The organism is Bacillus cereus group sp. MYBK108-1, assembly GCF_051917185.1.
In the GTDB taxonomy this organism is placed as follows: domain Bacteria; phylum Bacillota; class Bacilli; order Bacillales; family Bacillaceae_G; genus Bacillus_A; species Bacillus_A cereus.
In genome coordinates this window covers 1-48,553 of sequence record NZ_JBQAHZ010000034.1, presented here as the reverse complement: position 1 = coordinate 48,553, position 48,553 = coordinate 1, and the positions used below count along the sequence as shown (strand labels likewise).

Below are 48,553 nucleotides of genomic sequence, written 5' to 3'. Positions count from 1 at the left end.
ATGATCAGGTTGATAGGTTCGAGGTGGAAGCATGGTGACATGTGGAGCTGACGAATACTAATAGATCGAGGACTTAACCATATAATATGTAGCAATGTTATCTAGTTTTGAAGGAATATGCCTTCATAGTTTGGTGATGATGGCAGAGAGGTCACACCCGTTCCCATACCGAACACGGAAGTTAAGCTCTCTAGCGCCGATGGTAGTTGGGACCTTGTCCCTGTGAGAGTAGGACGTCGCCAAGCAACTAAAAACACAAGTCATTTGATTTGTGTTTTTTTGTATTGTTAAAAAGAATGGGAAAGAAGTAATGGAAATACAAACACGTTGCCCAAGAGTTAATCATATTATATAAAAGATGGGTGTATATTTTTCTGTAAATTGTTAAGGATTAGAAGTATAAAATAGGTTCACTTAAATAGGGAGGGAAGATTATGAAATTACAAAGTGAAGTTTGTATTGTTTGTGAGACAAAAAGAAAAGAAGGTATATATGTTTATAATAATTTAATATGCCATGAATGTGAAAAGGATATGGTGAATACAGAGACAGATGATCCGAAATATATATATTATTTAAAGCAGCTTCGAAAATTAGAAGTATCATATTTTTAAATAGGCATATGCCTATTATTTTTTTTGTTCTGTATAATAGATAGAGAATGAATAATAAGGAAGAGATGTAGATGAATCAAAATCGTATGCCTTTATATGAGGCGTTAATAGAGTTTAAAGAAAGAGGGCCGTTATCCTTTCATGTTCCTGGTCATAAGAATGGTTTAAACTTCCCTCAGGAGGCAATAAGAGAGTTTAAAGGTATTCTATCTATTGATGTAACTGAATTAGCAGGACTAGATGATTTGCATAGTCCGTTTGAATGTATAGATGAGGCACAACAATTATTGGCTGAAGTTTATAATACAAAGAGAAGTTATTTTTTAATTAATGGTTCAACAGTCGGGAACTTAGCAATGATTTTGTCTTGTTGCGGGGAACATGATATTGTTCTTGTACAAAGAAATTGTCATAAATCAATTATTAATGGTTTAAAACTTGCGGGAGCAAATCCCATTTTTTTAGATCCATGGATTGATGAAGCTTATAACGTACCAGTGGGAGTTCGTAATGAAATTATTAAGAACGCAATTGGAAAGTATCCAAATGCGAAAGCACTTATTTTAACGCATCCTAATTATTATGGTATGGGGATGGATTTAGAGGCAAGCATCGCTTTTGCACATGCACATAAAATCCCTGTTTTGGTAGATGAGGCACATGGGGCACATCTATGTTTGGGAGAACCATTTCCGAAGTCAGCATTAACATATGGTGCAGATATTGTAGTTCATTCTGCACATAAAACATTACCCGCAATGACAATGGGTTCCTATTTACATATTAATAGTCATTTAGTAGACGAAGATAAGGTTACTACTTATTTAAGTATGCTACAATCTAGTAGTCCATCGTATCCAATTATGGCTTCCTTGGATATAGCACGCTTTACAATGGCGCGTATAAAAGAAGAAGGTCACAGTGAAATTGTTGAGTTTTTACGAAGATTTAAGGAACAATTACGTTCTATTCCCCAAATCGCCATTTTAGAATATCCGTTGCAAGATGAGTTAAAGGTCACCGTACAAACTCGTTGTCAGTTATCAGGGTACGAATTACAGTCTGTATTTGAAAAGGTCGGTATATATACAGAGATGGCTGATCCGTACAATGTCCTATTTATTTTACCCTTACAAGTAAATGAGGGATATATGAAGGTTATAGAGATGATCCGAGTAGCATTGCAACATTATGAGGTGAAAGACAAGAGGGAATCTATTCGTTATACTTATAATGGTGAATTCTCTCTTTTACCGTATACGTATAAACAACTAGACGGATATGAAACAAAGATAGTATCTATAGAAGAGGCTGTTGGAATGATAGCGGCGGAAATGGTGATTCCGTATCCACCTGGAATTCCATTAATTATGTATGGAGAGAGAATTACTTCAGAGCATAAAGAGCAAATTATGTATTTAGAAAGAGCAGGAGCTCGTTTTCAAGGTAATACGAAATATATGAAAGTGTATGATATAGAAAGTAGGTTTTAGGATGAAGGGATTATTTGTAACAATTGAGGGCCCAGAAGGTTCAGGTAAAACAACGTTAATTAAAAGCTTATTGCCATATTTTGAACAAAAAGCACAGAAGGTAATGGCGACAAGGGAACCAGGCGGTATTGCAATTTCTGAGGACATTAGGACGATTTTACATAAACAAGAATATACGATGATGGAAGCACGTACAGAAGCGCTTCTTTATGCTGCTGCGCGCAGACAACATTTAGTAGAAAAAGTTATGCCAGCACTTAATGAGAACTACCTCGTGTTATGTGATCGTTTTATAGATAGCTCTTTAGCATACCAAGGCTATGCAAGAGGATTGGGTATGGATAAGGTATTTGAAATAAATCGTTTCGCAACAGAGGACTGTATGCCTAGTTTAACAATTTATCTAGACATTGAGCCTGAGGTTGGTTTGGCTCGGATTGAAAAAGATGCAGGACGTGAAGTAAATCGACTAGATATGGAAGATATCTCTTTCCATAAAAGTGTGCGCGAAGGGTATTTACAAGTTGTAGAACGTTTCTCGGATCGTATTGTATTGGTAAATGCTGATCAACCGATGGAAAAACTTATAGAAGAAGTTGTTCAGATTATAGAAGATAAATTGTTATAATAGAAGGAAAGAATGAAATAAGTGAGGTATGCATTATGACGAAGACGTGGGAGCAGCTTTCTGCTATACAACCCATCGGTGTAAAAATGTTGATGAATAGCATTGCAAAAGAGCGTATATCCCACGCTTACTTGTTAGAGGGAGGGAAAGGGACAGGAAAGTTTGCGACAGCAATTCAAATGGCCAAGAGTTTCCTCTGTTCTGAGCGGAATGGAGTAGAGCCCTGCCATGTATGTACAAACTGTAAGCGAATTGATTCAGGTAACCACCCTAACTTACATATTGTAAAACCAGACGGATTATCTATTAAGAAGCAGCAAATTCATGATTTACAAGAAGAGTTTTCCAAAACAGGATTAGAGGCAAATAAAAAAATATATATTATTGAGCACGCAGATCGTATGACAGCAAATGCGGCAAATACACTTTTGAAATTTTTAGAAGAACCAAGTAGTGATACAACTGCTATTTTACTTACTGAACAAAGTCATCAAATTTTAAATACGATTTTATCTCGCTGCCAAGTTGTTACGTTTAGACCGTTACCTACGGAATCTTTAATTAGAAGATTACAGGATGAAGGGATTACAGCATCTTTATCGACACTTGCTGCTCAACTTACAAATAGTTTTGATGAAGCTTTAGCTTTATGTAGTGATGAATGGTTTGCACAAGCACGAGCTTTAGTGATAAAATTATGTGAAGCGCTCGAAAAAGATAAAACCTCTATTTTTTTTGTACAAGAAAAATGGGGAAAACACTTTGGAGAGAAAGAACAATTACAGCAAGGTTTAGATATGTTACTCCTTATTTATAAGGATTTATTATATGTTCAACTTGGAGAAGAAGATCGTCTTGTTTTTCATGAGCAGAAAGAGATGTTTGAATCGTTTTCCTATGCTCAGAAGCGCATTGTATCAGCTCTCTTTAATATATTAGAGGCAAAAAATAGAATCAACGCTAATGTAAATGCGCAGCTTGTGTTCGAACAGTTAGTGTTGCGGTTGCAGGAGGGATGACCGTTTTGTATGATGTAGTAGGTGTTCGCTTTAAGAAGGCCGGAAAGGTATATTACTTTGATCCAAACCAGTTCGATATCTCTGAAAATGAGTTTGTCATTGTAGAAACGGTAAGAGGTATTGAATACGGAAAAGTAGTTATTACCAAAAAACAAGTTGATGAAAACGACGTTGTATTACCGCTAAAAAAGGTTATTCGTATTGCAAATGAAAATGATCGTACCATTGTTGAAGAGAACAAACATGCTGCCAAAGAAGCATATCAAGTCTGTCAACAAAAGGTAGTAGAGCATAATCTTGATATGAAACTTGTAGATGTAGAGTATACATTCGATCGTAATAAGATTATTTTCTATTTTACTGCGGATGGTCGGATCGATTTCCGCGAACTAGTGAAGGACTTAGCCGCAATTTTTAGAACAAGAATTGAACTAAGACAAATTGGTGTTCGTGATGAAGCGAAGATGCTAGGTGGTATTGGTCCATGTGGTCGTATGCTTTGTTGTTCTACTTTTTTAGGGGATTTTGAACCTGTATCCATTAAAATGGCAAAGGATCAAAATTTATCATTAAATCCTGCAAAAATCTCTGGTTTATGTGGTCGCTTAATGTGTTGCTTAAAATATGAGAATGATGAATATGAGGCAGCAAAGGAACAACTTCCTGATTTAGATCAACGTATACAAACCCCGCATGGTACTGGCCGTGTTATCGGATTAAATATTTTAGAAAGATTAATTCAAGTGGAACTAGTAGACAAGGAACGGATAGTAGAATATACGTTAGATGAGTTAGTGAATAAAGGGGTCGTTTCGAGTCAAACCACAGATTAATGAGGTGGGTGCTTGTGGAGAAAAAAGATATTTTTGAATCGGTTTCTAGTATGGAAGAGCAAATTGGACATTTATATAAACAGTTGGGAGAGTTAAAACAGCATCTTGCAGAGTTGTTGGAAGAAAACCAGCATATAAAAATGGAAAATAACAATTTGCGACACCGTTTTGAAGAAGTGCAGAATAAAGAAAAACAAAAAACTCAAAAACGTAAAGAAGTGAAGCCGAAAACAGATATTGGTGAAGGCTATGACAATTTAGCGAGACTATATCAAGAAGGTTTTCATATTTGCAATCTACATTATGGAAGTGTACGTAAAGAGGGAGATTGTTTGTTCTGTCTTTCATTCTTAAATAAAAAGTGAAATTACCTTTCCAATTATAATTGGAAAGGTAATTTTTTATACATGAAATAGGGTAGGTTAAGGGTAAGAAAAGGAGCAGTATATGAATTTATATGAAGATGAACGTTTAGATTACTTATTAGCACAAGACATGAAGATTATACAAAGCCCATCAGTATTTAATTTTTCTTTAGATGCCGTTTTACTCGCAGATTTTGCATGGGTACCAATTCAAAAGGGGAATTTACTTGATTTGTGTACAGGTAACGCGGTTGTTCCCCTTCTATTAAGTACAAGAACAAAAGGAAATATTACTGGTGTGGAAATTCAAGAACGCTTATATGATATGGGAGTAAGAAGTGTTCAATACAATGGGTTGGAAGAAAGAATTCACCTCATACATGGAGATTTGAAAGATATGCCAGAGAAACTTGGGCGTCATCAATATGATGTTGTTACATGTAATCCACCATATTTTCAAACACCTCAAACTTCAGAGAAAAATATGAATGAACATTTAGCGATAGCTCGTCATGAAATTATGTGTACATTAGAAGATGTTGTATCTGCAAGTAGTCAGTTAGTAAAACAAGGTGGGAAAGTAGCGTTTGTACATCGTCCAGGGCGATTACTAGACATTGTCACATTAATGCGTAAATATAAAATTGAACCAAAGCGTGTGCAATTTGTTTATCCTAAGGTTGGAAAAGAAGCAAATACATTGTTAATTGAAGGAATTAAGGATGGAAATGCAGATTTGAAAATTTTACCGCCTCTCGTTGTATATGAGAACAATAACGAATATACAAAGGAGCTACGTTCAATTTTATATGGAGAAGAATAAGCACTTTTTTTATGTGGTAGAGTGCTCTGATGGAAGTTATTATGCTGGATATACAAACCATATAGAAAAGAGAATTCAGACTCATAATAGCGGCAAAGGGGCTAAGTATACACGCGTCAGGCTTCCTGTCGTTTTAAAATATGTAGAGACCCACGATGATAAGCGTACAGCTATGCAAGCGGAGTATTACTTTAAGCAATTAACGAGAAAACAAAAAGAGGCATATATGCAAAAAGGAGAACGCTATGTGGCAACAAAAAAGCTTTCAACAAAATGAAAAGGGAGTTTTATATTTAGTACCAACTCCTATTGGAAATCTAGAAGATATGACATTTCGTGCAATCCGAATTTTAAAAGAAGTTGATTTAATTGCTGCTGAAGATACGAGACAAACGAAAAAACTTTGTAATTATTTTGAAATTGAAACACCTGTCACGAGTTATCATGAGCACAATAAAGAAGTAAGTGGGAAGAAACTATTAGAGAAATTAGAGGATGGAAAGAATGTAGCACTTGTTAGTGACGCTGGTATGCCGTGTATTTCTGATCCAGGTTACGATATTGTCGTTGAGGCAGTAGCTGAGCAATATCATGTAATTCCGCTTCCTGGAGCAAATGCAGCCCTTACAGCATTAATTGCATCCGGTCTTGAAACAAAGCAGTTTTATTTCTATGGTTTCTTGCAGAGAAACAAAAAGGAACGGAAGATGGAGTTAGAAAAGCTTCGTTATGTACAAACTACAATGATGTTTTATGAAGCACCTCATCGTTTAGATGATACTTTAATTTCGATGCAGGAAGTGTTGGGAAATAGAGAGATTGTATTATGTCGAGAGTTAACGAAAAAATTTGAGGAATTTATTCGAGGAACAATCGAAGAAGTAATTGAGTGGACGAAGCAAAATGAAGTACGTGGTGAGTTTTGTATTTTAGTAGCTGGTTCAACAGAAGAACCTGCTCCAGAAGAACAATGGTGGGAATCTCTTTCGGTATATGATCATATTGAATATTATATAAATGAAAAAAGTATGAATTCAAAAGAAGCGATTAAAACAGTCGCTAAAGATCGAGATTTGTCGAAAAGAGATGTATATCAAATCTATCATGTCGATAAAAAATAAGCTTCTCATAATTGAGAAGCTTATTTTGCTGTTTCGATATAATCTTGAAGTTCGTTTAAGATTTGCTCAGCGCCTTCTTTGCTTAAGATGATTTTACCTTCAGCTAAAGAAAGGTTACCGTCAGATACTTCACCAGTTACTTGGCAAGTCATGTTTGGTTTATATTTCTTTAAGATGATTTTTTCGTCATCAACATAGATTTCAAGAGCGTCCTTTTCTGCAATACCTAAAGTACGGCGTAATTCGATTGGAATTACTACACGACCTAATTCATCAACTTTACGAACAATACCAGTAGATTTCATAATTTTTTTCCTCCTAAATAAATAGTTTATAAGTTTCGAGTCTATTTTTAGATTCGTCATTTTTCGACAAAATACCCTATGGACATATGATACCAATCATTTACATTTCCGTCAATTCTTAAATTCTATATTTTTTAAAAAGATTTATAGATTTCTTATTTCTTATATATAATATATTGAGAGGAAATTCCACAATTATTTACATTATTTTCTGAAAAAATAATAAATTAAAAGTGGATATTGTATATTTTTTTGAAATATGAGCAATAGATGATAAAGATATTGAGCATTAAGACCTAAATTGAAAATTAGGTTGGCGTAAAGAAGATAAGTTAGATTTGGGCTGCTCGTAAAAGCCCAATTAACGTGGGCTAATAATTAGTGGGGAGGAACAAAAACCCTACTGATTAAAGTTTCACTTTATATATGAGTTTTTGATATACTGTTTATAAATACATATGAGGTTATTCGGGAGGTCCAAAACAATGACAGAGGAAAATAAGTCCTTTTATATTACTACCCCAATTTATTATCCAAGTGGAAAATTACACATTGGACATGCTTATACGACAGTAGCAGGAGATGCGATGGCACGATATAAGCGTATGCAAGGTTATAATGTGCATTATTTAACAGGAACTGATGAACATGGACAGAAGATCCAAAAGAAAGCAGAAGAGTTAAATATTACGCCACAGGCATATGTTGATAACATTGTTGCAGGAATTAAAGAGCTTTGGGAGAAGATGGATATTTCTTATGATGATTTTATTCGTACAACTGAAGATCGTCATAAAGATGTTGTCGAAAAAATCTTTAAACAATTAGTAGATCAAGGTGACATTTATCTTGATGAATATGAAGGTTGGTATTCTGTACAAGATGAGACGTTCTATACAGAGCATCAATTAGTAGATCCAATTATGGAAGGCGACAAAGTAGTTGGAGGAAAAAGCCCAGATAGTGGTCATGATGTAGAACTTGTTCGTGAAGAATCTTATTTCTTTAGAATGGGTAAATATGTCGACAGACTATTAAAGTTCTATGAAGATAATCCACATTTCATTCAGCCGGAGTCTCGTAAAAATGAAATGATTAATAATTTTATTAAACCGGGATTAGAAGATTTAGCAGTTTCTCGTACTTCATTTGACTGGGGAGTTCGTGTTCCTGGTAACCCAAAACACGTTATTTACGTATGGGTTGACGCATTATCTAACTATATTACGGCGTTAGGTTATGGAACAGCAAATGAAGAGAAATATAAAAAATTCTGGCCTGCAGATGTGCATTTAGTTGGGAAAGAAATTGTTCGTTTCCATACAATTTATTGGCCGATAATTTTAATGGCATTAGATTTACCTCTTCCGAAGAAAGTCTTTGCTCATGGCTGGATTTTAATGAAGGATGGAAAGATGAGTAAGTCAAAAGGAAACGTAGTAGATCCAGTTACATTAATCGATCGTTACGGATTAGATGCATTACGTTATTACCTACTTCGTGAAGTTCCATTTGGATCTGATGGCGTATTTACACCAGAAGGATTTGTGGAGCGTATTAATTTCGACTTAGCAAATGACTTAGGTAATTTATTAAATCGTACAGTAGCTATGATTGATAAGTACTTTAACGGAGAAATCCCTGCATTTAAAGCAAATGTGACGGAATTTGATGAAACGTTAGTAGCGTTTGCACAAGATACTTTGAAAAAAGTAGAAGAAGCAATGGAGAATATGGAGTTCTCTGTAGCGTTAGGATCTATTTGGCAACTAGTTAGTCGTACGAATAAATATATTGATGAAACACAACCATGGGTATTAGCAAAAGATGAGAATGATCGTGAAAAGTTAGCCTCTGTAATGGCTCATTTAGCAGAAGTACTTCGTCAAACAGGTATTATGCTTATGCCATTCTTAACAGTAGCACCAAGCAAGATGTTTGCTCAGCTTGGCCTTACTGATGAAGCTCATAAATCTTGGGAAAGTCTATCTACAATTGGCTGCATTCCAGCTGGAACAAAAGTAGAAAAAGGAAACCCAATTTTCCCTCGTTTAGAAATGGAAGTGGAAGTAGAGTACATTAAAGAACAAATGAAAAGCTCTGCTCCTAAAGTAGAAGAGAAAAAAGAAGAAGAACCGAAGGCAGAAGAAATTACAATTGATGATTTCTTTAAAGTAGAATTACGCGTAGCTGAAGTACTATCTGCTGAACCTGTGAAAAAAGCAGACAAGCTGTTAAAAATTCAACTAGACTTAGGTACAGAAAAGCGTCAAGTTGTTTCTGGAATTGCAAAATTCTATTCGCCGGAAGACTTAAAAGGTAAAAAGGTTATTTGTGTAACAAACTTAAAACCTGTAAAATTACGCGGTGAATTATCGCAAGGTATGATTTTAGCGGGTGAAGAGAATGGCGTATTGTCATTAGCATCAATTGACCAAAATCTACCAAATGGTACAAAAATCAAGTAATTAAGACAAGAAAAGAGATGTTTCACGTGTAACATGTGTGAAGCGTCTTTTTTCTTTTTACACTCTCTATTTTTGCATTAAGATTGTAGTATTGTTATCGTTAAGTTATTAAAGAACTTATTTTTGTAGAATAAACTTGATTTCAATATAAAAGGAGTTATGTATTATGTTGTTTGATACACATTCACATTTGAATGCAGAGCAATTCGAAGGAGATTTGCAAGAGGTTATTGCCCGAATGAAAGAAGCGGGAGTTACTTATACAGTTGTTGTTGGTTTTGATGAAGTAACGATAAAAAAGGCGATGGAATTAGCTGAAGCCTATGATTTTATTTACGCTGCGGTTGGGTGGCACCCAGTTGATGCAATCGACATGACAGAAGAACATTTAGCTTGGTTAGAAGAACTTGCTTCTCATCCTAAAGTCGTTGCACTTGGAGAAATGGGCTTAGATTATCACTGGGATAAGTCTCCAAAAGAAATACAGAAAGAAGTATTCCGTAAACAAATTGCATTAGCGAAAAAAGTAAAATTGCCGATTATTATACATAACCGCGATGCAACTCAAGATATTGTTGATATTCTAGAAGAAGAGAATGCAGCTGAAGTAGGAGGCATTATGCATTGCTTTAGCGGCAGCGTAGAGGTAGCAGAGCGATGTGTTGATATGAACTTTTTAATTTCGTTAGGTGGACCAGTTACATTTAAAAACGCTAAGAAGCCGAAAGAGGTTGCTACGGAGATTCCATTAGAGAAATTGTTAATAGAGACGGATTGTCCGTATTTAACACCGCATCCATTTCGAGGGAAACGAAATGAACCGAGTTATGTAAAACTCGTGGCAGAAGAAATTGCGAATTTAAAAGGAATTTCTTATGAGGAAGTAGCAGAAATGACAACTAAAAATGCAAAAGTTTTATTTGGTGTTGAATAAAAAAGAATGGGGAAACCTGTTCTTTTTTATTTTGAGAAAAACTAGTAGAAGTGATGAAGAAAATAAATGTGAATGATGAAGTGTTACAATAAGGACAGAGAACAAAGATTTTTCTATTCTATTTTTTAAAATATAAGAATGGGGAAAATAATAATGGAAAAGTCGTCATTTTTTTGTTTTACTAAGTAGAGACGAAATGAGTGTGGAGGCAAGCATGAAAATAAAAGAGATTATCGTTGTAGAAGGTAAAGATGATACAGTTGCGATTAAGCGTGCTGTTGATGCGGATACAATTGAAACGAACGGTTCAGCAATCGGTGATCATGTTATTGAGCAAGTTAAATTAGCGCAGCAAAAAAGGGGCGTTATTATTTTCACAGATCCGGATTATCCTGGAGAGCGTATTCGAAAAATTATTTCTGACAAGGTTCCTGGCTGTAAGCATGCCTTTTTACCGAAGGAAGAAGCGCTTGCTAAAAGGAAAAAGGGTGTTGGGATCGAACACGCTTCTAATGAGTCGATTCGCCGCGCTCTAGAGAATATACATGAAGAAATGGAAGCTTACACAAGTGAAATTAGTTGGAGTGATTTAGTCGATGCAGGCTTAGTGGGCGGAGAAATGGCAAAGAGCCGCAGAGAAAGAATGGGTAAGCTATTAAAGATTGGTTATACAAATGCAAAACAGTTACATAAACGATTACAGATGTTTCAAGTTTCAAAGGAATCATTTGCAGAAGCTTATAAGCAAGTAATACAGGAGGAAAAAAAATGAAGGATATCGCAACGCCAAATCGTACAAAAGACATTGTTGAAAAGTATGGATTTTCATTCAAAAAAAGTTTAGGACAAAACTTTTTAATTGATACAAATGTATTAAATCGTATTGTCGATCATGCAGAAATTGGTTCAGAAAGTGGTGCAATTGAAATTGGACCAGGTATTGGTGCATTAACAGAGCAATTAGCAAAGCGTGCTAAAAAAGTAGTGGCTTTTGAAATTGATCAAAGACTATTACCAATTTTAGATGAGACGTTAGCGCCATATGGTAACGTTACAGTTATTAATAAAGACGTACTAAAAGCAGATGTACATGAAGTATTTAATGAGCAATTTGAAGAAGGGCAAGATGTAATGGTAGTAGCTAACTTACCATACTATATTACAACGCCAATTTTATTTAAATTGCTTGAAGAAAAGTTACCAGTTCGTGGATTTGTTGTTATGATGCAAAAAGAAGTTGGAGATCGTTTAGCTGCTAAACCTGGAACGAAAGAGTATGGTTCTTTATCGATTGCTATTCAGTATTATACAGAAGTTGAAACAGTTATGACTGTACCGCGTACAGTGTTTGTACCACAGCCAAATGTTGATTCTGCAATTATTCGCCTTCTAAAGCGTCCGAAACCGGTTGTAGAGGTGACAGATGAAACATTCTTCTTTGAAGTAGTACGAGCAAGTTTCGCACAGCGCCGTAAAACTTTGATGAATAATTTATCAAATAATTTAAATGGTTTCCCGAAAGATAAGGAATTATTGGATCGAATTTTAACAGAAGTAGGAATTGATCCAAAGCGAAGAGGCGAAACGCTATCTATTGAAGAGTTTGCAACATTAAGTAATGCATTAGTTCTTCATAAATTATCATAAGAATATGAAAGGGACAGTTCAAGTTGAACTGTCCCTTTTGTCACCTTTCTCTCTTTAAATTCATACTTTAAAAACAGGTAAGATGGCCTAATGAGTTTGGAGGTAGGAGAATGGTTTTACATGTTGGAGAATTAGTGGAACGATATTCTCATAAGAGGGATATTCTTTTTCGTATTATAGAAATAAAAGGCGAGATAGCTATATTGTTTGGAGAGGAAATTAGACTGGTGGCGGATGCGCCACTTGAAGATTTAATTAGTATAGATCAAAGAGAACATAAAAAAAGGGTGAAGCGTGAGAAAGAAACAATGGAGCGCACGTATCGTTTGTTTCAACAAGATTATGTACTGATGAAACAAAGGCATGAACATACTTCAACTGGTGGATACACAAGTGAGGTGAATTATTTTCAAATGCCGGGACGTGTATTGCATATAGATGGAGACCCTTTATATTTGCGCAAGTGCTTAGATTTATATAATAAAATTGGCGTTCCTGTTCAAGGTATTCATTGTAAAGAAACGGAGATGCATGAAAAAGTAGTAGACTTAATAGATCACTTTCGCCCAGACATTCTCGTTATTACAGGGCATGATGCATATACAAAATCAAAAGGAGTGAAGGGAGATTTAGCGGCATATAGGCATTCAAGACATTTTGTACAGGCTGTTCGTGAAGTGCGAAAAAAATATCCATCATTGGATCACCTTGTTATTTTTGCTGGGGCATGTCAATCACATTTTGAGGCACTAATTCGTGCAGGGGCCAATTTCGCTAGTTCACCATCTAGAATTAATATTCATGCACTAGATCCTGTATATGTAGTTGGTAAAATTAGTTTTACTTCATTTATGGAGAGAGTCAATGTATGGGATGTCGTACGTAATACAATTACTGGTGAAAAGGGACTAGGTGGAATTGAAACGAGAGGGATTTTACGAACGGGATTACCTTTTCAACATTACGAAGAGTAAGCAGGATACATATGTATCTTGCTTTTTTGTATGGAAGGATTTAAATGAATTTGGATAAAAAGAGGTAAGAACGTGCAGACTACGTAATGATACTTTTACAATATAGTATTTCTTCTATCTATTCAAACGCAGGATGATATTAGCTGTGAATCGCGGTTAATAATTAGGATAGATATATCGTGCTTTAAGTGTTCAATCTAAATTACAGCGAGGTGTAGCGAAGTATATGTCAAAACGTTTAGATGAAATTAAAAGCGAATTAGATCACCATCTTGGACAGCGACTTATGTTAAAAGCAAATAGTGGAAGAAGAAAAACTGTGGAGCAATCAGGTGTACTAGCAGAAACATACCGTTCCGTTTTTGTTGTACAATTAGATCAACAAGAAGATGCGTTGCAACGTGTATCTTATAGTTATGCAGATGTTTTAACAGAGACAGTAGAGTTAACATTTTATGGAGACCCTCATAATGAGGTCATTTTATAATCCGTATATCATTACATATATTCCCATAAATGAAAAGCTATATTATTTTGCATACTAACTATACCGTAGCAAAATAAGGAGGGACTCTGCATTGAGTAGACGAAGAGGTGTCATGTCAAACCAATTTAAAGAAGAGCTAGCAAAAGAGCTTGGCTTTTATGATGTTGTTCAGAAAGAAGGATGGGGCGGAATTCGTGCGAAAGATGCTGGTAACATGGTGAAACGTGCTATAGAAATTGCAGAACAGCAATTAATGAAACGAAACCAGTAGTTGTAAGATACTTTCTATGCTACGGTAGCCGAGGAGACATTCCTCGGCTTTTTGTACTCTAAAAGGTGCCATCATTTTACATAAGTAGTTTCATTCTGAATGCTTTTCGTTATAATTAGGGAAGTGTCATCGTCTTACTATAAATTTATGGTAAAATAAACGATAAAAGATTGAGTACATAGAGTGGGTGAATAGATTGAAGCTACTAGTGAAAGCACCAGCAAAGATTAATCTGTCGTTAGATGTACTGGGAAAAAGACAAGACGGATATCATGAAGTGAAAATGATTATGACAACCATTGATTTAGCAGATCGTCTAGAACTAACGGAATTAGCAGAAGACCGTATTGAAATTTTATCCCATAATCGGTATGTCCCAGACGACCAACGAAATTTAGCTTATCAGGCAGCGAAATTATTAAAAGAGAAGTTTAATGTAAAAAAAGGTGTATCTATTACTATTGAAAAAACGATTCCAGTAGCAGCTGGATTAGCAGGTGGAAGTAGTGATGCAGCAGCCACATTACGTGGTCTTAATAAATTATGGAATTTAGGGCTTACAATTGATGAGTTAGCAGAGCTTGGCGCAGAAATTGGATCAGATGTATCGTTCTGTGTATACGGAGGCACAGCAATTGCCACTGGAAGAGGAGAGAAAATTGAGCATATAAAGACTCCGCCTTCTTGTTGGGTTATTTTAGCGAAACCACATATAGGTGTATCTACTGCTGATGTGTATGGAAATTTAAAGTTAAATCGAGTTACACATCCGAATGTAGATAAAATGGTTGATGTCATAAATTCTGGTGATTATAAAGGAATTTGTGATACTGTTGGTAACGTTTTAGAAGATGTAACATTTGGAATGCATCCTGAAGTTGCCCGTATTAAATCACAGATGAAGCGATTTGGAGCGGATGCTGTATTAATGAGTGGAAGTGGTCCAACTGTATTTGGACTTGTACACCATGATTCACGAATGCATCGCATTTATAACGGATTAAAAGGATTTTGTGAACAAGTCTATGCGGTACGTTTATTAGGAGAGCGAGAAACGCTTGAATAAAGACGTATAATACGTTATGATTTGTTTAGAATATTCGTGATTTGAGGTGAGAGTATGAAAATTAGAAGAAGTACAAGATTAGTCGATATGACTTATTACTTGCTACAAAACCCTCGTCAGCTAGTATCTCTCACTTTTTTTGCTGAAAGGTATCAATCGGCTAAGTCTTCCATTAGTGAAGATTTAGTTATTATTAAGCAAACGTTTGAACAACAAGGGGTCGGCACATTGCAAACGATACCAGGAGCAGCAGGAGGAGTGAAATATATACCGTATATAAGTGAAGAAGAGGCAGATCTAATTATTGATGAGCTTTGTGGCTTATTTGAAAACCCAGATCGTATTTTGCCTGGCGGTTACTTATACATGACAGATTTATTGAGTAATCCTCGCCATATTAATGGCGCAGGTCGTTTGTTTGCTTCTGTTTTTGCTAGGCAACCAATTGATGCAGTTATGACGGTGGCAACGAAGGGGATTCCACTTGCTTATGCAGTGGCAAATTACTTAGATGTACCAGTTGTAATTGCAAGGAAAGATAATAAGGTAACAGAAGGTCCGACTGTTAGTATTAACTATGTGTCGGGTTCTTCTAAACGAATTCAAACAATGACGTTAGCAAAACGCAGTCTTCCAGAAGGGTCGAATGTTTTAATTATTGATGACTTCATGAAAGCTGGCGGAACAATTCAAGGTATGATGAGTATGTTAGAAGAGTTCAAGGCTAATGTTGTTGGTATTGGTGTATTAGTAGAATCCACAGATATTGAAGAACGACTAATTAATAATTTTGTATCATTAATTCGTCTATCGGAAGTTGATGTGAAAGAAAAAACGATTCAAGTGGAAAAAGGGAATTATTCTCTTGCGCCATTTGATGAAGGGCTTGTAGAGGCGGAATAAAAGATAGAGCAGATAGCTCTATCTTTTTTTATTTTATTTATAGATTATAAAATAGATGGACAAACTGCCTTTCGTACACTATTTTTAAAGAGTAAAATAAATAATAAAAGGGTGAAAAGTATGAAAGTTGTTCAAACAAGCAAGGCACCACAAGCAATTGGACCTTATTCACAGGGGATTATTGTAAATAACATGTTCTATAGCTCAGGACAAATTCCATTGACGGCAAATGGGGAGCTTGTAACAGGAGATGTAACAGTACAAACAGAACAAGTATTTCAAAATTTACAAGCGGTATTAGAGGAAGCAGGTGCTTCATTTGATACAGTCGTAAAAACAACAGTATTTTTAAAGGACATGGATGATTTTAATGCTGTGAATGAAGTGTATAGCTCTTATTTCTCTACTCATAAACCAGCTCGATCTTGTGTGCAAGTAGCAAAATTACCGAAAGATGTTTCCGTTGAAATTGAAGTAATCGCCCTAGTTAAGTAACCTTTTGTAAGCGATAACCTCCACTAATCTCTATATTCAACTACTTTAAAAATTTTTATCTTAAAAATTTTTAAAAAATTAAAGGGAAAATAGAAAATTTGTGGAATTTATACAAATATATCGCTTATTTAGAAAAGGGTGGTGAACACAAGATGGAAGTGACTGACGTAAGATTACGCCGCGTAAACACAGAAGGCCGCATGAGAGCAATTGCCTCTATTACTCTAGACCATGAATTTGTTGTTCATGATATTCGTGTAATTGATGGTAATAATGGATTATTTGTAGCAATGCCAAGTAAACGTACTCCAGATGGAGAGTTCCGTGACATTGCACATCCAATTAATTCTGGTACACGCTCTAAAATTCAAGATGCGGTTTTAACAGAGTATCATCGTTTAGGCGAGTTAGAAGAGGTTGAGTTTGAAGAAGCGGGTGCTTCGTAAAATTCGAATGAAAAGGGCTTTTGACAAAAAGCCTTATAATTTTGTAGCAAACTCCTGTAAGCATTTACAGGGGTTTGTTTTTTTTGCTTTATATTTGGAAACTGCATAATTTATTAACATAAAAAGAAGAAACTACTAATTTTTTCAAAATCATTTTAAATAGTATAGCTTATTTCTTAAAAAAGATACTAAAGAGTAAAACATCTTATAAGAATTATGGTAAAATTTAATAGTTAAAATGTGTTTCTTGAAATATATGATGATTTAGGATAATATCTTTAATGGATAAATAGGTTGCGATGGAGGGTCTATATGTCAAACAGATTTGCAGTGATTCTAGCTGCAGGTAAAGGCACACGTATGAAGTCTAAGCTATACAAAGTGCTGCATCCTGTATGTGGAAAACCTATGGTACAACACGTAGTCGATCAAGTATCTCAATTAGGATTGCAGAAACTTGTAACGGTTGTTGGACATGGTGCTGAAATGGTACAAGAACAGCTAGGGAACGTAAGTGAATTTGCATTACAAGCAGAACAACTTGGTACAGCACATGCTGTAGATCAAGCTGCAAGTGTACTTGCAAATGAAGAAGGAACAACTTTAGTTATTTGTGGTGATACGCCTCTAATAACTGCTGAAACAATGGAAGCATTACTTCAGCAACATAAAGAAGCAGGAGCAATGGCGACGGTGCTAACAGCATACATAGAAGAGCCTGCTGGATATGGCCGTATTGTTCGTAATGAGAATGGTCATGTTGAAAAGATTGTTGAGCATAAAGATGCAAATGAGAAAGAATTAGCTATTAAAGAAATCAATACAGGTACGTATTGTTTTGATAATAAGGCTTTATTTGCTTCACTTTCTAAAGTTTCAAATGATAACGTGCAAGGTGAATATTACCTTCCAGATGTTATTGAGATTTTAAAAAATGAAGGTCATATCGTATCAGCTTATCAAACAGAGCAGTTCGACGAAACGTTAGGTGTTAACGACAGAGTCGCTCTATCGCAAGCGGAAATTATTATGAAAAACCGTATCAACCGAAAGAACATGGTAAACGGTGTTACAATTATTGATCCAAGTAACACTTATATTTCTGCTGATGCAGTTATCGGTAGTGATACAGTTCTTCATCCAGGAACAATTATTGAGGGGAACACTGTAATTGGCTCTGATTGTGAAATTGGACCGCATACAGTAATTCGCGATAGTGAAATTGGAGATCGTACGACAATTCGACAATCTACTGTACATGATAGTAAGCTTGGTACAGAAGTATCGGTTGGTCCATTTGCACATATTCGCCCAGATTCAGTTATTGGAGACGAAGTACGCGTTGGAAACTTCGTGGAAATCAAAAAAACTGTCTTTGGTAATAGAAGTAAAGCTTCACACTTGAGTTATATCGGGGATGCACAAGTTGGAGAAGACGTGAATCTTGGTTGTGGTTCAATTACGGTGAACTATGACGGTAAGAATAAATTCAAAACTGTGATTGGTAATGGGGTATTTATTGGATGTAATTCAAACCTTGTTGCTCCAGTAACAGTTGAAGATGGTGCTTATGTGGCAGCAGGCTCTACAATTACAGAGAATGTTCCATCAAAAGCATTATCGGTAGCACGTGCACGTCAAGTTAACAAAGAAGACTATGTTGATCAATTGCTGAATAAGAAAAAATCATAATGTGGAGGGTTAATCTAGATGTCGACTCAATATCTAAATTCTAATTTGAAAGTATTCTCTTTAAACTCTAATAAGGAACTTGCTGAGCAGATTGCAAAGCATATTGGAGTAGGGCTAGGAAAATGTTCTGTTGATCGTTTTAGTGATGGAGAAGTTCAAATTAACATTGAAGAAAGTATCCGTGGTTGCGATGTATTCATTATTCAATCTACAAGCTTCCCAGTAAACGAACATATCATGGAATTACTTATTATGATTGATGCATTAAAACGTGCATCTGCGAAAACAATTAATATTGTTATTCCTTACTATGGTTATGCGCGTCAAGACCGTAAAGCGCGTTCTCGTGAACCAATTACATCGAAACTTGTAGCAAACTTGCTTGAAACAGCAGGTGCAACTCGTGTAATCACTCTAGATTTACATGCTCCACAAATTCAAGGATTCTTTGATATCCCAATCGACCACTTAATGGGTGTACCGATTCTTTCAGATTACTTTGAAACAAAAGGTCTTAAAGATATCGTAATCGTGTCTCCTGACCATGGTGGTGTAACTCGTGCAAGAAAAATGGCAGATCGTCTAAAAGCACCAATCGCTATTATTGATAAGCGTCGTCCTCGCCCGAACGTATCAGAGGTAATGAACATTATCGGTAATATTGAAGGTAAAACAGCGATTTTAATTGATGACATCATTGATACAGCTGGTACAATTACATTAGCAGCAAACGCTCTTGTTGAGAACGGTGCTTCTGAAGTATATGCTTGCTGTACACACCCAGTATTATCTGGTCCAGCAATTGAGCGTATTCAAAATTCAAATATTAAAGAGTTAGTTGTAACGAACTCTATCGTATTACCAGAAGAGAAGAAAATCGACAAAGTACATGAACTTTCAGTTGCTCCATTAATCGGAGAAGCAATCATTCGTGTATACGAAGAAGAATCTGTGAGTGTATTATTCAATTAATTGGATAGAATGAGACGTAACCAAAATTGGTTACGTCTTTTCGTATCGAAAAAAGAAAGTAGTGGTACAAGAATGAAATTGATAGTAGGACTTGGGAACCCAGGTAGAGAATATGAATTAACAAGGCATAATATTGGATTTATGGCCATTGATGAACTTGCGAAGCGTTGGAACATTTCTTTGAATGAACAAAAATTTAAAGGTGTATTTGGTGCAGGGTTTGTTAATGGAGAAAAGGTAATCTTATTAAAGCCGCTAACATACATGAACTTATCTGGGGAAAGTATTCGTCCACTCATGGATTATTATAAAATTGATGTTGAGGACTTCGTTGTTATGTACGACGATTTGGACATTCCTGTAGGTAAATTGCGTCTTCGCATGAAAGGTAGTGCTGGTGGACATAATGGTGTAAAGTCAACGATTTCGCACCTAGGAACACAAGAATTTCAACGTATCCGTATGGGAATCGATCGCCCGAAAAATGGAATGAAGGTAGTCGATTATGTATTAGGACGCTTTACATCTGAAGAGATTCCGGATGTTAACCATTCTATTGAAAAAGCAGCGGATGCATGTGAAGAGTGGCTAAATAAGCCTTTTCTCCAAATCATGAATACTTTCAATAGTTAAAAATGAGATTGGGAATATTTCTCTTTTGTTTTACCCATACTAGTAGTAATTGAATTTTTAGGAGGCTAGTATGGAAGGGTATTATTATTGCAGACACTGCGGAGGTAATGTAGGCTCCATTAACGCAGAAAAAGTATATAGCGACGTTTTATTTCAACTAACAGAGCAAGAAGTAGTAGAAATGATTCATTTTCATGAGAATGGAAATATATATATAAAAACGATTTGTGAATCGTGTCAAGAAACGCTCGCATCTTATCCTGAGTATTATGAGTATGAAAAATTTCTGCAATAAAATGTTGTCGCTTTGGCATGTCCAAAGCATTTTTCTGTTTTCCTTTTCCAAAATATTTGCATAAAATAGAATGACTTGCTCTTTATGTTGAGAGGAGTTTTAAAAATGATAGGTTTATTAGAGCAATTTTATAAAAATGAAGAGATACAATCGGTTATTAATGGATTAGAAGATGGGTTAAAAGAACAACTTATATCAGGGATGGCAACGTCTTCTCGTTCGTTATTAATGGCGGCTTTATATAAAAAAACAAAAAAATCACAATTAATCGTGACACATAACTTATACCAAGCACAAAAAGTACATGAAGATTTAGTGGCGTTACTTGGTGAAAAAGATGTGTGGCTATATCCAGTGAATGAACTGATAGCATCGGAAATTGGGGTTGCAAGTCCAGAATTGAAGGCGCAACGTATAGAAGTGTTAAATCGCTTGGCTGCGGGAGAGAATGGAATCATTGTAGCGCCAGTGGCAGGATTGCGTAGATTTTTACCAATAAAAGAATTGTGGAAGCAAAAGCAAGTTGAAATCAATCTAGGGCAAGAGATTGATTTAGATGCGCTCTTGCATACTTTACATCATATTGGCTATGAACGTAAGTCGATGGTAGAAGCTCCAGGGGAGTTCAGTTTGCGTGGGGGAATATTAGATATTTATCCTTTAACTGAAGAACTACCATTTCGTATTGAATTCTTTGATACAGAAGTCGATTCTATTCGATTATTTGATGTGGATGAACAGCGTTCTCAAGGTAAAAAAGAAAGCGTTAGGTTTGGTCCGGCAACAGAGTTTTTATTTTCACAGGAAGAATTAAAATCAGGAATTCAGCATCTTGAAGAAGGTTTAACTAAGACGATGCAAAAACTTTCTGATGATAAACTAAAGACTACAGTGCTTGAGACGGTAAGTCATGAAATTGAGATGTTGAAAAACGGGCAAAGTATAGAACAGATGTTTAAATACTTATCTATTTTCTATAAAGAACCTGCTAGTCTGATAGATTATTTACCAGAAGACGGTGTTGTAATTTTAGACGAGATTTCCCGTATTCAAGAAACAGCATCGCATCTTGAAACAGAAGAGGCGGAATGGTATATATCACTTCTTGGTGAAGGAACAATTATTCAAGATTTATCTTTCTCTCACCCATTCGAGGGGTTTCTTCATCATAAAAAAAGAAGTTTTGTATATTTAACGTTATTCTTGCGTCATATCGCACACACACATCCGCAAAATATTGTTAATGTAACATGTAAAACAATGCAAGATTTCCATGGACAGATGAATTTGTTAAAAACAGAAATTGATAGATGGAATGAAGGGCATTTTACGACTGTTGTACTTGGAACAGATGATGAACGTGTGAAAAAATTACAACATATTTTAAGTGATTATGATATTGAGGCAGATATTGTAGAAGGTACAGATATCTTATTGCCTGGAAGGTTACAAATTGCTGTGGGTGATTTACATGCAGGATTTGAAATGCCGATGCAAAAGCTTGTTGTCATTACTGAAAAGGAGCTTTTTCATAAGAAAGTTAAAAAATCACAACGTAAACAAAAGTTATCGAATGCTGAACGTATTAAAAGTTATTCGGAATTAAAAGTTGGAGATTATGTAGTTCACGTAAATCATGGTATAGGTAAATTTTTAGGTATTGAGACATTAGAGATTAATGGTGTTCACAAAGATTATTTAAATATTAAATATCAAGGTAATGATAAGCTATACGTTCCAATTGAACAAATTGATCAAGTCCAAAAATATGTAGGATCTGAAGGTAAGGATCCGAAAGTTTATAAATTAGGCGGTAATGATTGGAAAAAGGTTAAAACGAAAGTTGAAAAATCTGTACAAGACATTGCGGATGACCTAATTAAACTATATGCTGAGCGCGAAGCTTCAAAAGGCTATGCATATACGCCAGATACGGCAGAACAACAAGAGTTCGAATCCTCTTTCCCATATCAAGAGACAGAGGATCAGTTACGTTCTATTGACGAGATTAAAAAAGATATGGAACGCGGACGCCCGATGGATAGGCTCCTTTGTGGTGACGTAGGGTATGGAAAGACTGAAGTGGCTATTCGTGCGGCATTTAAAGCAATTATGGATGAAAAACAAGTTGCAATTTTAGTACCGACAACGATTCTTGCGCAGCAACACTATGAAACAATTCGAGAGCGTTTTCAAGATTATCCGATCAATATAGGCTTATTAAGTAGATTCCGTACGAGAAAACAACAAAATGAAACAATTAAGGGCTTAAAGGATGGAACAGTAGATATTGTAATCGGAACACATCGTATTTTATCTAAAGATGTTACGTATAAAGATTTAGGGCTTCTTATTATTGATGAAGAACAAAGATTTGGTGTAACACATAAAGAAAAAATTAAACAATTGAAGGCAAATGTTGACGTATTAACATTAACGGCAACTCCGATTCCGCGGACGCTTCATATGTCTATGCTTGGTGTGCGCGACTTATCTGTTATTGAGACACCACCAGAAAATCGTTTCCCAGTCCAAACGTATGTAGTCGAGTATAATCCAGCGTTAATGCGAGAGGCAATAGAGCGAGAGCTTGCAAGAGGTGGTCAAGTTTACTTCCTATATAACCGTGTAGAGGATATTGAAAGAAAAGCAGATGAAATTTCGATGTTAGTTCCAGATGCCCGCGTAACGTACGCACATGGGAAAATGAACGAAAGCGAATTAGAGTCTGTTATGCTATCATTTTTAGAAGGACAGCATGATGTTCTTGTAAGTACAACAATTATTGAGACGGGTGTAGATATTCCGAATGTAAATACGTTAATTGTATTTGATGCAGATCGTATGGGATTATCACAGTTGTATCAGCTTCGTGGGCGTGTTGGACGTTCTAATCGTGTTGCGTATGCATACTTTGCATATAAACGTGACAAAGTGCTGTCAGAGGTTGCAGAGAAGCGTCTACAAGCAATTAAAGAGTTCACGGAACTTGGATCTGGTTTCAAAATTGCGATGAGAGATTTATCTATTCGTGGAGCAGGTAATTTGTTAGGGGCAGAACAGCATGGATTTATTGATTCTGTCGGATTTGATCTATATTCGCAAATGTTAAAAGATGCAATTGAACAGCGTAGAGGAACAGATGGGGCTGAAAATATAGTTAATGTTGAAATTGACTTAGAGGTAGATGCATATTTACCAGATGCTTATATTTCAGATAGTAAGCAAAAAATTATGATGTATAAACAATTTAGAGGTGTTTCTGCAATTGAGGATATTGAAGAATTGCAGGAAGAAATGATCGATAGATTTGGCGATTATCCACAAGAAGTTGGTTATTTATTACAAATTGCAAATATTAAAGTGTTGGCAATGAAAGAACAAATTGAATTAATTAAGCAGAATAAATTTGAAGTAACATTCCTATTTTCTGAACAATCAAGTCAAAATATTGATGGTGGAAAATTATTCATGCTCGGAAATAGTTTTGGACGTATGATCGGTTTAGGAATGGAAGGATCACAATTGAAAATTGTTATGAAAACAAATGGCTTAGAGACATCGAAGTGGTTAACAATTGCTGAAAATTTATTAAAAGGCTTACCAGATGTAAAAAAAGAAGTAATAAATGCCTAAAATAAGATAAAAAAATACAATTCGACGTGCATAGAAGAACTAATGTGTAAAATACTATGTCTAACAGTTGGTGATTTTTACATGAACAGGTAAATTCACCACTTTGATCATCAGTAGAAAGTGAGGCAGCATTAGAATGAAAGCAACTGGAATCGTACGTCGAATTGATGATTTAGGCAGGGTAGTAATCCCGAAGGAAATTCGTAGAACTTTACGTATTCGAGAAGGAGACCCACTAGAAATATTTGTTGATCGCGATGGAGAGGTAATTTTAAAGAAGTATTCTCCAATTAGTGAGCTAGGTGATTTTGCAAAAGAATATGCTGATGCTTTATATGACAGCTTAGGACATAATGTGCTTGTGTGTGATCGAGATTCTATCATCGCAGTATCAGGCGTATCGAAAAAAGAATACTTAAATAAAAGTGTTGGCGATCTAATTGAAAAAACGATGGAAGAACGAAAGTCTGTTATTATGACGGATGAAAGTGATATTTCCATTATTGATGGTGTAACAGAAAAGGTTCATTCTTATACAGTTGGACCGATTGTTGCAAACGGAGATCCGATTGGAGCCGTCATTATTTTCTCAAAAGAAGCCATTATAAGCGAGATCGAGCATAAAGCGGTTAATACTGCTGCCAGTTTCTTAGCGAAACAAATGGAACAGTAAGGGTATATTGATTTTAGAAGTAGCAATCTTTCCTAATTATGATCTTTCTTTTTGAGAAATCAATTATTTGGAGATATATGTATATTGAATGAAGGTAGCACTTTGCTACCTTTTTTCGTTGAATATTTTTAACATTTAGGAACTCATTATTACCCGTGTTGGTAAGGGAGTTTGTTCTTTTCTTTATGATATAATACGAGAGGTGAGAATAGAAAAAGGAGTTTTCTTGTATGGAAGCGAAGAAGTATCAAGCCTTTTGGCGTGGGGCTATTATATTAACGATTGCAAGTTTCGTTACAAAAGTATTAAGCGCTTTTTACCGTATTCCATATCAAAATATAGCGGGGGATATTGGGTTTTATATTTACCAACAAATTTACCCGTTTTATGGATTTTGTTTAATTTTAGCTACTTATGGATTTCCTGTTATCATTTCGAAAATGGTTGCAGAACGACTAGAGCGGGGAAAACAAAAAGAAGCAGAAGAAATTATTTGTGTATCTTTTTGGTTCTTATTAGGGATTGGTTTTATAGGCTTCTTTACACTGTTTTTTGGGGCCGAAACAATTGCGGTAGCTATGGGCGATATACACTTAGATAAGTTACTACGTGTTATTTCATTTTCATTCTTATTGATGCCATTTTTGTCTGTAGCAAGAGGGTATTTTCAAGGATTCAATAATATGATGCCAACGGCTGTTTCGCAAGTAATAGAACAAACAATTCGAGTTTCTATTATTGTATTTTTATCGCTATTCCTAATTGCTCACGGATTTGATTTATATACAGTTGGTGCAGGGGCTATGTTAGGCTCAATTGCGGGTGGACTTATTGGGATTATTGTACTTATATTGTATATGCGTCAAGATTTTCGTTCTATATTCTTCAAAAGTGCAGCGAGAATTAAGGGTAAAAGGAAGATAGTTAAAATCCTTTTTTGGCAGGGGTTAGCGATTTGTGTTAGTAATTTAGTGCTTATTTTTATACAGATGGCTGATTCAGTGTCCTTTTACAGCTTACTTATTGGTGCGGGAGAACAGGCTGAAAATGCAAAGGTATTAAAGGGTGTTTATGATAGAAGTATTCCGCTAATGCAATTAGGTACTGTTGTGACGACTTCTTTCTCGTTGTCACTTATTCCGATTATTACAGCGGCGAAGGAAAGAGGAGATCTTTCCTTTATTCAAGAAAAGGTAAAGTTAGCAATGAAAATAACATTTGTTATTGGACTTGCAGCAGCTATTGGACTAACTTGTATTATTCAACCTACCAATATTATGTTGTTTGAAAACAGTGATGGATCAGATGTTTTATCTATTTTATCGTTATCTATTTTATTTAGTTCATTGTCAATTACGACAGCTTCTATTTTACAAGGATTAGGGCAAACGTTTAAGCCAGCGTTATTTGTTGTATTTGGAGGTTGCTTAAAGTTAGCGTTAAATTATATATTCATGCCTTATTTTGGTGTGAAAGGTGCAGCTTTTGCGACTTTATGTGCGTTAATTATAATCTCTGGATTAAATAGTTTGTTGCTTACGAGAGCTGTATCAGGGTCACTTATCAATAAGCGAAATATGTTAGGGATAGTAATTAGTGGTATCTGTATGGGGTTTGTATTAATGATGTTCACACGTGTGTTACAGATGTCTGGATTAGTAATTAATACGGAACATAGAGGAAGCGCGACGCTTGAAGCGTTGTTAGGTGTAGCCATCGGCGGATTGACATATATGTTTTTTATTTTGAAATTACGTGTATTTACAAAAAAAGAATTAGGAACCGTTATGAAACAAGAGAAAAAAGAAGGTTCATTGAAGAAGAGTGGATAGAGGTGACTGGTTGTGAGTGGAATCATTACTATTTTAGGTTTAGGAGCTGGTGAATTAGATCAGCTAACGATGGGTGTATATCGAAAAATAAAAGAAGCAGACCATCTGTTTGTTAGAACGAAGGAACATCCAGTTATAGAAGAATTGGAGAAAGAAGGCGTACAATATACGTCTTTTGATGCTGTATATGAAGCGCATGATACGTTTGAAATTGTATATGAAACAATTGCGAATAAATTGCTAGAACAAGCTGAAGGTACAGAAATTATCTATGCTGTTCCCGGGCATCCACTTGTAGCAGAAAGAACAGTTCAGCTACTGTTAGAAAAAGGAGAAGTTTCAAATGTTGAAGTGCGAATTGAGGGTGGACAAAGTTTCCTTGATCCTATGTTTGCAAGTCTAAAGATTGATCCGATTGAAGGATTCCAATTACTTGATGCTACATCATTTGAAAGAGGGCAATTAGAACTGCGTCAACATTTAATCTTTTGCCAAGTATATGATGCATTCGTTGCATCTGATGTGAAATTAACATTAATGGAGATGTTACCAGATGATTATGAAGTGTATATCGTAACAGCTGCAGGAACTTCATTTGAACAAGTAAAGAAGGTACCGTTGTACATGTTAGATCATGAAACGGAATTGAATAATTTAACGAGTGTGTACGTGCCGCCAGTTCAAGAGCGTGCGTCCTTGTATCAACAGTTTGATGTTCTTAGAGAAATTATTGCGGAACTTCGTGGTCCAAATGGTTGTCCGTGGGATAAAAAGCAAACACATCAATCATTAAAGAAATATTTAATTGAGGAAGCTTATGAAGTGTTGGAAGCAATCGATGAAGAGGATGATGATCACTTAGTAGAAGAATTAGGTGATATATTATTACAAGTTATGCTTCATGCTCAAATCGGAGAAGATGAAGGTTGGTTCTCTATAGATGATATCATTCGAACTCTATCTGAGAAAATGGTTCGTCGCCATCCGCATGTGTTTGGAAATACGGATGTAAACAGCGCTGATGAAGTGATTGCAAATTGGGAAGAAATTAAAAAACAAGAAAAAGGATTCGTGAAAGAATCTGTTTTAAATGGCGTTCCCAAAAGTTTGCCACAGTTACTACGCGCCTATGAAATTCAGAAGAAAGCTGGTAAGGTTGGATTTGATTGGGTTGATGTGCAACCGATGATAGAGAAAGCTTTGGAAGAATGGCAAGAGTTCCAACAAGAGGTTACAAATATGGATGAGGAAAAGATGCTGGGTGAGTTTGGTGATTTACTATTTGCATTTGTTAATATAGCTCGTCATTACAAAATAGATCCAGAAGAGGCGTTACGTTCAACTAATGAGAAATTTACTGGTCGTTTTTTATACATGGAGGCAAAAGTAGCTGAAATGAATAAAGAGATGAAAGATTTATCATTAGAACAGTTAGATGTTTTATGGGAAGAAGCGAAACAAACAGAGCGTTAATAGGGGGATTTGATATGCGTCTAGATAAGTTTTTAAAAGTATCACGTTTAATTAAAAGAAGAACATTAGCGAAAGAAGTAGCTGATCAAGGAAGAATATCTATTAATGGTCAAGTGGCAAAAGCGAGTTCTGATGTGAAAGTAGCTGATGAATTAACAATTCGTTTTGGTCAAAAAATAGTGACTGTGAAAATAAATGAATTAAAAGAAACAACTAAAAAAGAAGATGCAGCAAATATGTATAGCTTAGTTCGTGAAGAAAAAGTAAAAGCGGAAGAAGGCTTGTTCTAAAATCATGTATCCCCTCATACATTACTATTAGCTAGTAAAAACCTATGGGGGGATTTACGTGAATAATGGTTACTCACCTACGTCTTCTAATCAACAAAATGTTTCTGTAGAGCATGACATTATTATGCGTGGCAGGCGTATAATTGATATTACCGGTGTGAAGCAGGTAGAGAGTTTTGATAGCGAAGAGTTTTTACTAGAGACCGTAATGGGTTTTTTAACGATTCGTGGTCAAAATTTACAAATGAAAAATTTAGATGTGGAAAAAGGTATTGTGTCGATTAAAGGGAAAGTTAATGAGATGCTGTATATTGATGAAAATCAAGGGGAAAAAACTAAAGGTTTCTTTAGTAAGTTGTTTAAATGAGCTTAACAATTCAGTTGTATACAATGCTTTCAATGATTGGAATGGGTGCTTGGATTGGAGCGTCTTTAGATACATATCAACGTTTTTTAAAGCGCCAAGAACGTAAACGTTGGCTTGTATTTATACATGATATATTATTTTGGATTGTCCAAGCATTATTCGTCTTTTATGTATTGCTTCTCGTAAATGAAGCTGAGCTACGTATATATGTGTTTTTGGCATTATTATGTGGTTTTGCGGCATATCAAAGCTTATTGAAGGCACTATACATGAAGCTGTTAAATTTTCTCATCTATATTTTTATGCAAACAACATATTTTTTTGTTCGAATTATACAGCTACTCATGATAAAACCTGTTATTATTATAGCGCAGCTATTTATTGCATTTATATTATTCTTATTTCGTATACTGCTTTCAATTGGACATGTGTTATGGAAAATGGTGATTTGGATATTACTTTTCATATGGAAAGTTTTTTTCTGGCCTGTTCGATTTATTGCTTCGCTCATATGGAAACTTCTCCCTAATCGTGTTAAACTTTTTATAGTGAAACATATAGGGTTCCTGCAATATATAGCAAAATTGAAGGGACATATCTTCCAACTATGGGAGCATATAAAAAAGAAGTTAGGGGGACCTCGGAAATGAGGGAACTGAGACAAAGAACAATCGAAAAACAGAGTCCAAATCCTGTTAAAGAGCATATAATACAAACGGATGAGAACAGGAAGCGACTTTATCGCCGTTTAGCGGTTTTTCTTGTCTTTACTTTTACAATTATTGCGAGTATTAGTGTAACGTTTTATCAACAAAACAGTTCCATTAAAGCAAAAGAAGCAAAAGTTAAGGACATGAAAAAAGAACTGGATTCATTAACGAATAAAGAAAAAAGTCTAAAAGACGAAGTTCAAAAGTTAAATGATGAAGAGTACGTATTAAAGATTGCTAGAAGGGATTATTTCTTCTCTGGTAAAGGGGAGATAATTTTTCCTGTTTCTAAGTAGAGTATGTCTTATTGACACTATATTTTAGGATTATATATAATAAAGTAAAATTTGACTTTTTAACCACTAAGGAGGAGCATTTTTTTTATGTCAATCGAGGTAGGCAGCAAGTTACAGGGTAAAGTAACAGGTATTACAAATTTTGGGGCTTTTGTGGAGCTGCCAGAGGGCTTAACGGGTCTTGTTCATATTAGTGAAGTTGCTGATAACTATGTAAAAGATATTAACGATCACTTAAAAGTGGGCGACCAAGTAGAAGTAAAAGTTATTAATGTTGAAAAAGATGGAAAGATTGGTTTATCTATCAAAAAAGCGAAAGAACGTGAAAAAACAGAAGGAGATCGTCCACGTGGTGAATACCAACGCGGTGGTGATCAACAACGTTCTGGACGTCCACAACGTAATAATCGCTCTTTCAACAGAGATAATCGCGGTGGCGGTAACGACCGAGCTCCGAAAGAAACATTTGAGCAAAAGATGGCACGCTTCTTAAAAGATAGCGAAGATCGTTTAACTTCTTTAAAGCGTAACACAGAGTCTAAACGTGGTGGCCGTGGCGCGCGTCGCGGATAATAAGGACGTTTAGTTTTTAACATATAGAGAGGTACCCAGAGTAATGTCTCAGGGTGCTTTTTTATATGTAAAAAATATTTTCAAAAAAGTTTTTGAGATGTGTTGACTTTAATTAGTATCTGATGTAAGATACTAATTGTCCGTTAAATAAGACGACATGGCGGTGTAGCTCAGCTGGCTAGAGCGTACGGTTCATACCCGTGAGGTCGGGGGTTCGATCCCCTCCGCCGCTATATTTAATTTAACGGCCCGTTGGTCAAGTGGTTAAGACACCGCCCTTTCACGGCGGTAACACGGGTTCGAATCCCGTACGGGTCATCTAAAAAGATCATGCAAATTTGCATGATCTTTTTTTGTTAAATAAATTAAGATATACAACACTTCTACAAAATCACCCTATATTTTCTGAATGTTTAATTAAAATCTCGAAAATAACTTACATACCCTGTATATCTGTAGAGTTATTTCGAATAAAAAGTCGAACGATTATAAAAGTGAAAACTGTTGTTTTGACAAAAAAACCAACAATCATCTTTTATAATGACAGTAATTAAACTATGCAGGTGGTGTTAAAAATATGCCTAAAGCAGGAAGGAATACTATGAATACAAGTGCATTGGCAATGAATGAGAGTCAGCTTGATGGAATAAAGTGGACGAGTAAGTTGCGAATGAAATTTGAGCAAGTTTTCTTTAGATGGGGATTTATTATTGTTGTTATTGGTTTTCTTTTGGGACGAGCATATATATTAACAAATATTTTACCGTTTGCACTGCCATTTTTTGCTGCTGTTTATGTTATGAAGCGGGATAAGATGCCGCTAGCATTTTTAGCTCTAATGGGAGGAGCTCTTTCAGTATCGATAGATAATTTGTTTTTTACCTTTGCATCTATCTTTACCTTCTTCATTTATAATATCTTCTTTAGTCGATTTACACGTAAAACTGTTGGACTTGTTCCATTTCAAGTATTTATCTCCGCATTAACCGCACACTTAGTTGTTGTATATTTTGCACAACAAACTGTCACCATGTACGATTTACTCGTTAGTACCATTGAGGCTGGGCTTAGTTTTGTATTAACTATGATATTTTTACAAAGTGTCCCACTTTTAGTGGAAAGGAAAGGAAAACAACAGGCATTAGAGACGGAAGAAATTGTTTGTTTGATTATATTACTAGCATCTGTTTTAACGGGTACAACAGATTGGTTTGTATATGATGCTTCTATTCAACATATTTTTACAAGGTATTTAGTGCTAGTATTTGCATTTATTGCGGGTGCTGCCACAGGGTCTACAGTGGGGGTTGTAACAGGACTAATATTAAGTTTAGCAAATGTGTCTAGCTTGTCTCAGCTTAGCCTTCTTGCTTTTTCTGGATTGCTTGGTGGATTGTTAAAAGAAGGAAAGCGTTTAGGTGTTAGTTTAGGTTTATTAATTGGGACAAGCTTAATTACATTATATGTAGACAAACAGACAAATATTGTAACAACTTTAATTGAGTCAGGTGTAGCGATTGTTATCTTCTTATTAACACCGAAGCTTGTTTTGGATCGTATTGCTAAATTTATGCCAGGTACACAAGAGCATTCGCAAGATCAACAACAATATTTAAGAAGGATGCGTGATGTTACAGCAAATAAAATCAACCAATTTGCAAATGTATTTGCTGCTTTATCTAATAGCTTTTCTGTATATGGGTATGTAGAGGAAGAAGATAAAGAGACAGAAGCAGATTTGTTTTTGAGTACAATTACTGCGAAAACATGTCAAACATGCTTTAAAAAGGATCAATGCTGGGTAGTGAATTTTGATAAAACGTACGATTATATGAAACAAATAATGAATGAAACGGAAGAAGGAACCCTGCAACATAATCGTAAATTAGTTCGTGAGTGGGACAAGCATTGTGTGAGAGGGAAAAAAGTGACGGATTTAGTAGCCGGTGAATTAGATCACTTCTATGAGGGACAAAAATTACGAAAACAAATGAAGGAAAATCGTAGAATAGTAGCGGAGCAACTATTAGGTGTATCAAAGGTTATGGAGGATTTTGCTAAGGAGATACAACGAGAGCGTGAAAATCATCAAGTGCAGGAAGAACAGATTATGCAAGCGTTCCGAGATTTTGGTGTCGAAGTAGAGCATGTTGATATTTATTGTTTAGATAGAGGAAGTATTGATATTGAAATGTTAATTCCAGTTGCATCTAATGAACATGGTGAGTGTGAAAAGTTAGTTGCACCGATGCTTTCAGATATCCTTAAAGAAAATATTGTCGTTAAACATGAAGAAAAGTCTTCTTATCCAAATGGCCATAGTTTAATATCATTTGGTTCGGCGAAGACGTATTCTCTTGATACAGGATTGGCTACAGCTGCAAAAGGCGGTGGATTTGTTTCGGGTGACTCTTATGCGATGATGGATTTAAGTGTTGGTAAATATGCACTTGCGATTAGTGATGGTATGGGTAATGGGCAAAGAGCTCATATGGAAAGTAAGGAAACGGTGAAATTATTACAAAAAATACTCCAATCAGGCATTGATGAAGAAATAGCAATTAAGTCTATCAATTCAATTCTTTCTTTGAGAACGACAGAAGAAATGTTTACGACATTAGATTTAGCTATGGTAGATTTGCGGGATGCGAGTGCAAGGTTTTTAAAGATTGGATCGACGCCGAGTTTTGTTAAACGCGCAAATAATATTTTGAAAATTGAAGCAAGTAATTTGCCGATGGGAATCATCGAAGATGTTGAAGTTGATGTGGTGGGTGAACAATTAAAAACGGGCGATATTCTTATTATGATGAGCGATGGGATTTTTGAAGGAGCACAGCATGTGGAGAATCATGAATTGTGGATGAAACGAAAAATTAAAGAATTGCAAACCGAAGACCCGCAAGAAATTGCTGATATCATTATGGAAGAAGTGATTCGCTCTTGTGATGGTTATATAAATGATGATATGACTATTGTAGTGGCAAAAGTGAAGAAAAATATGCCGAAGTGGGCTACGATTCCGATTGTAGGAATGCAGGCGCAGTAAAATATAAGTGGAATGTTTATCTATAATTTGATTTTAAAAACCTAGGTGAATACCTAGGTTTTTTTGTGGGAAAAGGTAATGTTATTAATTTTGTGAATATACACGGAGGATGTAAGATAAAAATGTAATTTTTGTATATCTTTTTTTTGCACAATGTTTGTAAAAGTTGTACCATTGTAGACAAGGTGACTAAGGTTGCTGTTCTTGTTTAATGAAAGGTGATTGCGAAGTTGAAAGATACATTTGTTGAAAAAGTAGATGACTTTGTAAAGCAGCATGATGTATTAAAGAATGATTCAACAATTGTTGTGGGAGTTTCTGGTGGTCCTGACTCGTTAGCGCTTTTATATTATTTATTAGAAAAAAGAGCGGAAAAACAGTTGGAAATTGTAGTTGCTCATGTGGATCATATGTTTAGAGGTGATGAATCTTATGAGGATTTACAGTTTGTGCAGGGCCTTTGTGAAGAACTGGGAATTATTTGTGAAACGATAAGGATTAATGTATCACAATATCAACAGCAATACGGAATGAATGCACAGGTTGCTGCGAGAGAATGCAGATATGCATTTTTGGAAAGAATAATGAAGAAATATGATGCGAGATATGTTGCTCTTGGACATCATGGAGATGATCAAGTCGAGACAATTTTAATGCGTCTTGTAAGAGGGAGTACTCCGAAAGGATATGCAGGAATTGCAGTGAAGCGTCCTTTTCATAATGGATATTTAATTAGGCCGTTACTTGGCGTAACGAAGGAAGAAATTGTTGATTACTGTAATAAGCTAAATTTAATGCCACGTATAGATCCGAGTAATAAAAAGGAAGTATATACAAGGAATCGATTACGTAAATATGTCCTTCCTCATTTGAAAGAAGAAAATCCACAAATGCATGAGAAATTCCAAAAATTTAGCGTGCAGATGCAAGAGGATGAGGCTTATTTGCAGGAATTAGCTTTTGAGAAAATGAATAAAGTAATTACAAAAAAAAGTGATAAACAAATTAGCTTATCAATTCCTGCCTTTGAATCCATGTCTATGCCTTTACAAAGAAGAGGGATTCAACTAATATTAAACTATCTTTATGAATATAAGATTCCATCTTCTCTTTCTTCTATACATATTGACAAGTTGATTGAGTTTTTTAAGCGGACACAACCTTCAGGTTCACTTGATTTTCCGGGTGATTTGAAAATTGTTCGTTCATACGAGGAGTGTAGCTTTAGATTTAAACAAGAAATTGTCTCTCCTTTTTCACAAGATTTATTAGTACCCGGGACCATTACGCTATTGAACGGGGATGAATTTGTAACAGAGGTGAGCGAAGATATACCAAGTAACATGAATGAAACAGTATTTGTTGCTAAGTATAATGATATATCATATCCACTTCGTATTCGTTCTAGAGAAAATGGAGATCGCATGTCAATACAAGGTATGAATGGCACGAAAAAGATAAAAGCTATTTTTATCGAAGCGAAAGTACCGAAAGAAAAAAGAGAAGAATGGCCGGTCGTTTGTGATGCAAGTGGGACTATTATTTGGGTACCCTTGTTGAAACGATCTGCATTTGCAATTTCGAAAGAGATGGCAAAGAAGGATAAATATATGATTATTCACTACAAAAGCAAGGAGTCTTCCGGGAGGATAATGAAATGATGAATCAAGATATCGAAAAAGTATTAATTTCTGAAGAGCAAATACAAGAAAAGGTGCGCGAACTAGGTGCAATTATTGCAGAGGATTATAAAAACACAGTACCTCTTGCAATTGGTGTACTAAAAGGCGCAATGCCATTCATGGCAGATTTATTAAAGAGAACAGATACATATCTTGAAATGGATTTTATGGCTGTATCTAGTTACGGTCACTCTACAGTTTCAACAGGCGAAGTGAAAATTTTAAAAGATCTTGATACTTCTGTAGAAGGTCGCGATATTTTAATCGTCGAAGATATTATTGATAGTGGTCTTACACTAAGCTACTTAGTAGACTTATTCAAATATCGTAAAGCGAAGTCTGTAAAAATTGTTACATTATTAGATAAGCCAACAGGCCGTAAGGTTGATCTGAAAGCGGATTATGTTGGATTTACTGTTCCACATGAATTTGTAGTAGGGTATGGATTAGATTATAAAGAGCAATACCGTAATCTTCCTTATGTAGGCGTATTAAAACCAAGCGTTTACTCAAATTAATTAAATATAGGCTTCACAATTGTATAGGAAAGTTTTTCTATGTTACGATTTACTATAGTGTTTATGCCGTGAGAGGAGGTTAGGAATGAATCGTATCTTCCGTAATACCATCTTTTATTTACTGATATTCTTAGTAGTAATTGGAATCGTGAGCTATTTTAATGGTTCGACACAAAAAACGACATCAGTTAGCTACGACAAATTCATTACTAAACTAGAAAGCGGTGAAGTGCGTAATGTGCAACTTCAACCGAAAAATGGTGTATTTGAGGTGAAAGGACAATTTAATAACTCTAGCCAAGGAGAACAATTTGTTACTTATGCACCAAATACTGAGGAATTACAAAAGAAAATTAATGATAAAGCGAAAGGTGCCGAAGTTAAGTATCAACCAGCAGAAGAAACAAGTGCTTGGGTAACATTCTTTACTTCAATCATTCCATTTGTCATCATCTTCATTTTATTCTTCTTCTTATTAAACCAAGCTCAAGGCGGCGGTAGCCGTGTTATGAACTTCGGGAAAAGTAAGGCGAAGTTATATAATGATGAAAAGAAAAAAGTTCGTTTCAGAGATGTTGCTGGTGCGGATGAAGAGAAACAAGAACTTGTTGAGGTAGTTGAATTCTTGAAAGACCCTCGTAAGTTCTCTGAAGTTGGTGCTCGTATTCCAAAGGGTGTCCTATTAGTTGGACCTCCAGGTACAGGTAAAACTTTATTAGCACGTGCTGTTGCAGGTGAGGCTGGCGTTCCATTCTTCTCTATCAGTGGTTCTGACTTCGTAGAGATGTTTGTCGGTGTCGGTGCATCACGTGTACGTGATTTATTTGAAAATGCAAAGAAAAATGCTCCTTGTATCATTTTCATTGATGAAATTGATGCAGTAGGTCGTCAACGTGGCGCAGGTCTTGGTGGTGGTCATGATGAGCGTGAGCAAACATTGAACCAATTACTTGTTGAAATGGATGGATTCGGTGCAAACGAAGGTATTATTATCGTTGCTGCGACAAACCGTCCAGACATTCTTGACCCAGCGTTATTACGTCCAGGTCGTTTTGACCGTCAAATTACAGTAGATCGTCCAGATGTAAATGGCCGTGAAGCTGTACTGAAAGTACATGCGCGTAATAAACCACTTGATGAGCATATTAACTTAAGAGCAATTGCGACTCGTACACCAGGATTCTCTGGTGCGGATCTTGAAAACTTATTAAACGAAGCTGCTTTAGTAGCTGCACGTCAAGATAAGAAGAAAATTGATATGAGTGATATCGATGAAGCGACGGATCGTGTTATTGCAGGTCCAGCTAAGAAAAGTCGTGTTATCTCTGAAAAAGAACGTAATATCGTTGCTTTCCATGAAGCAGGTCATACTGTAATTGGTGTTGTTCTCGATGAAGCAGATGTCGTTCATAAAGTAACAATTGTCCCTCGTGGTCAGGCTGGTGGATATGCGGTAATGCTTCCGAAAGAAGATCGTTACTTCATGACGAAACCAGAGTTACTTGATAAAATCACTGGTTTACTTGGTGGCCGAGTAGCTGAGGAGATTGTATTTGGTGAAGTGAGTACAGGTGCTCATAATGACTTCCAACGTGCGACTGGTATTGCAAGACGTATGGTTACGGAATTTGGTATGAGTGACAAACTTGGACCGATGCAATTTGGTAGCTCGCAAGGTGGTCAAGTGTTCTTAGGAAGAGACTTCCACTCAGAACAAAACTATAGTGATGCGATTGCACATGAAATTGATATGGAAATGCAATCAATTATGAAAGAATGTTATGCTCGTGCAAAACAAATTCTTACTGAAAACCGTGATAAACTAGATATTATCGCACAAACGTTACTTGAAGTAGAAACGTTAGATGCAGAGCAAATCAATCATTTATGTGATTACGGCAGATTGCCAGAACGTCCAACATCTTCAGATGATGTGAAAGTAAACATCAACATGAAGAAAGACGATGAAGATAAAGAAGATAAGTAAGAAGTGAAGGAGTGACTATCGTCACTCCTTTTTTGTTTGTTAAAATCTTTGTTAATTACTATTGAGAACTTAGTGGATAAAGTAATTTAAGTAAAACTAGTATTAAAAATTGAAATAGAGAGCAATCTTTTTGTAAAATGATGAGGATAGGAAAGCTGATTATATAAGTATGTGTGATATGATGTTTTTATAAGTTTTATACATACTGCACAAATATAGATTAAATAAGATAAGTGGTGAGAATATGATTTTTGTATTGGATGTAGGGAACACAAATGCTGTACTAGGTGTGTTTGAAGAGGGGGAACTTCGTCAGCATTGGCGCATGGAAACAGATCGTCATAAGACAGAAGATGAATATGGAATGCTTGTAAAGCAATTGCTTGAGCATGAGGGTCTTTCGTTTGAAGATGTGAAAGGTATTATTGTGTCTTCAGTCGTACCACCAATTATGTTTGCTTTAGAGCGCATGTGTGAAAAATATTTTAAAATTAAACCGCTTGTAGTAGGGCCTGGGATAAAAACAGGACTAAATATTAAATATGAAAATCCGCGTGAAGTAGGCGCAGACCGAATTGTAAATGCAGTAGCAGGAATCCAATTATATGGAAGTCCGCTCATTATTGTTGATTTTGGTACGGCTACTACATATTGTTATATTAACGAAGAAAAACATTATATGGGTGGAGTTATTACGCCAGGAATTATGATTTCAGCAGAGGCTTTATATAGCAGAGCAGCAAAACTTCCTCGTATCGAAATTACAAAACCAAGCAGTGTTGTTGGGAAAAATACAGTAAGTGCGATGCAATCTGGTATTCTTTATGGTTATGTTGGACAAGTGGAAGGTATTGTTAAGCGTATGAAAGAAGAAGCTAGACAAGAACCTAAAGTTATTGCAACAGGTGGATTGGCAAAATTAATTTCCGAAGAATCGAATGTAATTGATATTGTAGATCCGTTTTTAACGTTAAAAGGTTTGTATATGTTATATGAACGTAATGCAAATTTACAGCATGAGAAAGGTGAATAAATACGTATGAAAGATTATTTAGTAAAAGCGTTAGCATTTGATGGAGAAGTGCGTGCGTATAGTGTACGTACAACAAATACAGTAAGTGAGGCGCAAAGACGTCATGATACATGGAGAACAGCTTCAGCGGCACTAGGGCGTTCTTTGACTGCGGGTACAATGATGGGCGCAATGTTAAAGGGCGAGCAAAAGTTAACGATTAAGGTAGAAGGTAACGGTCCAATTGGCCCTATCTTAGTAGATGCTCATGCAAATGGAGATGTACGTGGTTATGTAACGAATCCGCATGTTGATTTTGAAGGAACAGAACAAGGGAAGTTACGTGTATATCAAGCGGTAGGTACAGAGGGGTTTGTAACTGTAATTAAAGATATTGGAATGCGTGAGCCGTTTATTGGTCAATCTCCAATCGTTTCAGGAGAATTAGGAGAAGACTTTACGTATTATTTTGCAGTTTCTGAACAAACGCCTTCTTCTGTAGGTGTTGGTGTTCTTGTAAATGGAGATGATAGCATATTAGCGGCAGGTGGATTCATCCTTCAAATTATGCCGGGTGCGCAAGATGAAACGATTTCATTTATTGAAGACCGTTTACAAAAGATTCCACCTGTATCAACGTTGATTGAACAAGGTCTTTCTCCGGAAGAGCTACTATATGCAGTTCTTGGAGAAGATAAAGTAAAAGTATTAGAAACAATGGATGTTCAATTTAATTGCACATGCTCACGAGAGCGTATTGAGAGTGTATTAATTAGTTTAGGTAAAACAGAGTTAGAGCAAGTTCGTGAAGAAGAGGAAGAGACAGAAGTTCACTGTCATTTCTGTAATGAACGATACAAGTTCTCTAAAGAAGATATTACAAATTTAATCGAGAATTTGTAATAAGGGAATTAAGAGGAGCAATCCTCCAAATGAATTGACAAACAGGGAATTTTCTGACAAAATCTAAATATAGATAAAACCAATAAAAATACTCGGTGTTAGGAGTGACAGGAATGCGAGTGGCACAATCAGTTTCAGAATTAATCGGGAAAACGCCGATCGTTAAGTTGAACCGCATCGTAGAATCAGACAGCGCAGATATATACTTAAAATTAGAATTTATGAATCCGGGGAGTAGTGTTAAAGATCGTATCGCATTAGCTATGATTGAAGATGCTGAAAAAAAGGGATTATTAAAAGAGGGCGATACAATCATTGAGCCGACAAGTGGTAACACAGGAATTGGTTTAGCGATGGTAGCGGCTGCTAAAGGATATAATGCAATCTTAGTAATGCCAGAAACAATGAGTATTGAGCGTCGTAATTTATTACGTGCTTACGGTGCGGAATTAGTATTGACTCCAGGGCCTGAAGGAATGGGTGGAGCAATTCGTAAAGCGACTGAATTAGCAAAAGAACATGGCTACTTTATACCACAACAGTTCAAAAACCAATCGAATCCAGAAATTCACCGTTTAACAACAGGTCCAGAAATTATTGAACAAATGGGCGACCAATTAGATGCGTTTATTGCAGGTATTGGTACAGGTGGAACGATTACTGGTGCTGGTGAAGTACTGAAGGAAGCGTATAAAGATATTAAAATTTATGCAGTAGAACCTGCAGATTCACCAGTATTATCTGGTGGGAAGCCAGGTCCACATAAAATCCAAGGAATTGGGGCGGGATTTGTTCCGGAGACGTTGGATGTAGAAGTATATGATGAAATTATTCAAGTGAAAACAGAGCAAGCATTTGAATATGCGAGAAGAGTGGCTAAAGAGGAAGGTATTTTAGTTGGTATCTCTTCAGGCGCAGTTATTTATGCAGCAACAGAGGTTGCGAAAAAGTTAGGTAAAGGGAAAAAGGTACTTGTTATTATCCCGAGTAACGGTGAACGTTATTTAAGTACACCACTTTATCAATTTGAATCCTAATTAAACGCGATTGAAAAAGCATCCTTGAAAAAGGGTGCTTTTTCTTTTGGGATTGGAAATAGGAAAAGAGTGAATGACTAGAAAACTTCATGTAAAATAAGAGGTAGTATAATTAAATTATTTTCACTAGCCTTCGAGTATAATCAATCTCTATATAAATAACTTATGTAGTTTGAGCTGGTTTATCTAAGAGGGTGGGATAAAAGAAGACGGGGTGTTGATATGCAACGAAGAAAATCTTTAGCGCTTTCTATTCCATATCAGTTAGATTTCTTTAAGCAATATAAATTTCTTTCTCAGGGTAAATCGCAACATATTTTGTTAGAAAGCGGCCGTGGCGGTCGTTATAACATTGTAGGGCTGAACCCAGTAGCGGTAATCCGAGGGAAGGATGAAACGTTACATATAAGTGAAAGTGGTAAGGAAACAATAAAACGAGGGAATCCGTTAGATTTAATGCAAGAATATATGGAACAATGGAAGACGGACTATAACCCAGAGTATCCGCCTTTTCAAGGTGGTGCAATTGGCTATTTCAGTTATGACTGTATCCGTTATATTGAAAAGCTGCCTTCTCTTGCGGAAGATGATATTGATATACCTGACATCTTCTTTTTATTATTTGATGACGTATTTGTCTATGATCAAAAAGAACAAGTGTTATGGGTTATTACGCATTATGTAGATAAATATGAAGAGGCGAAAGAACGGCTAAATGAGTGGAAGAGTCTTTGGATGACAGAAGCGCCTGAAGTGACCGTGCCCTTTGAAAGTCCTGAAAAGAAAAGTGAAGCAGTTGCTTTTACTGAAGCTGGCTTTATGAAGGCAGTTGAATGTATTCAAGAATATATTGGAGCGGGTGATGTGTTCCAAGTAAACTTGTCGACGAGACAAGAAAGAACGTTACAGACACACCCACTAGAAATTTATACAAGTCTTCGTGAAATTAATCCATCTCCATATATGGGTTACCTGGAGCTTGGGGATTTTCAAATCGTTAGTGGATCGCCAGAGTTGTTAATTAAGAAACAAGGAACTGAAGTAAGTACAAGACCGATTGCTGGAACGAGATCTAGAGGCGCGGATGAGCAAGAGGATGAAGAATTAGCAAGAGAATTAATTGAGAACGAAAAAGAAAGAGCAGAGCATGTAATGCTTGTGGATTTAGAAAGAAATGATTTAGGACGTGTTTGTAAATATGGCACTGTAGAAGTAGATGAATTTATGGTAATTGAGAAATACTCACATGTTATGCATATTGTTTCTAATGTGCGTGGTGAGGTGGAAGAAGATAAAGATGCTTTTGATTTAGTGAAGGCTGTATTCCCTGGGGGAACAATTACTGGTGCCCCAAAAATACGTACGATGGAAATTATTGAGGAATTAGAACCTGTTCGAAGAGGGATTTATACAGGGTCAATCGGTTGGATTGGTTATTCTGGAGATACAGAATTGAATATTGTAATTAGAACACTTCTTGCTAAAGATGGAAAAGCTCATGTACAAGCAGGGGCGGGAATTGTAATTGATTCAAATCCGGAAAATGAATATAAAGAGTCGTTAAAAAAGGCGATTGCTTTATGGCGTGCAAAAGAACGTAGTGAAGAAACGGTTAGGTGAGAGAAATGATATTAATGATTGATAATTATGATTCTTTTACATTTAATTTAGTGCAGTTTCTTGGAGAACTTGGACAAGAGCTCGTTGTTAAACGTAACGATGAAGTGACCATTTCAGATATTGAGAATATGAAACCAGATTTTCTAATGATTTCTCCAGGTCCGTGCAGTCCTAATGAAGCTGGGATTAGTATGGAAGCTATTAAATACTTTGCTGGAAAGACTCCGATTTTTGGTGTTTGTCTAGGGCATCAATCTATTGCACAAGTGTTTGGGGGAGAGGTTGTCCGTGCAGAGCGATTAATGCATGGAAAAACGTCGCTTATGCATCATGATGGAAAGACGATTTTTTCGGATATTCCTAATCCGTTTACTGCGACGCGCTATCATTCCCTTATTGTTAAGAAAGAGACGTTACCCGATTGCTTAGAGGTAACATCTTGGACAGAGGAAGGGGAAATTATGGCACTTCGTCATAAGACATTACCGATAGAGGGTGTGCAATTCCATCCAGAATCTATTATGACTTCTCATGGGAAAGAGCTGTTGCAGAATTTCATTCGTAAATACAGTCCAAGTGCGACATTATGTTAATTTACGTAAATGGTCAGTATGTAGAAGCAAGTGAAGCGAGAATTTCTCCTTATGATCATGGTTATTTATATGGTCTTGGAGTTTTTGAAACGTTTCGTATTTATAATGGTCATCCTTTCTTATTGGATGATCATTATAACCGTTTAATAGAGGCGCTGGATACATTGCAAATTAAATGGACAATGACAAAAAATGATGTGATGCTTATTTTGAAAGATTTACTCGCTAAGAATGAATTGAAGCATGCATATGTACGTTTTAATGTATCGGCGGGTATAGATGAAATAGGATTACAAACGGAAATGTATGAAGAGCCTTCTGTTATTGTTTTTATAAAACCTTTAACAGCTCCAGGGGATGTAGTGGAAAAAGAAGGTGTTATTCTAAAACAAGTGCGAAATACACCGGAAGGGACATTTCGCCTGAAGTCTCATCACTATTTAAATAATATTTTAGGAAAGCGTGAAATTGGAAATGTTGTGAGTAAGGAAGGTATTTTCCTCACTGAAGCAGGTTATGTTGCAGAGGGCATTGTTTCGAATCTATTTTTTGTGAAAGGTGATGTTTTATATACACCTTCGTTAGAGACAGGGATTTTAAATGGTATCACTCGTGCGTTTATTATAAAGAGTGCTGAAGAATTAAATATAGAAGTAAAGGAAGGTTTCTTTACAAAAGATGAGCTACTTTCAGCGGATGAAGTCTTCGTAACAAACTCCATTCAAGAAATTGTTCCGCTTTATCGTATAGAAGCGCAGGATTTCCCGGGTAAAGTAGGAGTGGTTACAAAAAGTTTAATGTACCTTTATGGAATGCAAAGAGAGAAATTATGGAGCAGAAATGAATTACGAAGAGGAGATGTGTAGTTTGAAGTGGGATTATGATTTGCGCTGCGGCGAATATACATTGAATTTAAATGAAAAAACATTAATTATGGGGATTTTAAATGTAACACCAGATTCGTTTTCTGATGGTGGGAGTTACAACGAGGTAGATGCTGCGGTACGTCACGCAAAAGAAATGCAAGGTCAAGGTGCTCATATTATTGATATTGGTGGCGAATCTACTCGCCCAGGTTTTGCTAAAGTATCAGTAGAAGAAGAAATAAAGCGAGTTGTCCCGATGATTCAAGCAGTTTCAAAAGAAGTAAAATTGCCTATATCTATCGATACATATAAAGCTGAAGTTGCAAAGCAAGCAATTGAGGCTGGTGCTCATATTATTAATGATATTTGGGGAGCGAAGGCGGAGCCAAAAATTGCTGAAGTCGCAGCTCATTATGATGTACCCATCATTTTAATGCATAACCGCGATAATATGAATTATCGTAATTTAATGGCGGATATGATTGCTGATTTGTATGACAGTATTAAAATTGCTAAAAATGCTGGTGTGCCAGATGAGAATATTATTTTAGATCCAGGTATCGGTTTTGCTAAAACACCTGAGCAGAACTTAGAGGCGATGCGTAATTTAGAACAGTTAAATGTGCTAGGTTATCCAGTTCTCTTAGGTACTTCGAGAAAGTCCTTTATTGGGCACGTATTAGATTTGCCAGTGGAGGAACGCCTTGAGGGAACAGGAGCTACCGTTTGTCTTGGTATTGAAAAGGGCTGTGAGTTTGTTCGTGTCCATGATGTGAAAGAAATGGTGCGTATGGCTAAAATGATGGATGCGATGATTGGTAAGGGGGTAAGGTAATTGGATAAAATTTATATCCATGATATGGAGTTTTATGGTTATCATGGTGTGTTCCCAGAGGAGAATAAATTAGGTCAGAGATTTAAAGTTGACTTAACGGTGGAGTTGGATTTAAAGCGTGCAGGGGAAAGTGATGACTTAGAGCATTCGGTCAATTATGGAGAGCTTTTCGAATTATGTAGAAAAGTTGTTGAGGATAGAAAGTATAAGCTTGTGGAGAGTATCGCTGAAAATATTGCTGCAGATATATTAAAACAATATGAAAGTATTTCACGCTGTACAATTAAGGTAATTAAGCCAGATCCACCGATACCGGGTCATTATCGTGCTGTAGCAGTAGAAATTACGAGAGAACGTCCATGAACAATATAGCTTACATTGCATTAGGGTCAAATATTGGAGAGCGTTATACGTATCTAACTGAAGCGATTCAGTTTTTAAATAAAAATCCTTATATTCAGGTTGATGATATTTCATCTGTATATGAAACTGAGCCAGTTGGCTATACTGACCAAAGTTGCTTTTTAAATTTAGTTATAAAAATTTCTACCAATTTATCACCACAAGAGTTATTGAAAGTAACACAAAAAGTAGAAAATGACCTAGGAAGAAAAAGGGAAATTAGGTGGGGGCCGAGGACTATCGACCTTGACATTTTACTTTATAATCAAGAGAATATTGAAGCAGAGAATCTTATTGTTCCGCATCCGCGGATGTTTGAAAGAGCTTTTGTTATCGTTCCGTTGTTAGAGATTAATCAAGACATAAAACAAAACATTTCACGTTCACAAGTAGAAGAAATGAAAAGGCGAGAGGGAGTAACGGTATGGAAGCAGAAAAATGGGGAAGACGCATTCGTGCTTTTCGAAAGCTAAAAGGCTATACACAAGAAGGTTTTGCTAAAGAACTAGGGGTATCTGTATCTGTTTTAGGTGAGGTTGAGAGAGGGAATAGATCGCCTTCTCAAGATTTTGTAGTAGAAGTTGCTAAGGCATTAAATGTTTCGATAGAGGAATTAATGCCAAAGTGATTGTACAGGAAGGAGTAGGTTGATTGTTAAAGATTGCAAATATCGAGATGAAAAATCCGGTTGTACTAGCACCGATGGCGGGAGTGTGTAACTCTGCATTCCGTTTAACAGTAAAAGAATTTGGTGCCGGCTTAGTTTGTGCTGAAATGGTAAGTGATAAGGCAATATTACTTAATAATAAAAGAACATTAGATATGTTATATATCGACGAGAGAGAAAAGCCATTAAGTTTACAAATTTTTGGTGGAGAGAAAGAAACTCTTGTAGATGCTGCGAAATATGTAGATAAATATACGACAGCAGACATAATTGATATTAATATGGGTTGTCCAGTGCCGAAAATCGTTAAATGTGATGCGGGGGCAAGGTGGCTTTTAGATCCGAATAAAATATATGAAATGGTAGCAGCGGTTGTAGATGCTGTAGAAAAGCCGGTTACAGTTAAAATGCGTATCGGTTGGGATGAAGAACATATTTTCGCAATAGAAAATGCTAGGGCTGTTGAGCGTGCTGGTGGCCAAGCTGTGGCGGTTCACGGACGTACACGAGTGCAAATGTATGAAGGAAAAGCGGATTGGGATATTATTAAACAAGTAAAACAATCTGTAAATATCCCAGTTATCGGAAATGGTGATGTCGCAACGCCGCAAGATGCAAAGCGTATGCTTGATGAAATTGGTGTAGATGGTGTTATGATTGGTCGTGCGGCTCTTGGAGATCCGTGGATGATTTATCGTACGGTAAAGTATTTGGAGACAGGTGAATTAATGCCGGAACCAACAGTGCGCGAGAAAATTGATGTATGTATGTTACATCTAGATCGTCTTATTGACTTAAAGAACGAAAGTGTCGCTGTAAGAGAGATGAGAAAACATGCAGCTTGGTATTTAAAAGGTGTTCGTGGTAATGCGAGTGTACGTAATGGTATTAATGCTTGTAACACAAGGGAAGACCTTGCGAATGTGTTAGGTACATTTGTAGAAGAAGTGGAAGCGAAACAACAAACAATTTACGTTGGTTAATAATGGACATAGGAGATTGACATTCTTCTATACACTTCCTATAATTACGTGAAAGAAAGAAGAGCTGCCAGTTAGTTGCTGGCAGTTTTTCTAGTTGAGTAGAAAATGCTATACTGTATATATTGTAAAATTAAATAGAGCTGGAGTGATATCAATATCATGGATAACATGAACCACGAAGAATTAAACGACCAATTGATTGTTCGTCGTGAAAAGCTACATAATTTACGTGAACAAGGAATTGACCCGTTCGGTAAAAGATTTGAACGCACAAATTCAACAACTGATTTAGTGAGTCTATATGGAGAATTCTCTAAGGAAGAATTAGAGGAGAAGGAAATCGCTGTTTCTATCGCTGGTCGTATTATGACAAAACGCGGAAAAGGGAAAGCTGGATTTGCACACGTTCAAGATTTACATGGACAAGTTCAAATTTATGTTCGTAAAGATGCTGTTGGAGATGATGAGTACGAATTATTTAAAACAGCAGATTTAGGTGATTTAGTAGGTATTGAAGGTAAAGTGTTCAAAACAAACGTTGGAGAACTTTCAGTAAAAGCAACAGGCTTTACGCTATTAACGAAATCTCTTCGTCCATTACCAGATAAATACCATGGATTAAAAGATGTTGAACAACGCTACCGTCAACGTTACTTAGACTTAATTACAAGTATGGAAAGTCGTGAAACGTTCGTTACTCGTAGTAAAATCATTCGTGAGATGAGAAGATACCTAGATGACAACGGTTATCTTGAAGTGGAAACACCTATGATGCATGCAATTGCAGGTGGAGCTTCTGCGCGTCCTTTCACTACACATCATAATGCGTTAGATATGGAATTATATATGCGTATCGCAATTGAGCTACATTTAAAGCGTCTTATTGTGGGTGGTTTGGAAAAAGTATATGAGATCGGCCGTGTATTCCGTAATGAGGGTGTATCAACTCGTCATAACCCTGAGTTTACGATGATTGAATTATATGAAGCATACGCTGATTATAAAGATATTATGAAGTTAACAGAAGATATGGTTGCTCATATCGCGAAAAAAGTACTGGGTACAACAACAATCCAGTATGGTGATTATGAAATTAATCTAGAACCAGAATGGACACGTCTTCATATGGTAGATGCGATTAAGCAATACTCTGGAGCTGATTTCTGGAATCCGATGAGTGTAGAAGAAGCGCGTGAGCTTGCAAAAGAACATAATGTAGAAATTAAAGATACAATGGAAGTTGGTCATATTATAAATGAATTCTTCGAACAAAAAGTAGAAGATAAATTAATCCAACCAACATTTATTTACGGTCATCCGGTAGAAATCTCGCCGCTTGCGAAAAAGAATGATGAAGATCCAAGATTTACAGATCGTTTCGAATTATTTATCGTTGCGCGTGAACATGCAAATGCATTCACTGAGTTAAATGATCCAATCGATCAAAAAGAACGTTTTGAAGCGCAATTAAAAGAGCGCGAACAAGGTAATGATGAAGCTCATATGATGGATGACGATTATATTGAAGCTCTTGAGTACGGTATGCCTCCTACGGGTGGATTAGGAATCGGTATTGATCGTCTAGTTATGTTATTAACAAATGCACCATCTATTCGTGATGTATTATTATTCCCTGCTATGCGCCATAAACAAGACTAAGCTTTGGAGATTTCTCCAAAGCTTTTTTTATTTGAGCATGAGTTGCGTGGGTATAGTAAGTCTTGATAGTGCGAGAAATTATATTTATATAGAAGAAATGTGCTGTTTTTATACTTTTTTACTAAGTTAAAAATTTTATTAGAAAAACTATTGCATTTTAATAATCAAACTGGTATATTTATATTCGTTGCCACGAAAGGTAACAAACAAAACAAACGAAAAACAACTTATTGAAAAAAGTTGTTGACGAAAATATAACGAAATGTTATATTGATAAAGTTGCTTCTGAGCGACGAAGTAGTTCTTTGAAAACTGAACGAAACAAACAACGTGAAACGTCAATTTTTATTTTAGATGCTAGACAAACTAACTTTATTGGAGAGTTTGATCCTGGCTCAGGATGAAC

The 48,553-nt window shown here is 36.0% G+C and carries 50 protein-coding genes, 2 tRNA genes and 1 rRNA gene; 52 read left to right on the top strand and 1 reads right to left on the bottom strand.

Annotated elements, in window-relative coordinates; all coding sequences use genetic code 11:
* Window positions 1–129 precede the first annotated feature (129 nt).
* The 10 genes from rrf to rsmI all read left to right on the top strand — a co-directional run bounded on the left by rrf (window position 130) and on the right by rsmI (window position 6,896).
* Window positions 130–245, top strand: a 5S ribosomal RNA gene (gene rrf, locus ACTFSL_RS28130).
* A 189-nt stretch (window positions 246–434) separates the two neighbouring features.
* The gene (locus tag ACTFSL_RS28125; RefSeq protein ID WP_000776278.1) at window positions 435–614 is read left to right on the top strand and encodes a sigma factor G inhibitor Gin; all 180 of its coding nucleotides are present in this window, start codon (window positions 435–437) and stop codon (window positions 612–614) included.
* Between the two features lie 71 nt (window positions 615–685).
* Entirely contained in the window at window positions 686–2,107 is a 1,422-nt protein-coding gene (locus ACTFSL_RS28120; RefSeq protein ID WP_001075300.1) for an aminotransferase class I/II-fold pyridoxal phosphate-dependent enzyme, read from the top strand.
* Between the two features lies 1 nt (window position 2,108).
* The gene (gene tmk, locus ACTFSL_RS28115) at window positions 2,109–2,735 is read left to right on the top strand and encodes a dTMP kinase (protein WP_000677221.1); all 627 of its coding nucleotides are present in this window, start codon (window positions 2,109–2,111) and stop codon (window positions 2,733–2,735) included.
* 35 nt (window positions 2,736–2,770) lie between these two features.
* A complete protein-coding gene (holB, locus tag ACTFSL_RS28110; RefSeq protein ID WP_000169561.1) occupies window positions 2,771–3,754 on the top strand; it encodes a DNA polymerase III subunit delta' in 984 nt (327 codons plus the stop codon).
* A gap of 5 nt (window positions 3,755–3,759) precedes the next feature.
* Window positions 3,760–4,587 (top strand): PSP1 domain-containing protein, encoded by an 828-nt coding sequence (locus tag ACTFSL_RS28105; protein WP_000272429.1) that lies wholly within the window; start codon window positions 3,760–3,762, stop codon window positions 4,585–4,587.
* A gap of 14 nt (window positions 4,588–4,601) precedes the next feature.
* Entirely contained in the window at window positions 4,602–4,952 is a 351-nt protein-coding gene (gene yabA, locus ACTFSL_RS28100) for a DNA replication initiation control protein YabA (protein ID WP_000412063.1), read from the top strand.
* An 82-nt stretch (window positions 4,953–5,034) separates the two neighbouring features.
* Window positions 5,035–5,775 carry a tRNA1(Val) (adenine(37)-N6)-methyltransferase gene (locus tag ACTFSL_RS28095; protein ID WP_001055366.1) on the top strand — a complete coding sequence of 247 codons (741 nt, stop codon included), beginning with the start codon at window positions 5,035–5,037 and terminating at the stop codon, window positions 5,773–5,775.
* Complete coding sequence (locus ACTFSL_RS28090) at window positions 5,762–6,052, top strand: GIY-YIG nuclease family protein (RefSeq protein WP_000414350.1); 291 nt, start codon at window positions 5,762–5,764, stop codon at window positions 6,050–6,052. The genes ACTFSL_RS28095 and ACTFSL_RS28090 overlap by 14 nt, the downstream gene beginning before the upstream one ends.
* Window positions 6,021–6,896: a 16S rRNA (cytidine(1402)-2'-O)-methyltransferase gene (gene rsmI / locus ACTFSL_RS28085; RefSeq protein WP_440042778.1), complete on the top strand. Its 876-nt coding sequence runs from the start codon at window positions 6,021–6,023 to the stop codon at window positions 6,894–6,896. Before ACTFSL_RS28090 ends, rsmI begins: the two co-directional genes overlap by 32 nt.
* Window positions 6,897–6,916: 20 nt before the next feature.
* Here rsmI and ACTFSL_RS28080 read toward each other — a convergent pair whose 3' ends face one another.
* The gene (locus ACTFSL_RS28080) at window positions 6,917–7,201 is read right to left on the bottom strand and encodes an AbrB/MazE/SpoVT family DNA-binding domain-containing protein (protein ID WP_000843036.1); all 285 of its coding nucleotides are present in this window, start codon (window positions 7,199–7,201) and stop codon (window positions 6,917–6,919) included.
* A gap of 485 nt (window positions 7,202–7,686) precedes the next feature.
* Between ACTFSL_RS28080 and metG the strand changes: the two genes are divergently transcribed.
* The 42 genes from metG (at window position 7,687) to lysS (ending at window position 48,147) form a co-directional block, all read left to right on the top strand.
* Entirely contained in the window at window positions 7,687–9,669 is a 1,983-nt protein-coding gene (gene metG, locus ACTFSL_RS28075; RefSeq protein WP_000134132.1) for a methionine--tRNA ligase, read from the top strand.
* 166 nt (window positions 9,670–9,835) lie between these two features.
* Entirely contained in the window at window positions 9,836–10,603 is a 768-nt protein-coding gene (locus ACTFSL_RS28070; protein WP_000895851.1) for a TatD family hydrolase, read from the top strand.
* 214 nt (window positions 10,604–10,817) lie between these two features.
* Window positions 10,818–11,375: a ribonuclease M5 gene (gene rnmV / locus ACTFSL_RS28065; RefSeq protein ID WP_000692835.1), complete on the top strand. Its 558-nt coding sequence runs from the start codon at window positions 10,818–10,820 to the stop codon at window positions 11,373–11,375.
* Window positions 11,372–12,250: a 16S rRNA (adenine(1518)-N(6)/adenine(1519)-N(6))-dimethyltransferase RsmA gene (gene rsmA / locus ACTFSL_RS28060; RefSeq protein WP_000651548.1), complete on the top strand. Its 879-nt coding sequence runs from the start codon at window positions 11,372–11,374 to the stop codon at window positions 12,248–12,250. Before rnmV ends, rsmA begins: the two co-directional genes overlap by 4 nt.
* A 110-nt stretch (window positions 12,251–12,360) precedes the next feature.
* Window positions 12,361–13,224, top strand: a complete 864-nt coding sequence (gene yabG / locus ACTFSL_RS28055) for a sporulation peptidase YabG (RefSeq protein ID WP_440042776.1) — start codon at window positions 12,361–12,363, stop codon at window positions 13,222–13,224.
* 226 nt (window positions 13,225–13,450) lie between these two features.
* A complete protein-coding gene (veg, locus tag ACTFSL_RS28050) occupies window positions 13,451–13,711 on the top strand; it encodes a biofilm formation stimulator Veg (RefSeq protein ID WP_000044347.1) in 261 nt (86 codons plus the stop codon).
* Window positions 13,712–13,802: 91 nt separating this feature from the next.
* Window positions 13,803–13,982, top strand: a complete 180-nt coding sequence (gene sspF / locus ACTFSL_RS28045; protein WP_002094215.1) for an acid-soluble spore protein SspF — start codon at window positions 13,803–13,805, stop codon at window positions 13,980–13,982.
* A gap of 196 nt (window positions 13,983–14,178) precedes the next feature.
* Window positions 14,179–15,048 carry a 4-(cytidine 5'-diphospho)-2-C-methyl-D-erythritol kinase gene (gene ispE, locus ACTFSL_RS28040; protein WP_000772104.1) on the top strand — a complete coding sequence of 290 codons (870 nt, stop codon included), beginning with the start codon at window positions 14,179–14,181 and terminating at the stop codon, window positions 15,046–15,048.
* A 54-nt stretch (window positions 15,049–15,102) separates the two neighbouring features.
* Window positions 15,103–15,951, top strand: a complete 849-nt coding sequence (gene purR / locus ACTFSL_RS28035) for a pur operon repressor (RefSeq protein WP_000702466.1) — start codon at window positions 15,103–15,105, stop codon at window positions 15,949–15,951.
* 120 nt (window positions 15,952–16,071) lie between these two features.
* Window positions 16,072–16,446 carry a RidA family protein gene (locus ACTFSL_RS28030; protein ID WP_000869815.1) on the top strand — a complete coding sequence of 125 codons (375 nt, stop codon included), beginning with the start codon at window positions 16,072–16,074 and terminating at the stop codon, window positions 16,444–16,446.
* A 152-nt stretch (window positions 16,447–16,598) separates the two neighbouring features.
* On the top strand, window positions 16,599–16,892 hold the full coding sequence (gene spoVG, locus ACTFSL_RS28025) for a septation regulator SpoVG (protein WP_000454041.1): 294 nt from the start codon (window positions 16,599–16,601) through the stop codon (window positions 16,890–16,892).
* Between the two features lie 312 nt (window positions 16,893–17,204).
* The gene (gene glmU / locus ACTFSL_RS28020) at window positions 17,205–18,584 is read left to right on the top strand and encodes a bifunctional UDP-N-acetylglucosamine diphosphorylase/glucosamine-1-phosphate N-acetyltransferase GlmU (protein WP_000071041.1); all 1,380 of its coding nucleotides are present in this window, start codon (window positions 17,205–17,207) and stop codon (window positions 18,582–18,584) included.
* Window positions 18,585–18,602: 18 nt separating this feature from the next.
* The gene (locus ACTFSL_RS28015) at window positions 18,603–19,556 is read left to right on the top strand and encodes a ribose-phosphate diphosphokinase (RefSeq protein ID WP_000107420.1); all 954 of its coding nucleotides are present in this window, start codon (window positions 18,603–18,605) and stop codon (window positions 19,554–19,556) included.
* Window positions 19,557–19,628: 72 nt separating this feature from the next.
* Window positions 19,629–20,189: an aminoacyl-tRNA hydrolase gene (pth, locus tag ACTFSL_RS28010; protein ID WP_000767702.1), complete on the top strand. Its 561-nt coding sequence runs from the start codon at window positions 19,629–19,631 to the stop codon at window positions 20,187–20,189.
* A gap of 70 nt (window positions 20,190–20,259) precedes the next feature.
* Window positions 20,260–20,484, top strand: a complete 225-nt coding sequence (locus ACTFSL_RS28005; protein WP_000399438.1) for an anti-sigma-F factor Fin family protein — start codon at window positions 20,260–20,262, stop codon at window positions 20,482–20,484.
* Between the two features lie 105 nt (window positions 20,485–20,589).
* Window positions 20,590–24,120 carry a transcription-repair coupling factor gene (mfd, locus tag ACTFSL_RS28000; protein ID WP_440042774.1) on the top strand — a complete coding sequence of 1,177 codons (3,531 nt, stop codon included), beginning with the start codon at window positions 20,590–20,592 and terminating at the stop codon, window positions 24,118–24,120.
* A 136-nt stretch (window positions 24,121–24,256) separates the two neighbouring features.
* Window positions 24,257–24,793 carry a stage V sporulation protein T gene (spoVT, locus tag ACTFSL_RS27995; RefSeq protein WP_000648302.1) on the top strand — a complete coding sequence of 179 codons (537 nt, stop codon included), beginning with the start codon at window positions 24,257–24,259 and terminating at the stop codon, window positions 24,791–24,793.
* 230 nt (window positions 24,794–25,023) lie between these two features.
* The gene (locus ACTFSL_RS27990) at window positions 25,024–26,625 is read left to right on the top strand and encodes a putative polysaccharide biosynthesis protein (protein WP_000387586.1); all 1,602 of its coding nucleotides are present in this window, start codon (window positions 25,024–25,026) and stop codon (window positions 26,623–26,625) included.
* Between the two features lie 12 nt (window positions 26,626–26,637).
* Window positions 26,638–28,098 (top strand): nucleoside triphosphate pyrophosphohydrolase, encoded by a 1,461-nt coding sequence (mazG, locus tag ACTFSL_RS27985; RefSeq protein WP_000014239.1) that lies wholly within the window; start codon window positions 26,638–26,640, stop codon window positions 28,096–28,098.
* 14 nt (window positions 28,099–28,112) lie between these two features.
* Window positions 28,113–28,388, top strand: a complete 276-nt coding sequence (locus ACTFSL_RS27980; protein WP_001234876.1) for an RNA-binding S4 domain-containing protein — start codon at window positions 28,113–28,115, stop codon at window positions 28,386–28,388.
* 58 nt (window positions 28,389–28,446) lie between these two features.
* A complete protein-coding gene (gene yabP, locus ACTFSL_RS27975) occupies window positions 28,447–28,755 on the top strand; it encodes a sporulation protein YabP (protein WP_001059104.1) in 309 nt (102 codons plus the stop codon).
* Window positions 28,752–29,405, top strand: coding sequence for a spore cortex biosynthesis protein YabQ (yabQ, locus tag ACTFSL_RS27970; RefSeq protein WP_000059772.1), 654 nt, complete (start codon window positions 28,752–28,754; stop codon window positions 29,403–29,405). Before yabP ends, yabQ begins: the two co-directional genes overlap by 4 nt.
* The gene (gene divIC, locus ACTFSL_RS27965; RefSeq protein WP_001208739.1) at window positions 29,402–29,761 is read left to right on the top strand and encodes a cell division protein DivIC; all 360 of its coding nucleotides are present in this window, start codon (window positions 29,402–29,404) and stop codon (window positions 29,759–29,761) included. The genes yabQ and divIC overlap by 4 nt, the downstream gene beginning before the upstream one ends.
* An 87-nt stretch (window positions 29,762–29,848) precedes the next feature.
* Entirely contained in the window at window positions 29,849–30,334 is a 486-nt protein-coding gene (locus ACTFSL_RS27960) for a S1 domain-containing RNA-binding protein (protein WP_000021451.1), read from the top strand.
* A 159-nt stretch (window positions 30,335–30,493) separates the two neighbouring features.
* Window positions 30,494–30,567, top strand: a tRNA-Met gene (locus ACTFSL_RS27955).
* Between the two features lie 13 nt (window positions 30,568–30,580).
* Window positions 30,581–30,652, top strand: a tRNA-Glu gene (locus ACTFSL_RS27950).
* Window positions 30,653–30,911: 259 nt separating this feature from the next.
* The gene (gene spoIIE, locus ACTFSL_RS27945; RefSeq protein WP_001123541.1) at window positions 30,912–33,383 is read left to right on the top strand and encodes a stage II sporulation protein E; all 2,472 of its coding nucleotides are present in this window, start codon (window positions 30,912–30,914) and stop codon (window positions 33,381–33,383) included.
* Between the two features lie 230 nt (window positions 33,384–33,613).
* The gene (gene tilS, locus ACTFSL_RS27940; RefSeq protein WP_000655463.1) at window positions 33,614–35,044 is read left to right on the top strand and encodes a tRNA lysidine(34) synthetase TilS; all 1,431 of its coding nucleotides are present in this window, start codon (window positions 33,614–33,616) and stop codon (window positions 35,042–35,044) included.
* On the top strand, window positions 35,041–35,583 hold the full coding sequence (gene hpt / locus ACTFSL_RS27935) for a hypoxanthine phosphoribosyltransferase (RefSeq protein WP_000981842.1): 543 nt from the start codon (window positions 35,041–35,043) through the stop codon (window positions 35,581–35,583). The genes tilS and hpt overlap by 4 nt, the downstream gene beginning before the upstream one ends.
* Before the next feature lie 85 nt (window positions 35,584–35,668).
* Entirely contained in the window at window positions 35,669–37,570 is a 1,902-nt protein-coding gene (gene ftsH, locus ACTFSL_RS27930; RefSeq protein ID WP_001079674.1) for an ATP-dependent zinc metalloprotease FtsH, read from the top strand.
* Between the two features lie 244 nt (window positions 37,571–37,814).
* On the top strand, window positions 37,815–38,603 hold the full coding sequence (locus ACTFSL_RS27925) for a type III pantothenate kinase (protein ID WP_070183484.1): 789 nt from the start codon (window positions 37,815–37,817) through the stop codon (window positions 38,601–38,603).
* 6 nt (window positions 38,604–38,609) lie between these two features.
* The gene (hslO, locus tag ACTFSL_RS27920; RefSeq protein ID WP_000656372.1) at window positions 38,610–39,485 is read left to right on the top strand and encodes a redox-regulated molecular chaperone HslO; all 876 of its coding nucleotides are present in this window, start codon (window positions 38,610–38,612) and stop codon (window positions 39,483–39,485) included.
* A 113-nt stretch (window positions 39,486–39,598) separates the two neighbouring features.
* Entirely contained in the window at window positions 39,599–40,522 is a 924-nt protein-coding gene (cysK, locus tag ACTFSL_RS27915; RefSeq protein ID WP_001261712.1) for a cysteine synthase A, read from the top strand.
* Between the two features lie 222 nt (window positions 40,523–40,744).
* Window positions 40,745–42,142, top strand: coding sequence for an aminodeoxychorismate synthase component I (gene pabB / locus ACTFSL_RS27910; RefSeq protein WP_199631015.1), 1,398 nt, complete (start codon window positions 40,745–40,747; stop codon window positions 42,140–42,142).
* A gap of 5 nt (window positions 42,143–42,147) precedes the next feature.
* Window positions 42,148–42,735, top strand: a complete 588-nt coding sequence (gene pabA, locus ACTFSL_RS27905) for an aminodeoxychorismate/anthranilate synthase component II (RefSeq protein ID WP_000602290.1) — start codon at window positions 42,148–42,150, stop codon at window positions 42,733–42,735.
* Window positions 42,729–43,601 carry an aminodeoxychorismate lyase gene (gene pabC, locus ACTFSL_RS27900; protein ID WP_000909884.1) on the top strand — a complete coding sequence of 291 codons (873 nt, stop codon included), beginning with the start codon at window positions 42,729–42,731 and terminating at the stop codon, window positions 43,599–43,601. Before pabA ends, pabC begins: the two co-directional genes overlap by 7 nt.
* Window positions 43,576–44,436 (top strand): dihydropteroate synthase, encoded by an 861-nt coding sequence (gene folP, locus ACTFSL_RS27895; RefSeq protein WP_440042772.1) that lies wholly within the window; start codon window positions 43,576–43,578, stop codon window positions 44,434–44,436. Before pabC ends, folP begins: the two co-directional genes overlap by 26 nt.
* Window positions 44,437–44,799 carry a dihydroneopterin aldolase gene (gene folB, locus ACTFSL_RS27890; protein ID WP_000358062.1) on the top strand — a complete coding sequence of 121 codons (363 nt, stop codon included), beginning with the start codon at window positions 44,437–44,439 and terminating at the stop codon, window positions 44,797–44,799.
* Window positions 44,796–45,311: a 2-amino-4-hydroxy-6-hydroxymethyldihydropteridine diphosphokinase gene (gene folK, locus ACTFSL_RS27885; protein ID WP_001059450.1), complete on the top strand. Its 516-nt coding sequence runs from the start codon at window positions 44,796–44,798 to the stop codon at window positions 45,309–45,311. Before folB ends, folK begins: the two co-directional genes overlap by 4 nt.
* A complete protein-coding gene (locus ACTFSL_RS27880) occupies window positions 45,263–45,466 on the top strand; it encodes a helix-turn-helix domain-containing protein (protein ID WP_000387031.1) in 204 nt (67 codons plus the stop codon). Before folK ends, ACTFSL_RS27880 begins: the two co-directional genes overlap by 49 nt.
* Window positions 45,467–45,489: 23 nt before the next feature.
* Entirely contained in the window at window positions 45,490–46,488 is a 999-nt protein-coding gene (dusB, locus tag ACTFSL_RS27875) for a tRNA dihydrouridine synthase DusB (RefSeq protein WP_000912251.1), read from the top strand.
* Between the two features lie 159 nt (window positions 46,489–46,647).
* A complete protein-coding gene (lysS, locus tag ACTFSL_RS27870) occupies window positions 46,648–48,147 on the top strand; it encodes a lysine--tRNA ligase (RefSeq protein WP_000369668.1) in 1,500 nt (499 codons plus the stop codon).
* The last annotated feature ends 406 nt before the right edge of the window (window positions 48,148–48,553 follow it).

What these genes read in the sequence shown, in the direction of transcription:
- rsmI (WP_440042778.1), top strand. Translation starts at nt 6,021, where the DNA reads ATGTGGCAACAAAAAAGCTTTCAACAAAATGAAAAGGGAGTTTTATAT.
- purR (WP_000702466.1), top strand. Translation starts at nt 15,103, where the DNA reads ATGAAAATTAGAAGAAGTACAAGATTAGTCGATATGACTTATTACTTG.
- ACTFSL_RS28030 (WP_000869815.1), top strand. Translation starts at nt 16,072, where the DNA reads ATGAAAGTTGTTCAAACAAGCAAGGCACCACAAGCAATTGGACCTTAT.
- divIC (WP_001208739.1), top strand. Translation starts at nt 29,402, where the DNA reads ATGAGGGAACTGAGACAAAGAACAATCGAAAAACAGAGTCCAAATCCT.
- ACTFSL_RS27990 (WP_000387586.1), top strand. Translation starts at nt 25,024, where the DNA reads ATGGAAGCGAAGAAGTATCAAGCCTTTTGGCGTGGGGCTATTATATTA.
- ACTFSL_RS27925 (WP_070183484.1), top strand. Translation starts at nt 37,815, where the DNA reads ATGATTTTTGTATTGGATGTAGGGAACACAAATGCTGTACTAGGTGTG.
- tmk (WP_000677221.1), top strand. Translation starts at nt 2,109, where the DNA reads ATGAAGGGATTATTTGTAACAATTGAGGGCCCAGAAGGTTCAGGTAAA.
- yabG (WP_440042776.1), top strand. Translation starts at nt 12,361, where the DNA reads ATGGTTTTACATGTTGGAGAATTAGTGGAACGATATTCTCATAAGAGG.
- ACTFSL_RS28005 (WP_000399438.1), top strand. Translation starts at nt 20,260, where the DNA reads ATGGAAGGGTATTATTATTGCAGACACTGCGGAGGTAATGTAGGCTCC.
- spoVG (WP_000454041.1), top strand. Translation starts at nt 16,599, where the DNA reads ATGGAAGTGACTGACGTAAGATTACGCCGCGTAAACACAGAAGGCCGC.
- holB (WP_000169561.1), top strand. Translation starts at nt 2,771, where the DNA reads ATGACGAAGACGTGGGAGCAGCTTTCTGCTATACAACCCATCGGTGTA.
- hpt (WP_000981842.1), top strand. Translation starts at nt 35,041, where the DNA reads ATGATGAATCAAGATATCGAAAAAGTATTAATTTCTGAAGAGCAAATA.
- lysS (WP_000369668.1), top strand. Translation starts at nt 46,648, where the DNA reads ATGGATAACATGAACCACGAAGAATTAAACGACCAATTGATTGTTCGT.
- ACTFSL_RS27880 (WP_000387031.1), top strand. Translation starts at nt 45,263, where the DNA reads ATGGAAGCAGAAAAATGGGGAAGACGCATTCGTGCTTTTCGAAAGCTA.
- rsmA (WP_000651548.1), top strand. Translation starts at nt 11,372, where the DNA reads ATGAAGGATATCGCAACGCCAAATCGTACAAAAGACATTGTTGAAAAG.
- yabQ (WP_000059772.1), top strand. Translation starts at nt 28,752, where the DNA reads ATGAGCTTAACAATTCAGTTGTATACAATGCTTTCAATGATTGGAATG.
- pabB (WP_199631015.1), top strand. Translation starts at nt 40,745, where the DNA reads ATGCAACGAAGAAAATCTTTAGCGCTTTCTATTCCATATCAGTTAGAT.
- ACTFSL_RS28090 (WP_000414350.1), top strand. Translation starts at nt 5,762, where the DNA reads ATGGAGAAGAATAAGCACTTTTTTTATGTGGTAGAGTGCTCTGATGGA.
- ACTFSL_RS28125 (WP_000776278.1), top strand. Translation starts at nt 435, where the DNA reads ATGAAATTACAAAGTGAAGTTTGTATTGTTTGTGAGACAAAAAGAAAA.
- folK (WP_001059450.1), top strand. Translation starts at nt 44,796, where the DNA reads ATGAACAATATAGCTTACATTGCATTAGGGTCAAATATTGGAGAGCGT.
- ACTFSL_RS27980 (WP_001234876.1), top strand. Translation starts at nt 28,113, where the DNA reads ATGCGTCTAGATAAGTTTTTAAAAGTATCACGTTTAATTAAAAGAAGA.
- pabA (WP_000602290.1), top strand. Translation starts at nt 42,148, where the DNA reads ATGATATTAATGATTGATAATTATGATTCTTTTACATTTAATTTAGTG.
- ACTFSL_RS28070 (WP_000895851.1), top strand. Translation starts at nt 9,836, where the DNA reads ATGTTGTTTGATACACATTCACATTTGAATGCAGAGCAATTCGAAGGA.
- ftsH (WP_001079674.1), top strand. Translation starts at nt 35,669, where the DNA reads ATGAATCGTATCTTCCGTAATACCATCTTTTATTTACTGATATTCTTA.
- veg (WP_000044347.1), top strand. Translation starts at nt 13,451, where the DNA reads ATGTCAAAACGTTTAGATGAAATTAAAAGCGAATTAGATCACCATCTT.
- ACTFSL_RS28120 (WP_001075300.1), top strand. Translation starts at nt 686, where the DNA reads ATGAATCAAAATCGTATGCCTTTATATGAGGCGTTAATAGAGTTTAAA.
- metG (WP_000134132.1), top strand. Translation starts at nt 7,687, where the DNA reads ATGACAGAGGAAAATAAGTCCTTTTATATTACTACCCCAATTTATTAT.
- glmU (WP_000071041.1), top strand. Translation starts at nt 17,205, where the DNA reads ATGTCAAACAGATTTGCAGTGATTCTAGCTGCAGGTAAAGGCACACGT.
- spoIIE (WP_001123541.1), top strand. Translation starts at nt 30,912, where the DNA reads ATGCCTAAAGCAGGAAGGAATACTATGAATACAAGTGCATTGGCAATG.
- hslO (WP_000656372.1), top strand. Translation starts at nt 38,610, where the DNA reads ATGAAAGATTATTTAGTAAAAGCGTTAGCATTTGATGGAGAAGTGCGT.
- spoVT (WP_000648302.1), top strand. Translation starts at nt 24,257, where the DNA reads ATGAAAGCAACTGGAATCGTACGTCGAATTGATGATTTAGGCAGGGTA.
- cysK (WP_001261712.1), top strand. Translation starts at nt 39,599, where the DNA reads ATGCGAGTGGCACAATCAGTTTCAGAATTAATCGGGAAAACGCCGATC.
- ACTFSL_RS28015 (WP_000107420.1), top strand. Translation starts at nt 18,603, where the DNA reads ATGTCGACTCAATATCTAAATTCTAATTTGAAAGTATTCTCTTTAAAC.
- mfd (WP_440042774.1), top strand. Translation starts at nt 20,590, where the DNA reads ATGATAGGTTTATTAGAGCAATTTTATAAAAATGAAGAGATACAATCG.
- rnmV (WP_000692835.1), top strand. Translation starts at nt 10,818, where the DNA reads ATGAAAATAAAAGAGATTATCGTTGTAGAAGGTAAAGATGATACAGTT.
- ACTFSL_RS28095 (WP_001055366.1), top strand. Translation starts at nt 5,035, where the DNA reads ATGAATTTATATGAAGATGAACGTTTAGATTACTTATTAGCACAAGAC.
- folP (WP_440042772.1), top strand. Translation starts at nt 43,576, where the DNA reads ATGAATTACGAAGAGGAGATGTGTAGTTTGAAGTGGGATTATGATTTG.
- ACTFSL_RS27960 (WP_000021451.1), top strand. Translation starts at nt 29,849, where the DNA reads ATGTCAATCGAGGTAGGCAGCAAGTTACAGGGTAAAGTAACAGGTATT.
- pth (WP_000767702.1), top strand. Translation starts at nt 19,629, where the DNA reads ATGAAATTGATAGTAGGACTTGGGAACCCAGGTAGAGAATATGAATTA.
- ACTFSL_RS28080 (WP_000843036.1), bottom strand. Translation starts at nt 7,201, where the DNA reads ATGAAATCTACTGGTATTGTTCGTAAAGTTGATGAATTAGGTCGTGTA.
- pabC (WP_000909884.1), top strand. Translation starts at nt 42,729, where the DNA reads ATGTTAATTTACGTAAATGGTCAGTATGTAGAAGCAAGTGAAGCGAGA.